This is a genomic window from Pedobacter sp. HDW13, from assembly GCF_011303555.1.
GTDB lineage: Bacteria > Bacteroidota > Bacteroidia > Sphingobacteriales > Sphingobacteriaceae > Pedobacter.
In genome coordinates, this window is record NZ_CP049868.1 from 6,111,888 (window position 1) to 6,169,558 (window position 57,671).

A 57,671-nucleotide genomic window follows, 5' to 3' on the forward strand; every position below is an offset into this window, starting at 1 on the left:
CCCCCAATAAGCTTAAAAACAAGCGGCCTGGATGAATATTCAACCAGGCCGAAACTAAAACTTTAATCAATTATTGTCCAGAAAACTCCTACATCACATAAAATTTATTGAAACACCTATAGCATTTATATCGCTTTACCGTTATAAACGGCAATATTGTTTTGAATAAAAACCCACGCGGCACCCTATCTGTCTCAGGGTTCTTACACTTGGGGCATTTCGGACAAGTTTTTACACTTGGCATCATTGGGGACGTGGTATTCATATAATAAGGAATAGTTGGTTTGCAAAACTAATTTATTGCGAGTTAAATATATAGAATTAAAACTACAAAAAAACCATTTTCGTCTACTTTTTACGGTTTTAGCTGTTTAATCAGGAGATAACTTTCACAAATATTGCTGTTCTGATCTTCAATAATTCGTTATTAATTTTTAAGTGAATGAATATTTATTTATTTTTGAAGCCTCATGAGATTAAGAGATACAGAAAAAGTACTGCTGGTAAAGCAAAAGGCCATCGAACTGATTGTAAAAGATGGTTTGGAGGGTTTTAGCATGAATAAACTGGCCAAAGCCTGCCAGATTTCGGTGGCTACGCTATATATTTATTATAAGGACCGTGATGATCTGATTGTTAAAATCACTATCGAAGAACTAGAATCGATGACCCAGGGGATTATGAAAGACTTTAACCCTGAAATGTCTTTCGAGCAGGGGCTTCATAAACAATGGGAAAACCGGTATGCATTTGCCAAAGAAAAACCGCAAATGAACTTGTTTTTTGATCAGTTGCGCAGCTCTAGTTACCAGCCAACGCTCCTTTCTGATGCCATTAGCGACTTTAAACTAACAATGGGCAAGTTTATGACCAATGCTATTCAACGTGGCGAAATTGAAAAAATGCCGCTCGATGTGTACTGGTCTATCGCCTTTGCTCCCCTATACAACCTCATCCGCCTCGATCAGGAAGGTAAAAGTTTAGACGGCACCCCTTTTAAGGTAACCGACGCAGTGTTTTGGCAAACCTTTGATCTCGTGGTAAAAGCACTTAAAAAATAAGATTATGAATCCCGAAAATTTCGATCACATCCTGTTGTTCAAAACCAATATCACTTTAGAAATGGCAAATCCATCGCTATGCACTTTATTGAACAACAACCCGGGTATCAACTCCTGGACGGTAGACCACGAAGATATAGACCGTGTGCTGCGCATTGTATCATACACCCTCTCGCATGCAGAGGTTATTCAATTACTTACCAGCCACGGCTACGAATGCTGTGAGCTTACCTAACAAATATGGAAAATACACCCAAGGCAGCCTTTAGCGGTTACCAGAAACTTGTTATATTTTTACTGGCCATCACCCAATTTACCGTTATACTTGATTTTATGGTGATGTCTCCACTTGGCGATATATTAATGAAATCGCTGAACCTTAAACCCGCCAATTTCGGTATCGCTGTTTCGGCCTATGCTTTCAGTGCCGGCATTTCGGGTTTACTTACGGCAGGCTTTGCCGATAAATTTGACCGTAAAAAACTACTATTATTCTTCTACATCGGTTTTATTATTGGTACTATCTGCTGTGGATTGGCACATACCTATGTCTTACTTGTTGCAGCGCGCATTATTACCGGTCTTTTCGGCGGTGTAATCGGCTCCATATCCATGGCCATTATAACCGATATCTTTTCGCTGCAACAGCGTGGCCGCGTGATGGGTTTTATACAGATTGGTTTCGGCGCCAGTCAGGTTTTAGGTATTCCGATTGGTCTTTACCTAGCCGATATATGGGGCTGGGAAGCACCTTTTTGGATGATTGCGGCTTTAAGTATCGGTATTGCCCTAATCATTGCAGCTAAACTCCGCCCGTTAACACAACATTTATTGGTACAAACCGATAAATCAGCCATTAAACATTTACTGCATACCGTTGCCAAAGCAGATTATCGCATTGGTTTTACGGCTACGGCATTGCTTTCTATTGGCGGTTTTATGATGATGCCTTTTGGTAGTGCATTTGCTGTAAACAATCTCAAACTTACTCCTCAACAACTCCCGCTTTTGTTTATGGTATCAGGCATTTGTGCTTTAATTATTATGCCCCTTGTTGGAAAATTGAGTGACAAGATAGACAAGTTTAAAATCTTTGCAGCTGCATCGATATGGATGATGATTATGTGTGTGGTTTACACCAGTCTTGGCCCTACCCCGTTTTACCTGGTTATATTTTACAACATATTAATGATGATGGGTGTAATGAGCCGTATGATTCCTTCTTCTGCTTTAACCAGTGCGATACCCGATATGGCTGATCGCGGAGCCTTTATGAGTATAAATTCTTCCTTACAGCAAATTGCCGGAGGGGTTGCTGCTGGTGTGGCGGGCCTGATTGTAACACAACCTAATAAAGGTGCCCCCCTGCAAAATTATAATGTTGTTGGCTATCTCATTGTTATTATTTCCGTTATCGGCATCCTCTTAATGTCGAGGGTTAGCAGCCTTGCCAAAAGCAAAGCCAAAACAAATACCGTAATTCCGGCAGATGAGCCTGTATTGCACGAAATAGCCTAAAAAAGAAAAAATGCAAATACTGTAACGATTTTAAACTATGTTGAATTGATCTGATACAAGTATTTGCATTTTTTGGTATATTTAATATCTTTTTCTCGCTCTGATATGAAGGGTACCATAATAAGCGTTGAATAGATAATGGAAAACAAATATGCAGTCACTTTAAGCCTACTTGTTCCTATTGGGCTCCATACTTATGGATCATTTTTACTGGGAACAGACCGCAGGGAAGCCAAGAATATTTTCGGCATGCTCAAAGGAAAAACTGAACCTATCCAGGGTTGCTGCATTCAAATGGAACTCTGCGAAGAAATTAGCGGAATTACCATCTCCATAGCCGTATTGCATTGCTGTAGCGAAAATCTTAAAGAAAATATTGCTGTTATTTCGAGGGAAGTTTTCAGGATTTCACAGCTCGAGCGCGGGCATAATTAAGCGGCTTCACCAGAATCTGCAAGGCAGAAAGTCACATATCCTTACAATTGATAAGGATAAAACAAAAGTAATTGCTAAATGCGGGATATAAAAAAATATACTAAGCCAGTTTAGCCTGGTATATCCCCCGCCCAATTCCTATTGCATTTCTAAAATTATTGCGGCAGCGCAAAAGATAGTCCAGGTCCTCAACATCATCTGATACTGCTTGCTGAACCACAGTATCTGCAATTGCTGTTGTGCCATTAAAGATTACGATCTCCAAATCTCGATCAGGAAGATCACCAGCGCTCGCTAAATTTGGGTAGTTTTCCATGTTCTCCTAAAATTATCCTAATTTACCTATTTGATTCCAGTTATAGGTAACCAGAATATTAAATTATAGTAAGCAACAAACTATTTACATTAAACGGTTGTTCAATTCTACCCATGTTAAAACCATTCAGGCTTGCCAGCTATTTTTTATTCACTTTAACCATTCCGGTCTGCGTTTGAGTTACTTGTTCTTTTTTATTATTTTTAATCCGGTAACAAATTATTACCGGCGTTCCCGAAAAGCCTTTAGAGTACGGACAAACTAATCTGACCTATTAAATGAAAAGAAAATTATTAGCTTTTAGCACAGCCCTGATGCTATTTTCTGCCTTTGGTTATGCGCAGGTAATTACCGGTGCCGACCGCGATAAACATGGTTGTATCGGATCCGCAGGATACACCTATTCTGTACTTAAAAAAGATTGCATTAGGGTTTTCGAACAAAAAATAAAACTGCATCAAATCGATTCGGCAAAAAACTATAAGGCTATTGCTGCAGTCATTTTTAGTAGCGATAATAAAAAAGCAGAAGTTTTTTTAGCCAATTACAAAGAAAGCCAGATTTTAATCAGGACTGGAAAGAAAGGCAAATACGTTTGGAAAAAAGACAAACTCGAGTTAACCAACCAAAACGGTTATAAACTCAAAGAGGCGAAAAAACTTATTTACAGTTCGTAAATCGAAACGAAAGCTTATTTTGCTTTTATTATAATCTTAAAAAAATACGTTTTTGTAACATACTTGATAGTGCAATAGCTGTTAAATTTAAACGGCTGTGGCTATATTTGCCCCGTGAATAAAATCTGTTTGATTTTTCTTTTACCGGTTATCATGCTTAATGCCTCATTTTCTGAGCTGCTTAAGGTGCCTCAGCTGGTTTCACATTTTATTAAGCACAACCAGCTTAATGCAGATATAGGCATAATAACCTTTATTAAAATGCACTACCTTGGTCAGGATATTAACGATAACGACCAGGAAGAAGACATGAAACTCCCCTTCAAAAAAATTGACGGGCACCACATGTTCTCGCTGGGCGTACCGCAGGGCAAAACCAGGCTTATTGCGGCAGCTTCAAAAAAAATATCATCCAAAAAGGTATTTGGCTATCAATTATTTATTCCAGGCGCTTATACCACCAGCCTGTTAAGGCCACCTACCACATAATATCCCTTTAAATATTATTGTTTATACTTTTTGGTTGCAGTTTTTGCTGCGACTGAATTTTCTTGTCGATCCTTTTTAAATAAGATATTATGTTAAATAAGATTATTGGCTTTTCCATCAGGAATAAGCTGATTGTTGCTTTGTTTGTATTCGCGCTTATTGGCTGGGGTACTTACGAAGTAACTAAACTACCTATTGATGCCCTGCCCGATATTACCGATAACCAGGTGCAGGTAATCACTGTTTCGCCTTCTTTAGGTGCTCCTGATATTGAGCGGTTAATTACCTTTCCTATAGAGCAGGCCTGTAGCAGCATTTCGGGGATGAAACAAATCAGAAGTTTTTCGCGGTTTGGACTCTCTTTGGTTACCATTGTTTTTAACGAAGAAACCGATGTATACTGGGCGCGGCAGCAAATTGCCGAACGCCTGCAACAAGTGCAGCAGGAAATTCCGGAAGGAATTGGTGCACCCCAAATGGCTCCCGTTTCTACCGGTTTGGGTGAAATTTACCAGTATGTAGTGCGGCCAAAAAAAGGCTACGAAGGCAAGTACGATGAGCAGGCACTACGTACCATACAAGACTGGATTGTACGCCGTCAGCTATTGGGCACATCCGGCGTAGCAGAAGTTTCGAGTTTTGGCGGTAAACTAAAACAGTACGAAATAGCCGTAAAACAAGATCAGCTTAAATCATTCGGCTTAACCATTTCTGATATTTTCGATGCGTTGGAAAAGAACAACGAAAACACAGGCGGCGCCTATATTGAGAAAGGCCCGACTGTACTTTATATCCGCAGTGAAGGTCTAACCACAAGTCCCGAAGACATTAAAAAAATTGTGGTAAAAACACTCAGCAATGGCATGCCGGTATTGATGGGCCATGTGGCTGATGTGCGTTACGGTTCGGCCATACGCTATGGTGCCATGACTTATAACGACCAGGGCGAAGTAGCCGGTGCCGTAGTGATGATGCTTAAAGGCGAGAACTCATCAGTTGTTGTGAAACGTGTAAAAGATAAAATCGTCAAAATACAGGATATGCTGCCCGAAGGCGTAGTGATAGAGCCCTTTCTCGACCGTACTAAAATGGTTGATAATGCCATTAGTACAGTTGAAACCAACTTAATGGAAGGCGCGCTGATTGTAATCTTTGTGCTGGTATTTTTCCTGGGCAACCTGCGGGCTGGCTTAATTGTGTCGTCGGTTATTCCGCTCTCCATGTTATTCGCCATCATTTTAATGAATAAGTTCGGGGTTGGAGGCAATTTAATGTCGCTGGGGCCATTGATTTCGGCCTGATTGTAGATGGTTCTGTTATTGTTGTTGAAGCGATTTTACACCGCTTTTCGCACTCCAAAAAATTCAGGAATCTAAGCCAGATCGATCAGGGACAAATGGACGAGGAAGTAGAAAAATCGTCAGGATCAATGATTAAATCTGCCGTTTTCAGTCAGATTATCATTCTTATTGTTTACCTACCCATCCTTTCGCTCGAAGGCATTGAGGGGAAAATGTTTAAGCCCATGGCCTTTACAATTGCTTTTGCCATTTTGGGGGCCTTTATCCTTTCTATTACCTATGTACCTATGATGTCGGCCCTGTTTCTGAACAAGAAACTATCGCACAAGAAAACCATTACCGACAGGTTTGTAATTTGGTTAGAGCGCCGGTACCAACCCCTGTTAAACCGGGTGTTACAATTCCCTAAATCAATTTTAGCGGCAACGCTTTCGCTTTTTGCCGTAGCCGTTTTCGTAATGGGTACTTTGGGTGGCGAATTTATTCCGCAGCTTGAAGAAGGCGATTTTGCGGTAGAAACACGCCTGCTAACCGGCAGCAACCTGAACAATACCATCGAAACCACGCAGAAAGCTTCTAAAATACTTTTGGATAGCTTTCCGGAGGTGCAAAAAATTGTAACCAAAATTGGTAGTGCCGAAATCCCTACTGATCCGATGCCATTTGAAGCTGGCGATATGATGGTGATTTTGAAGCCGAAAAAAGAATGGGTTTCGGCCACCTCTTTTCCGGAACTGAGCGCTAAAATGACCAAGGCGGTAGAAGTTATCCCAGGAATTACTGTGGGTTTCCAGTTTCCGGTGCAAATGCGTTTTAACGAGCTGATGACGGGTGCCAGACAGGATATAGTGTGTAAGATTTTTGGTGAAGACCTCGATTCGCTGGCAAACTATGCTAAAAAGCTCGGTGCAATTATCGGCACGGTAAAGGGAGCCATTAATGTTTATGAAGAGCAGGTTACAGGCATGCCACAAGTGGTAATTAGCTATAACCGGGATGGAATGGCCAAATACGGGCTTAACGTTGCCGATATTAACCGCGTGGTGAATACAGCCTTTGCCGGGCAGGTTGCCGGACAGGTTTACGAAGGCGAAAAACGTTTTGATATGGTGGTAAGGCTATCGGAAGATGCCCGTAAAAACATTAAAAACGTTCAGGATTTGATGATTTCGACCTCGGCTGGAAACCAGATTCCGTTAAGCATGGTGGCGAACATTAGCGAGGTGGAAGGTGTAAACCAGATTCAGCGTGAAGATACCCGCCGCAGGATTATTGTAGGCTTTAACGTAAAAGACCGCGATGTACAATCGATAGTAGAAGAACTGCAGCAAAAAGCAGGTAAAAACCTTCAGCTGGCCAAGGGTTATACCATTTCTTATGGTGGTTCTTTCGAAAACATGACTGCAGCAAAATCACGTCTGGCTATTGTGGTGCCTATTGCCCTCCTTCTCATTTTCCTGCTACTTTATTTTGCTTTCAGTTCGGTAAAACAGGGCTTACTTATTTACACAGCGATTCCCCTATCAGCCATTGGCGGCATATTTGCCTTATGGATGCGCGATTTACCTTTCAGTATTTCGGCCGGGGTTGGTTTTATTGCACTTTTTGGCGTTGCGGTTTTAAACGGGATATTACTTGTTTCAGAATTTAACCGTTTAAAAAAAGAAGGCTGGACAGATGTAAAACGCATCGTTATCCATGCCACCAAATCAAAACTTCGTGCTGTTTTAATGACTGCACTGGTGCCTTCACTGGGCTTTATCCCTATGGCCATAAGTACCGGTGCCGGTGGTGCTGTGCAGAAGCCGCTGGCAACTGTAGTAATTGGCGGTTTAATCTTTTCTACCTTATTAACCCTTTTTGTATTGCCTATGCTTTATATCCTTTTCGAAAAAGGTTTCGGTTATTTTAAACCGAAGAAACTGATTGCCATTATTGTTTTAGTATTCAGTTTTGCTGAAGCCAATGCTCAGCAAAAAATAACCTTACAGGCTGCGCTCGATACAGCAGTAAAAAATAGTTATACACTTCAACTGGCACGAACCGACGTAAACTATAACAAGGCGATTGGCAAAACCAGCTTCGATTTGCCTAAAACGGATGTAAACTACGAGTATGGCAAATTTAACAGCCTGGCCAACGACAATAAAATTTCGATAAGTCAGGGACTGGAGTTCCCTACCGTTTATGCCAAACAATCGGCAGTTTATAAAACCGCTGTTCGCATTAGCGAAATGCAGTTACAGGGTAAAGAAATCGATCTCAGCTATCAGGTAAAGGCAAGCTATTTCGGCTTGTTAATCCTGGCCGAAAAGCGTAATTTATTGCTTAAAGCTGATAGCATTTACGCAGCATTTTTAGAAAAATCGAAGCAACGCTTTAAATCGGGCGATGTGGATGTTTTAGAATTCCGCACAGCAGAAAATCAAAAACAACAAATTGCCAACCAGTTACAGTTTCTGGAAACCGATTATACCCTGGCCTTAAATCGCTTCAACCTCCTGTTAAATAGCAGTAATCGCCTGGTTCCTGACGGGGCGGCGGTTTATCAATCTGCTACGCCTTTACTCGAAGGCACTGCCAACCACCCGGTTTTAAAGCAAAAAGCAGCAGAAATTGCGCTTGCCGCCAATCAGAAATCGTTAGAGCGCAGTAAATTACTGCCTACTATCAATTTCGTGTATAACAATTCGAGCATCATTGGCTGGCAAACCAATGCATTGGGTACCGATCAATATTTCGATAAATCCAAACGTTTTTCTTCGGTTAATGTGGGTTTGGGTATCCCTCTGTTTTTTGGTGCGCAACAATCGCGTATAAAAGCTGCAGGCTTAGCCACTGCACAAAAACAAACCGAACTGGAGCAAACCAAAAAGGAATTGAATACGGCTTATGAAAATGCTTTGCAAAGTTATAGTCAGCACAGTAAGCTGGTTAAAAACCACCAGCAAACCTTGCTGCCAAATGCCGACGATATCATCAATACCTCAACCCTAAAACTCAATGCCGGGGAAATCGGCTATCTGGACTGGGTAATCCTGATCAACCAATCGGTACAACTCAAATGCGAGTATTTTGATCAGGTAGAAAGACACAACGAATCACTTTTCGAAATAGAAAGATTAAAGGGAATTAAATAAATAGCAAAAATGAAAATCAATCAAAATATTATAATCCTGGCCATTATTTCCGCTTTTTGCCTGGCATGTGGAGGTAAAAAGCAAGAAGCTGAAGAAAGCTCTGTTAAGCAAGAAAACGCAGTTGCTCCCGATCAGGTGAGCTTAACCAACGCGCAATTAAATAATGCAGGTATTGTTATCGGCAGCCCCGAAACGAAAAGCATGTATAAAACCCTGAATGTAAACGGTGTGGTAGATGTACCGCCCGAAAATATTTATTCGGTAAGTGTGCCTATGGGTGGTTACATATCTAAAATGAACCTCATTCCGGGTATGCTGGTTAAGAAAGGAAGTGTGCTCGCCAGCGTAGAAGATCAGCAATATATCCAGCTGCAGCAGGATTTCCTGACCGCTAAAAACCGTTTAAAATTTTCGGAAGCCGATTATGTGCGCCAAAAAATGTTAAACCAAACCAAGGCTACCAGCGATAAGATTTTCCAGCAAACCGAAAGCGAGTTTAACAACCAAAAGATACTGGTAAGTGCTTTGGCCGAAAAGCTACGCTTAATTGGGTTAAATCCTGCAAAATTAAGCGAAAGCAACATTTCGAAAACCATTCGCATTTATGCACCGATAAGCGGTTACCTTTCAAAAGTTAATATAAATACCGGTAAGTATGTAAATGCCACCGATGTGCTTTTCGAACTGATTAACCCCAGTGCATTGCATGTAAGTTTAACGGTTTTTGAGCAGGATGCAGCCAACCTGAAAATAGGTCAAAAAATTGTGTGTACAACCAGTAATAATCCCGATAAAAAGTACTTTGCTACCATTCACCTCATTACGCCTAACATTGAGAGCGACAGGAGCACCAGCGTACACTGCGATTTAGAAAACTTTGATCAGAACCTGTTGCCAGGTACCTTTTTAAATGCAGCTATTCAGTTAAATGGGGCCAATGTACAGGCCGTACCCGATGATGCGATTGTGAAGTGGGAAAACCAGTATTATGTTTTTGCCCAAACAGCAAAAGGCCAGTTTAAAATGATTGGTGTAGAAACAGGCGCTACTTTAGCAGGTTACACTGCAATAAAACCAAAGTCGGCACTTCAAAATATTGTGGTTAAAAATGCCTACGCCGTTTTAATGAAACTTAAAAATAGTGGCGAAGAAGGCTAAGCGACCAGGTTAATTTTAAAATATCTCATCTGCATTTCAGGGAGTCAGGAGCTAAAACCCTGGCTCCCTTTTTATATTGAGAAATATCAATGCCAGATGATAAAAAGAAAGGATAGTCACAGAAAAAAATGACCTGCGTCACTTTTTGAAACCTAAAGGTTGCGTTATTTTGTTATTTAAAATAAACTATGCCGCATACCTTCCATATCCCCGTTCTAGGCCTCGCCTACTCTGTTGATACGCCCTTAAAAGTTGCCCAATTTGGCATTCCATCTGTTGTTTCGATTGTTGATGATGAACTTTGTGAACGGATGCGTAAGTATCATTCCGAATTAAACCATTTGCCTTATACTTTCATCGATAAAACGGTAAACGATAGCCGCGCAAAGCGGATTACCGCTTACCTTAATTTACTGCAGCAACTGATTCATAATCAAATAGCCGACATCAAAAACCAGCTTTTTAAAACTGGTTCTGGCATAAGCCGTTATTTTGAGCTACAGTGTGAAAGTAGCCCACTTAGAAAAGCCTATAACCAGATGCTCGAAATGCCTGCCGGCAGTAAAAGAGCTGAACGCGAAAGCCAATTGCGGGAAGCTGTAGAGGCAGGTAGCATTGATGTAAACATTATGGCCAAGGTAGATAAGGTAAATTTTGCCGATGGTATTGATTTGGGCAGCGAAAATACCGATGCGTTAGCAGCCCTGAGGGGCTTTGCCAACAGTAAGCTGCAATCGGCTATGGTTATTTCGGCCGGACTTAACCCGCGACTGTTCAGTTACCTCGAAAACTTTGCTGGTTTTTACCCCGATGAGACCGGTCATTTCAACAAAAAAATCATTTTAAAAGTAAGCGATTACCGCTCAGCCATGGTCCAGGCTAAAATGCTGGCCAAAAAAGGCTTATGGGTATCGGAGTTCAGGATAGAATCGGGTTTAAACTGTGGCGGGCATGCTTTTGCCACCGAAGGCTTTTTACTAGGTCCCATTTTACACGAATTTAAAGAAAACCGCCTTGTCTTAAGTGAGGAACTTTGGGCGATTTATACTGCTGCCTTACAACAGAAAAAAATATACCTTGCGGCTAAACCTATCCAAAAAATAACTGCCCAGGGTGGAATTGGTACCGCTGCAGAGCACAATCATTTATTACAAGCTTATGGCCTGGATGCAACCGGCTGGGGAAGTCCGTTTTTACTGGTAGAAGAAGCTACCAATGTAGATAGCGAAACCTTAAAAAACCTGGCCGAAGCAACTGAAAGCGATTTTTATATAAGTAATGCTTCGCCACTTGGTGTTCCGTTCAATAATTTCAGAAAAAGTACTGCCGAGCAGGAAAGGCTCCACCGCATTGCCAAAAGCAGACCAGGAAGCCCATGCACCAAAAAATATCTGTGTACCAACACCGAATTTACTGTACAGCCTATCTGTACTGCTTCAAGGCAATACCAGCATTTAAAAATAAGGGAAATAAAGGCTTTTGCTACTTCGCCCGAAGAGCTTAAAAAGCAGATTGATGCCGTGACCGAAAAAACCTGCCTTTGCGAGGGGCTTTGTGCCTCGGTTTACCTCAAAGACGATATCCTTAAACCCAAAGAAAGTAAAGCAGTAAGCATTTGCCCGGGACCAAACCTTGCCTATTTTTCTAAAAAATACAGTTTGAAGGAAATGGTCGATCATATTTACGGTAAGGTAAACCTGCTCGAAGGCGTAAACCGTCCCAATTTATTTGTAAAAGAGCTTGGCCTTTACATCGATTATTTTAAGAAAGAATTGCAGCATTTTAACGACGATTTTAAAACAAACGTACAGAACCTAAGCCAGAAGAAACAGGCTTACCTCAGCAAATTCTATAATCAGTTATTAAACGGTGTTGAGTTTTACCGCGCCAATTTCCAGCAAGCAGATACCGATTTAAGGGTTTGGGGCGAAGAACAGGTGGCACTTTTCGAAAAAGCGGTAATGAATATCCACAGCATAAATACACAATCGCTAAATTTGAGTGCAAAAGTTTAGGCCAAAATCTGCCTAAATGATTAATATTACCTGATTGGTTTATGGAAAGAGCAAAATTACTAAGTGCCATTATCGAAAATGCGATAGATGGCATCATTACGATAGACGATAAGGGTATAATTGAACATGTTAACCCAGCCGCATTAAAGCTATTTGGTTTCGACAGTCAGGAACTGGTTGGCCGCAATGTTTCGGTGTTAATGCCGCAGCCCGATAAAGCACAGCATGATACTTACATTAAAAACTATCACGATACAGGCAAAAAACGTATTATTGGTATTGGTCGCGAGGTGATTGGGCAACGCAAAGATGGCTCTACTTTTCCTTTCAGGCTTGGGGTTAGCGAGGTTAAATTCAGCGACCGGAAAATCTATACCGGTTTTATCCACGATCTGAGCAAACTTAAAGAAGATGAAGCCCGCATTAAAAGTTATACCGAAGAACTGGAAGATAAAATCAGAGACCGTACGCGCGATCTGGTGAAGCTCGTAGCAGAATTAGAATCGGCAAAAGAGCACGTAAATGCACTTTTCATCAAAGAAAAAGAACTCAACCAGCTTAAAACCAGGTTTGTTTCTATGGCATCGCACGAGTTTAGAACACCTTTGAGCTCCATCCAGCTATCGGCTACACTGATTGACAAATACACCCCTAAGCAGGATACCGAAAACATTGAAAAACATACTGGTAAAATTAAAAATGCGGTAGGTAACCTCACTACCATTTTAAACGATTTCCTTTCGCTCGAAAAACTCGAAGCCGGTAAAGTTGAAGTTAATCCAACCTGGTTCAACATTGTAAGTTTTGCCGAAGAAATTGTAGAAGAAATGCAGCTCATCAGCAAACAAGACCAGCATATTATTTACGAACACCAGGGCGTTTCGGCGCAGGTGTATCTGGATATCAACTTACTTAAAAACAGTATCATCAATCTCATTTCGAATGCAGTAAAGTATTCGGGCGAGAATACCATGATCCAGTTTAACAGCATTTTAAAAGATAACGAGCTGATTGTCGAAATTAAAGATAACGGAATCGGCATCCCCGAAACTGATTTGCATAACCTATTCGAACCGTTTTTCAGGGCGCATAATACCGGCAGTATACCTGGAACCGGCCTCGGATTAAACATTGTAAAACGTTATGCCAGTTTAATGAATGGCACCGTATCGTGCGAAAGTGCTCAGAACGTGGGTACTACATTCCTTTTAAAATTTCCTTTTACCCCTTAACAAAATCTTCCCCGCATGAAAAAGAAAATACTGATTATTGAAGATAACGACGACATCCGCGAAAGCACGGCCGAAATCCTCTCGCTGGCCGGTTACGAAACTTTTACTGCAAACAATGGAAAAATCGGGGTAGAACTGGCGATCAAATATCACCCCCATCTCATTTTGTGTGATATTATGATGCCCGAACTGGATGGCTATGGTGTGCTTTACCTGCTGCATAAAAACCCGCAAACAGCTTCCATCCCTTTCATTTTTATTACAGCAAAAAGCGAACGTACCGATATGCGCAAGGGAATGGAAATGGGTGCCGACGATTACCTCACCAAGCCTTTTGATGATATAGAACTGCTTAATGCCATAGAAGGACGATTAAAAAAAAGTAAAACCAGCGGTCATTTTAACGGCGCAGATATTGATACCCAATCGTTATTTACCGAACTGATAAAAAAAGGAAAGAGTCGTGTTTTGGCCAATAAACAGGTTATTTATGTGGAGGAAGATGAGCCTAACCATGTTTATTACCTAAAAAAGGGACAGGTAAAAACCTACAAACGTTTTAAAGATGGCCGCGAGCTTTCTTCGGCACTTTACCAAACCGGCGACTTTTTTGGTTACGAAAGCCTTTTTACCGAGCGCGCCTACGAAGACAATGCGGCGACTCTTGCCGATTGCGAGCTCATTTTAATTCCCAAATCAGAATTTACCGATTATCTTTACCAGCACCAGCCCTTATCGGCAGCTTTTATCCGTCTGTTATCGGGCAGTGTGCGCGATAAGGAAAACCAGATGCTGCAACTGGCCTATTTTTCGGTGCGTAAACGTGTTGCAGATGCTTTGGTGCAGGTTGCAGAAAAATTCAGTGCGATTGAAAACGATAGCTCTACCATTAAAATATCGCGCGATGACCTTGCCGCAATGGTAGGCACTGCAAGCGAAACGGTAAGCCGCATGCTGGCCGATTTTAAAGAAGAAAAACTGATTGAAAAAAGTGGTAATGCAATAAAGATTACCGCTGTTTCCAAATTGAAAAACATTAAACAGTAAAACTAGTATTGCTACGATGGTCTGTGTCTCCACATACCATTAGCCTTTACGCTCCCGCCATGGTCAATGTCTGCACTGATCATTAGCTTTTATGCTTGCGCGCGTTTCTAACGCGTGCTTAAATAACCAAACGATTGTATCGTTTAACAAAAAGCCAGGTGGCAACACCCAACTTCACAGCAATCAACCTAATCCGTGTTTTTCCGTGTCTCCGTGGTCACACCAGGCTAACCCAAACCAGCATTTCTGATCAACATCATTTTTTCAGCTGACTAACCTCACTGCTCCCACCATCAACAAATTATAGTTTTGAATACTAAAAATTTGTTTATGAAAGCAATTGCTTATAACATTAAGCCCGACGAAAAAGAATGCCTGGTTCTGGCTAACCACAAGAAACACGATATCACCATTATCGCCAACAGCCTATCGGCCGAAACCATCGCCTTTGCTGCAGGAAAGGAAACTTTACTTGTTTTCAATAACGATACGGTAGATCAGGCGCTCATTGCCCGATTAAAAGAACTGGGTGTAAAATACATTGCAACCTCCTCTTTCGAAACAAGTCACCTCGATTTAAAATCGGCGGCAACAGCAGGTTTTAAGATTGCCAATGTACCGCTAAAAGACGGGCAAAGTGCATTAGACCGGATGCAGCAGGTGATTAAAAACCTCGATAACTGGGCCGCTGGAAAATGTGTAGGCAGTGCCTGCTGCTGCCAGAATAACTGCTCCGTTCCGAAAACATTAAATAAAGCCTGATGGATACCTTAAACCTGCTTAAAAAGTACAATGTTGCAGCCCCGCGCTACACCAGCTACCCTACTGTTCCGTTTTGGGAAACCGACCGTTTTGACGAGGCACAGTGGCAGCTTTCGGTAAAAAATACTTTTGCCGATTATAACAGCGAGGGCATTAGCCTCTATATACACCTGCCCTTTTGCGAGAGCTTGTGCACTTATTGTGGCTGCAACACCCGCATTACCAAAAACCATCAGGTAGAAGCACCTTACATTGATGCGGTATTGAAGGAATGGGACATGTACCTGCAGGTTTTGGGCAGCAGGCCTAAAATAAAAGAATTGCACCTGGGTGGCGGTACGCCTACCTTTTTCAATGCACAGCACCTCGAAAAACTGATTGACGGCATTATCAGTACATGCGAGCCCACAAGCGATGCTGAATTTTCGTTTGAAGCGCACCCCGATAATACCACCGAAGCGCATTTAACAACCCTATTTAATTTAGGTTTTAAACGACTGAGCCTGGGCATCCAGGATTTCGATCCGAAAGTGCAGTTGATGATTAACCGTTTTCAAACACCTGCACAGGTAGCAGACATTACAGCGCTGGCCCGAAAAATTGGCTATACCTCAATCAATTTCGATTTGATTTATGGACTCCCCTTTCAAACCGAGGCTGGTTTGAGCGAAACCCTGCAAGAGGTAATCAGGATCAATCCCGATAGAATTGCCTTTTACAGCTATGCGCACGTGCCCTGGCTAAAGCCCGGACAACGCCGCTACACCGAAAAAGACCTGCCACAAGGCGAAGCTAAATTCGGTTTATATCAATTAGGCAAGGATGCACTGCTTGCAGCTGGCTATTATGATATCGGCATGGATCACTTTGCCAGAAAGCACGATAATTTGTACCTGGCTGCGCAACAAAACAACCTCCACCGAAATTTTATGGGCTATACCCATCAGCACACACAACTGCTTATTGGGCTTGGTGTTTCTTCAATCAGCGACAGTTACACTGCTTTTGCCCAAAATGTGAAGACAGTTGAAGTGTACCTTGAAGCCATTAACGGTGGTTGTTTTGCGATAGAAAAGGGTCACATTCTCTCGCGCAAAGATTTAAAAATCCGCAGGCACATCCGCAATATTATGTGCGATGGCAAGAGCCTTTTCCTGGATGGTATTCCCAAACAGGCCTATTATAAGCTAGCTTCACTGCTTGATGACGGTTTAATTTCGCTAACCGAAAACCAGTTAAGCGTAAATCCAAAGGGAAAGCCCTTTTTAAGAAACATCTGTATGGCTTTCGATGAACGCCTATGGGAAAAAACACCCGAAAGCCAGATGTTCAGCTATGCCATATAAAACCCTGTGAAATAGCCTATCGATAAAACACCAATTAACCGCTTATGGAAAGTCAAAACACAACGGCTGCAGCAACACTTTGTTACCACTGCGGCGAGCCTTTAGAACAGATTAAATTTACCTATAGCGGTCACGATTTTTGCTGTACAGGCTGCAAGAGCGTTTATAAAATCCTATCCGAAAACAACCTTTGCAATTATTATACATACAACGATTCGCCTGGAAAAAGGGCTGAACAAAGCACCCATTTCGAATATCTCGACGAGCCTGCCATTATCAGTCAGCTACTCGATTACCAGCACGATAAGGCCAGCATTGTAACCTTTTACATTCCGGCCATTCATTGCAGTTCGTGCATCTGGCTTTTAGAGCATTTGTATAAAATTAATCCTGCCATTTTTTCTTCGCGCATCGATTTTTTAAAACGCCAGGTAACCATCAGTTTCAGGCACGAAGAAGTTCCGCTCCGTAAACTCGTCGAAATTTTAAACGAAATCGGCTATGCTCCCTTAATCAGTCTGCAGGATGTAGTGAAAGAAAATAACCGCTCAATCAACAAGCAGCTGATCCAAAAAATTGCAGTTGCAGGCTTTTTAATGGGCAACGTAATGCTGTTTAGTTTCCCTGAATATTTTGGGCTGAATGGCTTCGAAAAGCAATTTCAACAGCTGTTTGGCTGGCTAAACCTTACCTTTTCTATTCCTGCGGCATTTTACTGTGGTAAAGATTACTTTGTTTCGGCAATAACCAGTTTAAAACACAAACAGGTTAACCTCGATACCCCGCTGGCCCTGATTATAGCCATGCTCTTTTTACGCACGGCTTACGACATCCTTTCGGGCACCGGGCCTGGCTTTGCCGATACGCTTACCGGACTGGTATTCCTGCTGCTGATGGGCAAATGGATTAAACAACGTACCTATCACCATATCTCTTTTGACCGCGATTACCGCTCTTACTTTCCGATTGCCGTTACCAAAATGATTAACGGGATAGAAAAACCTACAGCGATAGCTGATATCGCCATTGGTGACAGGCTTTGGATCAGGAATGGTGAAATTGTGCCTGCCGATGCCATTTTAATGAAAGGCGATGCCTGGATGGATATGAGTTTTGTAACCGGCGAAGCTGAACCGGTGCATAAAGTGCTTGGCGAAATTATTTATGCCGGCGGCAGGCAAACCGCCCAAGCCATAGAACTGGAGGTAATTAAACCGGTATCGCAAAGTTACCTAACCGGCTTATGGAACAATGAAAATTACCAGGCCGATTTAAAAAAACAGAACTTTAACGACCGCGTAGCCAAATATTTCAGTCTGGGTGTTTTTATACTGGCCTTTTCGGCAGCGATTTACTGGCTACTGCAAAATGATAGCAGTAGAGCCTGGGCAGCCTTTACCGCCGTTGTAATTGTGGCCTGCCCCTGCGTATTATCGCTTAGCACACCTTTTACCCTTTCGGCCATCCTTTCTATTTTCGATAAAAAAGGTTTTTACGTTAAAAACACCGATGCTGTGGAAGCACTTGCAGCTTGCGACATGGTGATTTTCGATAAAACCGGTACTTTAACCAGCACCGAAAATGCCAGTCTCTCTTTTGAAGGCCAGCTTGATGATCACGAACAACGTTTAATTGCTTCGCTGGTTAGAAACTCTTCGCATCCCTTAAGTCGCCACATTTTAAAACACCTGCATTGCGATGATTTTTTGCCGGTAAGCCATTATATCGAACGCGCTGGCAAAGGCATTTCGGGACGGGTAAACCAGCAGCAGATTTATCTCGGAAACCATGCCATGATGCCCGAAAATGTTAAGGTTGCAAACAGCAATGGGGTGCATATAGTAATCGGCAATCAGTACAAAGGCAATTTCCAAATGAAGCAGCAATGGCGTGGGGGATTAACCCAGCTGATCCAAAAGCTAGACAAAAGGTTTAAAATGCATGTACTATCGGGCGATACAGACCGCGAATACACAGCATTAAAAACCATGTTCCCATCCAATACCAAAATCAATTTCAGGCAGAGCCCTCATCAAAAACTAGATTATGTATTGCAGCAACAAAGGGCCAGACATAAGGTAATGATGCTGGGCGACGGCCTGAATGACGCTGGTGCTCTAAAACAGAGTGATTTTGGCGTGGCCATAACCGATAACATTAACAACTTTACCCCTGGTTGCGATGCCATTTTAACCGGAAACGGCCTTAACCTGATTCCCAACTTTATTGCGTTAAGCCGCGATGGGCTCAAAGTGGTTAAAATCAGTTTTGCCATTGCCATTGCCTATAACTGTGTTGGTTTGTATTTCGCAGTTCAGGGCACTTTATATCCTTTAATTGCCGCTGTACTCATGCCCATCAGTACCATTACCATTATCTCTTTTACCTCCATTGCCACACACTTTTTTGCACGTAAAAATAAATTATGAACATCCTGTATTTTTTAGTCGGTTGCAGCGTATTAATGGCCCTGATTTTTCTGGCTGCATTTTTCTGGGCTTCCAAAACCGGTCAGCACGATGATGTGTACACCCCAGGCATGCGCATCCTTTTCGACGATGAAACCAAAAGTGACGACAATCACATTTCAAACCAACCCACATCATAATTGGGCACAGCCAGCCTGAATACATTTGCTGTACAAAAACTAACAACCCTTCTTAATTATTATGCAGTTAGAGAAATTTACTTACGACAATAAGATTGTCCGCAACTTTGGTATCGCTACCATTGTTTGGGGCGTAATCGGCATGACAGTGGGCCTCCTCATCGCCATGCAGTTATTTAAACCTGGTATGAACATGGGCAGCCAATACACCACCTTTGGCCGTATCCGTCCGCTGCATACCAATGCCGTAATTTTTGCCTTTGTAGGTAATGCCATTTTTATGGGCGTTTATTATTCGCTGCAACGCTTACTCAAAGCCCGTATGTTTAGCGATGCTTTAAGTGCTATACATTTCTGGGGCTGGCAGCTCATTATCCTTTCGGCTGTAATAACCCTGCCTTTGGGCTTTACCACCTCGCACGAATACGCCGAGCTGGAATGGCCGATTGATATTGCCATTACGCTCATCTGGGTGATTTTTGGGATCAACATGTTCGGTACCATTTTTAAAAGAAGGGAACGCCACCTCTATGTAGCCATCTGGTTCTATATCGCCACGTTTGTAACCATTGCCGTGTTGCATATCGTTAATTCATTTGAGCTGCCTGTTTCGTTTATGAAAAGCTACTACTGGTATGCCGGTGTACAGGATGCACTGGTACAATGGTGGTACGGGCACAATGCGGTAGCGTTTTTCTTAACTACGCCTTATTTGGGCATGATGTATTATTTCTTACCTAAAATGGCCAACAGACCAGTTTACTCCTATAAGCTGAGTATCCTCCACTTCTGGTCGCTTATTTTTATCTATATCTGGGCCGGCCCACACCATTTACTCTATTCATCGCTACCGGGATGGGCACAATCGTTAGGTATAGTATTCTCTATCATGCTTATTGCACCAAGCTGGGGCGGTATGATTAACGGTTTGCTTACGCTACGTGGTGCCTGGGATAAAGTGCGCGAAGATGTTACCCTGAAATTTATGGTGGTAGCGCTAACCTGCTATGGTATGGCCACTTTTGAAGGCCCTATGCTTTCTATTAAACAGATTAACGGCATTGCACATTTTACCGACTGGATTGTAGCGCACGTGCACGTAGGTGCCTTGGGCTGGAACGGATTTTTAACCTTCGGTGTATTGTACTGGCTCATTCCGCGAATTTACAAAACCGAACTTTACTCTAAAAAACTGGCGGGTTTCCACTTTTGGATTGGTACGTTGGGTATTCTTTTCTATGCTGTACCTATGTACTGGGCTGGTTTTACCCAGGGCTTAATGTGGAAAGAGTTTACACCAGAAGGGCTTTTAAAATACCCTAACTTTTTGGCCGTAACACTTCAAATTATCCCCATGCATGTTTTCCGTGCAGTTGGTGGTGGTTTCTATTTGCTGGGTGCAATTGTAATGACCTTTAACCTGGCCAAAACCATGCTAAAAGGAAGTTTGCAAGCCAATGAAGCTGCCGAAGCCATGGCTTTAGCGCCGGTAATGGTAGAAACCAATGCAATGGATAAAAAATGGCACCGCGTACTGGAACGTAAACCAATGAAATTCATGGTGTTTTCGCTTATTATCATTTTAATTGGCGGGATGGTAGAAATGATGCCAACCTTCACCATTCAATCTAACGTACCCACCATTTCGAGTGTAAAACCATATACTGCACTCGAGCTTCAGGGTCGCGATTTGTATATCCGCGAGGGTTGTGTAAACTGCCATTCGCAAATGGTAAGGCCTTTCCGTTCAGAAACAGAACGTTATGGCGAATATAGCAAGGCTGGAGAATTTGTGTACGATCACCCGTTTTTATGGGGCAGTAAACGCACCGGACCTGATTTACACCGTGAGGGAGGAAAATACTCGCATGCCTGGCACTTCAACCACTTGCTCGATCCGGCATCGATGTCGCCGGGTAGTATTATGCCTCCATATCCCTGGTTAATTGAGCAAAAACTCGATATCAGCACTACGCCTGCCAAAATTAGGGCGATGCAAACTTTAGGTGTTCCTTACCCTGAAGGGTTTGATAAAACGGCTAATGATGACCTGAAACAACAGGCCGAGCAAATTAGCACAGACCTGAAACAAAACAACATCAAGGTAAAAAGCGACCGGGAAATTGTAGCCATTATTGCTTACCTGCAACGCCTCGGCACCGATATTAAAGCCAATAAAGAAACTATACCTTCAAACCAATAGCCATGTTCGAACAACTTAAAAACCTATCAGGCCGCGAATATTACCTGATCAGTTCGCTGCTATTATTTATGGTCTTTTTTATCATCGTGAGTATTTACCTCATTAAGCTGAGCAAGAAACACATCAGCAACATGAGCCAGCTACCTTTAAACGATTAGGAGCCCGATTATTAGCCATTATTACCGGAGGTTACACCACAAAAGCCTGTAACCTTCGCAACATAAATACAAAACATACGGATGAAAAAATTTAACATCACCCTCCTATTGATATTACCCGCAATAACGGCGCTGGCAGCTGATGAGCAAGTGGCGCCGGTTGAAGTGAGTTCGGGTCCAAATTTATTAGGCCTCAGTCAGGCCGAAACACTGCTGCTGATTATGCTTTTATTTGTATTGGTATTGCTCGTTGTATCCATTACCTTATTAAATGCTTTTAAGGTGATGTACCGTGAGCAGCTTAACCCTACTCCTTACCATGCCCCTGTAAAAGAAGCTGCGCTCGATTACGACAGTTGGCTGAAAACCAAAAAGCACAAGCCTTCTATATGGAGCAAAATACTGGGTTTAAAACCCATCGAAGAAGAAAAACATATCGTTATCGAACATGCCTACGATGGTATTCATGAGCTTAACAACCCTGTTCCGGCCTGGTTTAACTTTTTGTTTTACGGCACCATTTTGTTTGGTATTGGCTATCTTTTCTACTATTACATTGGGGGTTATGGTTTAAACCAGGATCAGCTGTATCAGGCAGAAATGACCCGTTCGACTGAAGAAAAAGCCATTTACCTTCAAAAATCGGCCAATGCTGTTGATGAAAACTCGGTAAAAGCCGACAACTCAGCGCCTGTAATCGAATCGGGTAAAACCATTTTCACTGCAAATTGTGCAGTTTGCCATGGTCCGGCCGGAGGTGGCTTAATTGGCCCTAACCTAACCGACGAATTCTGGCTGCATGGTGGTGGAATCAACAATGTTTTTAAAACCATCAAATACGGTGTTCCGGCAAAAGGAATGATAAGCTGGGAAAAAACGCTTACACCGAAACAGATCAGCGAAGTAGCCAATTATATTTTATCGCTCGAAGGCAGCAAACCGGCAGGAGCCAAAGCAGCCCAAGGTGAAAAATATGAACCCGCAACGAAATAAGAAAGATGCCGCAAAAAAACAAGACCGATCAGCAAGGCAAAGGCCGTAATTTTCTTTATCCAAAGAAACCTTCGGGCAAGTTATACACCTACCGTAAGTGGGTAAGTTATGTACTCTTGCTTTGCCTGTTCAGTTTTCCGTTTTTACAGTTTAAAGGCGAACAGCTGGTGCTGCTCAACTTCATTACCCGCAAATTTGTATTCTTCGGCCTCATTTTCACCCCACAGGATTTTTATCTCTTCGCCTTTGCGATGCTGATTTTTATTCTTTTTGTGATCTGCTTTACCGTTGTACTGGGCAGGCTTTGGTGCGGCTGGGCTTGTCCGCAAACCATATTTATGGAGATGGTTTTCCGCCGTATCGAATACTGGGTTGAAGGCGATGCCATACGCCAGAAAAAACTGGATACACAAGCCTGGAATGCAGAAAAGGTTTTCAAAAAATCAGTCAAGCACCTGTTGTTTCTGCTTATTTCTTTTGCCATTGCCAATACCTTTCTGGCCTACCTTATCGGGAGCAATGTGCTGTATAAAATTATTACCGAACCGGTATCGGCACATATTTCGGGTTTCATTTCCATCTGTTTGTTTACTGCCATTTTCTACATCGTTTTTGCTTATGTGCGCGAAATTGTTTGTACAGTTATTTGTCCTTATGGCCGTTTGCAAGGTGTTTTGCTCGATAACCAGAGCTTAATTGTAGCATACGATGAAACACGCGGCGAACCCCGTGGCAAGCTGTTAAAGGATAACAGTAATTTAAAAGGCGATTGTGTAGATTGTAGCCTCTGTGTACAGGTTTGTCCTACTGGCATCGATATTCGCAAGGGTACACAACTCGAATGTATCAATTGCACGGCCTGTATTGATGCCTGCGATGAGGTAATGATCAAAATTAACAAACCCAAACGCCTTATTGGCTTTTACAACAGCGATTTCATTAAAACACGCACACCTTTCAAAGCTGGTTTAAAAGCTTATGGTTATGCCGCTGTACTGTTTGTAGCCGTGATCTTGTTTTCATCGCTCATTTACAACAGGCAAAATGTAGAAACCACGGTATTAAGGGCAAGCGGTACTTTGTATCAAACCCGTGCCGATGGCAGCATCAGCAATCTTTACAATGCCGAATTGATTAACAAAACCAACCGCGATATCAGCTTTAGCTTTAAATCGGCCAATAAAACCGATAGTATTTTGTTTATCCAAAGCGAAACCCTACTGCCTAAAGAAGGAACGGTACAATTAACTTTTTTCCTGATCAGAAAACCGGGACAGATTAAAAGCTACAAAACTGAGGTGGCTTTTGAGGTAGTAGCCGATAAAAAAACAATCAGCACCGCAGCTACCAGCTTTTTTGCCAATCCAAATTAAACAAAAACGATATGAACTGGGGAAATAAAATTATGCTCACCATGGCCGCATTTATAGTTTTTATACTGGCTTTGGGTGCTTACATGCTCAGCAAACAGGGGAATGATACACTGGTAGAAAGCAACTATTACGAAAAAGGGCTCCGTTACGAAGAAGAATACCGTTTAAAAGCGAACACCTTTTCCGATCATGCCGAACCAGTAATCACTGTAAATCCCAGTCAGGTGATTATCCGGTTAAAAGACAGTGCCAGCTACGCACTGGTATTAATGCGGCCCTCCAACGCTAAAGCCGATAAAAAACAGGTGGGCAATACCATTGGTAATGATCACCTCATTTTACTGGAACGGAAACCTGCGGATAAGGGCCTGTGGTACCTCGATTTAAAATGGGAAAGCAAGCACAAACATTACCAGTATAAAAAAAGTATCGCCCTGTAATGAACAACCTGCCACTTGCATTTTTAATGGGCTTACTCGGAAGCCTGCATTGTGCCGTAATGTGCGGCCCGCTGATGCTTTCTATGCCCCTCGAAAAGAAAAGCAGCTGGCAAGCGGCCTGGGGCTTGTTGCTATACCAATTAGGCAGGGTTTTTACCTATTCAGTGATGGGAGCTATTGCTGGCTGGCTCGGCAGCACCTTTAATCTGGTAGCTAACCAAAAAGCACTCAGCATTAGCATCGGTTTGCTATTAATTGTGTTTACCCTTTTGCAAATGCGGGCAGCTTACAGCCAAAAGCTCAGCGCAGTTCAGTTTAAACTAATTCATCCCATTGCCAAATTGATGGGCAAACTCATGGGCCTACCCTTCTGGCAATTTATGGCGGGTATGCTCAATGGTATTATTCCCTGCGGTATGGTTTACCTAGCTTTGGCTACGGCTGTTAACGGCGCATCGGTAAGTAGTGGTTTGCAGTTTATGTTCCTTTTTGGTTTAGGCACTTCGCCTTTATTGATGATGATTTCGCTGGGCGGTATTTACCTTAAAAAATACATCAGGTTTAATACCAAAAGGCTTATCCCCTGGTTTATGTTCTTTATGGGGGTATTGCTTTTGCTCCGTTCCGCTGAGCTGGGTATCCCTTTTATTTCGCCCAACATGGGCACACACTTTAACGGAACGGTACTTTGTCGTTAATCAGTTAAAAGATTTAAAAAGAAAGAGGCTGTCTCATTTTTTTTTGACAGCCTCGAATAGCGTTTTTTTTTTTGCAAATATCAGTCTTGTTTCACCAAATTTAGAACGCTTGCGATTCTTCGTAGTTAGGGCCATACAGCGCTGGCACTTTATTTCCCGTTGCCCTGAGATGTGAGATCATCTCTCCCCGATGATGGTACAAATGATTATAAAGAAATCCTCTGATTACCTGAATCTTCGGCATTGCTGGCATAAGTGGACTACCTCCTGCCGACATTGTCCAAGTATTCATATACTTAGATTCATCTGAGTTTTCGATTACGGTCTTTGCCCTGGCAACATTTTCTTCAAACTTAGCCAGGATATTAGCGGCTTTACTGATATCACCTTTATCATACTTATAAGAGCCCATATCAAAATCGTCCAGATCAAATGTAGGCCCATACCAGTTGTACACTTCGGCAATATGCGAGGCCAGCTGACCTACCGACCAAAGGTGTGGTTGCGGACGGTATTCCAATGCACTGTCTGGAATTATTGATAATAACTTTCTGGTGTTTTCAGCTTCATGCATAAACTCACCAATTAATGCTTGTTTCATCATTTTTATAATGTTTTGTTGTATATAAAAATAAGGAATATTTTGGATTGAGCTTGATTTTTGAGCATACAAAAGATCAAAATATTTGCATGGCCGGATCTGCTCAGAAACCGACATGCTGCGTTTTTACTCTACATGTAGTGGCACACTGGTTACTGCGATTACCTTCCAATCCCGCTCATATAATTTCCAAATCCTGGTGAACTTCAGCTTGCTTTCAAACGGCTGGTTCAGATAGCTACCCTCGATTTCTTTTGTAACTAACACAACAGCGGTATCTCCGAACGTATGCAACTGCTGATCTGAAACCGCTAAACTGGTAATTTTTAAATCCTGGCTAATATGCGGAGCCAAATCTTCTTTTTTGGAAAGCGTTACCCCCTGGTGATTAACAAATACCAGTTGATCGTGAAGTAATTCATCTAATACTTCCACATCACTACTTAAGATGGCGGCAACAAGCTGTTCTTCTAACTTTAGAATTTTACTTTCCATAGCTGTTTTTTCTGCTAAAGATATGAAAGCGCTAATCAAAATACCTGTTTTACACCTACAGCTAAAAAAAATCTTTTCACCACCTTAGACAACTAAGAACACTTTAGCAAACTGTCACGCTTAGGGTCAATTTATTTCATAAAAATCAATATGAATAACAGCCCATTCAGGGTCGTCATTACGAGCGTAGTGCAACGTAGCCGAGAAATCTGTCTCTATAGATTTCTCCGTTTCGCTACCGGTGAAAAACCGGCTGGCTTCAGTCGAAATGACGATTCTTCTGTTGGGTCTGTCAATGATAGCGAAGCATCTCTAAAAGATTAAATACCATCCCCTTAAATGCCCTCAGGTATCTAAGGTGGCCTTAACGTGGAGTAAATGTGGAATAAAGGTGGGGTGCTGTGATGTTTTTTTGGACTCTTAATCAGATCGATTAAATTGGGTCATCATCCCTTTGTTTAAACCAATATACAAAAATTATAGCTATCCAAAATGGAATTATTAAAATTGATGGGCAACTGGGCGATCTTGTTTTTACAAACGCGGAAGTAAGGATATTATAAGGCAAAGGCTACCCATACTGGCGCAAGTATTATTGCCACTTGCTTAAGAAATGGCCTGAATGTGCCTTTGTTAAGGCAATAAATCTGCTTTACACCTCCAACAACAATTTTTTTTCACCACCTTAGACAACTAAGACACCTTAGCAAACCATCATGCTGAGCAAAGCTAAGGATCTCTAAAAAACAAATAGAGTCGGGATTAATGCCCCTAACGAGATTATACTTTGAATCTAAGCGAAGAAACAGCTTCATCCCATGATACCTCAGGTAATTCAAATAAAGCCAAAGGAATTTGATCTTGGAACTTAAATTTACAAATTGTCGCCCACCCCATTGGTATACAATCAAAAGGTTTTAAATATTGTTCTGTTACATTTGTTAATTCAATTTGTCCTTCAAAGACAATTTGATTGCTCATATTTTCGATTCGATTAAAAATAGTTCCTAATGGAATCTCATATTCTGAATAAAGGCAATAAAGAATAACTTCTAACTTATTTAATACATCAAACTTTAAGACCTCTCTTAGTAAAGAGAAATCAGATGATGGAAACCTACCTGTAATTATAATATTTTCTCTTCCCATTATTCTATTTACAACTTAGAAACCTGCTTTTATTGCGATCCCCCCACTGAGGAACACACAATTTACTCAAAAACAAAAAAGCCTCTAAATTAATTTAAAGGCTTTTAATTATGTCGGGATGAGAAGATTCGAACTTCCGACCTCCAGCACCCCATGCTGGCGCGATACCTGGCTACGCTACATCCCGTTGATCAATTTGATCTGAAAAACGAACAAAGATAACATCCGGAACGAAAATCTCAAGAGCAGTCTCCAGATATTTTATTTTTTTTTATTTCCGCAGCATATTCCGGTATTCGGAAGGTTTCATTCCCTTTATCGTCTTAAAAAACTTATTAAAATTAGTGGGGTTGTTAAAGCCACTGGCATAACATACATCGGTTATGCTGTTATCTTCTGATTGTAAGAGCTTGCAGGCATGGCCAATCCTGATTTCGTTAATAAACTGGGTGAGCGATTTTTGCGCCCGCATTTTAAAAAAACGGCAAAAAGAATTGGGTGTCATGTTGCATAATTCGGCCACCTCTTCGAGATGAATATCGTTATGAAAATTTTTCATTAAAAACTGGTAAACCTTATTAATGCGGTTATTATCTTTTTCATCGTAATGGTTCTTAAAGGCTGCGCTCGAAAGGAATCTGTAATCTTTCGATTTAGCCAGTATTTTAATGATTTCGATTACCGAAATAATATTCCCAAAACCATCATTATTAGCGAGGCCCAGTAAAATTGGTTTTACCTTGTAAGTGGTTTCCTCATCAAAAACCATTCCCCGTGCAGCTCTCGAAGCAAGGTCTTCTACCTGTCGCAAAACCTCCTGATCATCGGTTAAGGTGTCGAAGAAATCGGCATTGAAATAAACAACAACCGATTTGACTGTTTTATCGTCCATATCTTCGTAACTCTTATCGTTCTGCCAAATGTGTGGCAGGTTTGGCCCCATCAATACCAAGTCATCATCTTCGAAATTCCCGATATGATCGCCAACAATCCGTTTGCCCTGACTCCGCTCAATCCACACCAATTCGCACAAATCGTGGAAATGGAAGGATGATATAAGCCGGTTATTATCAATATGTTTAATATGGATAGATTTCTCTCCTGAATGGTTGACATTAATCAGTTCAGATTTCATAAAATTTTCGAATTAAGCCCTTACAAGTAAACTAAATTAATGATAAATAGCAAAATACACCTATTCGAGGTAAAAAAGTTTAGGTTTTTACAATTATAGTTTTACAAAAGGAATTGGGGCGCCCGTACTTTTAGTATTAGTAAACTTTCGATTCTCTGGTATAAACTGTACTAGAGCTATCGGAGTTTTTTTTAACCAAAAAACAATATAAACTGTATGAAGAAAATTTTCCTAATTTGTTTTATTGTATTTCTATCCTCCGCGGTGTTTTCGCAAGATAAAATGCTTGTAAAAGGAACCGTAAGAAATACGAAGCAAGAACCGCTCACAGGCGTTAATGTGGGGGTAATCGGGCAGAACATTGTCGTAACAACCGATAATGAGGGCCATTTCATTATTCAAATCCCGAAACCAACGGGTGCAAGGCTAAGATTTAGTCTTGTCGGCTTTGCTACAATAGAAGTAGCAGCAAATGATCCCAAAGGACTTAACATTACATTAAGCGAAGATGAAAAAAATGCTTTGAATGATGTTGTAGTGGTAGGGTTCGGAACTACTAACGTTCGAAAAAATTCTACGGCTGTATCAACATTAAACCCCGAAAACGTAAAAACTTTGCCGGTTGGAGACATGGGAACTGCTTTACAAGGAAGAATTCCAGGTGTTATTGTTCAGCAAGGAAGTGCCGAGCCTGGCCAAAACGGCGCAAGTATATCGATCAGAGGTAATGGCGAGCCAATGTATGTTATAGATGGTTTTATTTCTACACGAGCACGTTTTCTAACCTTAAATAAAGCTGATATAAACTCCTTAACTGTACTTAAGGATGGCGCCTCGACTGCGGTTTACGGTATGAACGCGGGTAATGGAGTTATTGTAATTACCACTAAACAAGGACAAGCCGGTAAGCTGGAAATTGACTATCAGGCAAATTTTGCGTTCAATATGCTTTCATACCCTACGAAACGGTTTGATGCTTACCAACATGCTGTAGCCATTAATAACCTTAACCAGGCCTTGGGGCAAGGAACTTATTCTTTTAAAACCCAGGCAGAGTTAGAAGATATTAAACAACATTTATCTGATTACACCAACTGGGAAAACGCGTTACTACGCAAATTTGCTCCTCAGGCAGAACATTCCATTACTATAAATGGTGGTACTGAGAAGTTGAGATTTTCAGGAAGCTTGAATAAACTGGGGCAACAAGGCATTTATAAATTTAACTCCTTAGATTATGATCGTTACAACTATAGATCGAACGTAGGTACAACATTTGATAAAATTGGTTTAACTTTTGATTTTAATATCAATGGTACACTAACCGACGAAAAATATCCACCGGCAGGGGCTGGAACAATATTTTCACGTTTAAGAGATAGAAATCCTTTTGAAAAGCCATTTACTGCAGCTGGCAATATTTCCAATCAATTTGATAATCCGGCACTTCAGCTACTCAGTCCAGGATATATTAAATTAAGAACTGTTTACAATCAATTGGGTGCACAATTAACCTGGACAGTGCCCGGAGTGAGTGGTTTAAGTTTCGGCTTCAACGGAAATTACAATATTGAATCGCTAGACCGGGTTGACTGGATCCAAACAGCTACATATTTTGATGAGGCTGGTAATGCAACAAAGGAAATACCGGCAAACATTGGTGTTAACAGATCTTCGTATCTGACAAGCAGGTTCGATGTTAACGTAAGAGCAGATTACAAAAAAACCTTATTTGCAAAACATAATATTGAGGCTACAGTAGTTCAAACGCAGCAGCACACCTACAGCAATACACTTGGTGCGGGTACAAGAGGTTTTACAGTTACCGAAATTAAACAAATTCAGAAAGGAGATGCCTCATTAATTACGGCATCGAACACAGAAGGTGAACAAGCATGGATGGGCTATGTTGGCCGTTTCCATTATGATTACGATAGAAAATACCTTATTGAATTTGCTGGTCGTTATGATGGATCTGACAATTTCCCTAATGGCAAAAGATGGGGATTCTTTCCATCCGTATCTGCAGGATGGGCAATTTCTGAAGAAGGTTTCTTCAAAAAAATAAAAGATGGTAATGTGCTTAATTTCTTAAAATTAAGGGCTTCTTATGGTCAGGTGGGTATAAATGGTGCAGATCATGCTGCCTATGCTTACCTACCAACCTACAACTATAACACAAATGCTTATGTAGTTGATGGCCAGTTACAAAACACGGTTAGTCCTGGTCCTACCCCGAGTGTCAACATCACCTGGTTCGATAGAACAAAATATGATGCGGGTTTAGATTTCTTTATGTTTAAGAATAAACTCGAAGGTTCTGTCGATTATTTCTTTGAAAAAACTAAAGGTTACCTCGCTTCTGCAGCTTTCCGTTATACCGATCCCATTGGATATGCTTTACCGCTTGTAGTATCGCAGGCTGAAGATAGAATTGAAGGCATTGATGGAAGTTTAAGGTATAAAACTAATATTGGTCGCGTTAATTTCAATGCTGGTTTCAATTTCACTTATTACAGATCTTTTGCTTTTAAAACCAACGAAGATAGTGTTACACTTGCCAACCCACGTATACGGGCACAAGGAAACGAGAAATTTTATGTTGGAACGGGCTATGTTGGCGCTAAATTTTATACCAATGCACAAGACATACTCAACAGTCCAAAGCGTATCACTTCAAGAGATCTTCAACCCGGAGATTTACAATATGAAGATGTAAATGGCGACGGAAAAATAGACGGACAAGATCAAAAAAGATTTGGACATAACACTTCTCCAACTTTTGTTTACGGAATAGATTTGGGTGCAAACTATAAAGGCTTATCTGTTGCAGCAACCATTCAAGGTACGGGTTCAAGAGAAACCTATATGGGAAGTGCGGCAATGGGTGCTGAAGGTGAAAGACGTTTGGATTTTCAATTCCAATCTGACGTTTGGACACCCACCAATCCTAACGCTACATTTCCAAGAGCAGGAAATGCATCTTTAAACGATAACAACAACTATGCATCATCTGATTTCTGGGCTAGAAATTCTACCTATGTGAGGTTAAAATCTGTCACTTTATCCTATGATTTTAAACACGCCGTTCTTAACAAACAAAATTGGATCCGCAACCTGTCTTTATTTGTATCGGGCATGAATTTGTTCGCTTTTGGCCCCTCAGTAAAATACGGCGACCCTGAAGCAAACAGTTTTGATGGCTACGCATATCCGATGATGAGAACATATTCAACAGGCTTTCAACTAGGTTTTTAAATCTATATAAAAATGAAAAAAAATATTATAATCTGGGTTTTAGGGGTTGCAGCTTTGCTTCCACTATCGTGTAAAAAGTTTCTCGATACCCAACCTTACGATAAAATAACAGGAGAACAAACCTGGGCAAGTGAAAATTTAACCACCGCTTTTATTTATCAGATATATGCAGATGTGCTAGGCAATAATACCTGGTTATCTGCTTACAGCACGGGTAACGCAGCCCGGTCAGAAAGTTCAACAAAAAATGCAATGACCGGAACATTAAATAGTGCTTATTGGTCAAAAGACCGTGCAGATTTGATGACAAAAAACGATAATTATGGCTGGTTGAGCTATAGTGTTTTGTGGAAAATACATACGGCAATGAAAAACATTCAGGCCAGTAATTCATTTGGAGCAGATTATAAAAAACGGGCATTGGCAGAGCTGTATTTTCTACGCGCAGCACACTATTTTATGTTCGCTAAACAATATGGTGGCTTACAAATAATTGATCGCGAATTATCTGAAGAAGACAATTTACAGATTCCAAGAAAAACAACAAAGGAAACCTACGATTTCATCATTAGTGATTTGGATAAAGCAGCTACCGATCTACCTGCGGTAAGTCAACGTGGAAGAGCTTCCTCAATGGCTGCCAACGCCTTATTAATGCGCGTTAGCCTACAGGCAGCAGCTTATGTAGATGGTGGAACTGCAAACAGTACCTATTATGATAAGGTTATTTCAGCCGGTACAGCACTAGGTTTAAATGCAACTGGTAGTCAGTTGAGTCCGTATTTTGATATGTTTAGAAAGTATGAAACTGCCATTGCCTCAAGAGAAATTATTTTATCATTTGAGCGGAATAAAATCAACTCTTCGTTATACGATACCCCAATGCAATATCAGGGCTGTTGGTCTACGGGCAAATTTTCTACTTACGCAAAAACAAACTTTCCTATTTCGGTTACCATGAATTTTTGGGGAATGGATGGCGGAGCCTGGCCAACACAAGATTTGGTTGATGATTATTTAGTTAAAGATATAGACGGAACGATTAAACCATGGCAAAATGCTAGCTATGTAAACACCGGCAGTAGCGTAGACGAAAAAATGTATTTTACTGCTACCAAAAAGAGAGATTTAAGATTTTATTCTTCTATTCTATATGATGGTTGTACCTATTTTAACGATCAGGTTAAAGTATATTTTAGAAGAGATGGTAATGTTAGCAACGCCAACAGTAAAATAAACGAAGGTTCTCAGGCAGAGTATGGTTACGTAGCTGGAAACACAGAGAATTATAACTCTTCTACTGGGTATGGCATGTTGAAATACTTTTATACCCATGTTTTAAGTGTGCCAAGTCCTGGCGATCAAAAATTAGATTATTGTTATAGCGTACTGAGATATGGAGAGGCCTATTTAAATATGGCAGAGGCCTATTTAATGAAAGGTGATTTAATAAATGCTAAAAAATATATGGTTCCGACGATGGTTAAACATGGTGGATTTGATGAGGCACAAGCCAACGCCTATTTGGCTCCCTTATCGGGCAATGTTTGGGGAAATACTTTATTTGAGGCATATAAAAGAGAAAGAAATGTAGAAATGGTATACGAAAACAATGATCGCTACTGGTCTTTGTTGAGATGGGGCATGCGTACCAGTGGTGGTGTTAAAAACGGAGAATATGCAACCGGAGGCTATATTATACCCGATTTAACAGGTCCGCTGCGAGGTATTCGAATTGCCCGAGATGGCAACAGCTATAGCTTTTTTACTGATAACAATGTGGTTGGTGAAGCTAAATTTACTGCCAAACGTTATTTATTGCCAATAAATGAAACATTCAGGTTAAAATCTGGTGTTGCACAAAATCCAGGATGGGATTGATTTTGAAACAAATTAATGAGAAAAAGATGAAAAAGATTATAAAATCGTTTTTAAGTATAATTGCACTTGTAGTTATTTCAGTATCTACCGGATGTCTAAAGCGTGGGATGGAAGATTTAAAAAATTCCAATCAAAATACATTGTCTACAGTAGATTACACCTACAGATTTTTATATGATGATGTGATAAAAGAAGGAACTCCTAATCAGGAAAACTTAAAGGATCGCGTTTGCGAAGTTGTATTTAAAAAAGTAAGTACACCAATAACTGTTAACGGCAAAACTGGTTTTAGTACAATACTTACCTATGATGCAAATTCGGTACTGAAAGCCGGCCCTACCGGTAAGGTAACCAAAGCAGATTTGTATGCAAAGTTTCAAACTTTAATAGCAAACGACCAATTGAATAAGTTATGGGTCTACATTACTGTTCCAGACGCATCTATGGTAACGCCTTTGGAAGATGCTCCAAAACTTGGAACACCTGCAGATTTCTCAAAAGATCGTTATTACCGTGTTACTGCTGCAGATGGCTCTTCAAAAGATTATGTGATAAGAACAATTAAAGGTTTCTAAGAGGAACTTTTACAGTCCCTAAAAAAGACACTTTTAAACGCTAGTATTTTAAAAAACTATATCCAGCGAAAAATAAAAGCCTTATAGACTTAGATAGTTAGTTAGTGAACGGGGCCCAGCAGTGGATACTGCCTGGGCCCTTTTAGTATAAGTGAAATACTTTTTAATAATCCCATATTGCAGTTTTACGCTACAGAACTATCTTTTACTACAACAGAAGTGCCTTTGAGTATCTCCGGGTGTATTAGCAAGGTACGGAACGACATTTTAGTACTTCGGAGTGTATTTTTTCTACTTCCGAAGTACTTTTAAATAGCAGCTGGGAGAGTTTTAAGTTATGGGCCTATTTAACGGATGTTAATAACCAATAACTTATGCGAATTAAAAGAAGAGTATATTAAAAAACAAGGTAATGGCAAGCACAATCATGCCCAGATATAGCGGATTAGTATACCAGGTTTTGCTTTTTAAATCTTGTTTAGGTGTTAAACTATACACCAGGCCAACCAGTTCTTTTTCATCTTTTGCTTTGGTAAATAAGCTGATGGCAATGGTAAACAACATACACACAATAAAGGAGATTGATGCAATGGTAAAGGCTTGCCCGGTTGCGGAATAAAAATCGAACGCATGAAACAGCCAGCCTCCTTTGCCCTCGGCAACTGATAAACCATGGGTTACAGCCGCAGCAACTGTACCTAATAGCAAGCCCCAGAATGCGCCATGGCCAGTGCTACGTTTCCAGAACATGCCTAAAAAGAAAGTGGCAAATAACGGCGCATTAACGAAACTGAATACGAGCTGCAACAAATCCATAATACTATTAAAGCCCCGGGCTACGTAAGCTGTGGCAATAGAAATCAGGATGCCGGCAATAGTAGTAGCCTTGCCTACCATTAAATAGTGCCGGTCTGAAGCATTCTTTTTGATGTGTGTTTGGTAGATATCGTAAGTAAATACGGTATTAAAAGCGGTAACGTTACCAGCCATGCCACTCATAAAAGAAGCAATTAAAGCAGTAATGCCCAGGCCAAGTAAACCTGTGGGATAAAGCTTTTGTAAGAGTAAAGGCAGTACCATATTGTAATCTTTATCGCCGTTTACATTTACCGGCAACTCAAAACCGCTGTACTGACCTTGCAGGGCCAGCAAAATAATACCGGGAAGAATTACAATGGCAGGCATTAATATTTTAGGGAAGGCAGCCAAAACAGGTGTACGCTGCGCTTCGTTCAGGTTTCGGGTGGCCATGGCGCGCTGTACTACTAAAAAATCGGTACACCAGTAGCCAAAAGCCAAAACAAAGCCTAAACCAAAAACCATACTAAAGGCATCTACCCCCATCGGGTTGTTGGCCGTGCTATCCAGACCTTTCCAAACATGGAGCTTAGCCGCATCTACATGCTGCAGAATACCGTCAATCCCTCCAGCTTTATCTAAACCGATGTAAACCAATGGCGCTATGCCAATAATGATGAGGAAGAATTGCAGCACTTCATTGTAAATTGCACCTGTTAAACCTCCTGAAAAAGTATAAATTAATACCACACCCGCAGCCAGCCAGATAGACAGGTCGAAATCCCAACCTAAAATCACTTTCATTAACATGGCCAGGGCATACAATGAAACGCCTGATGAGAAAACCGTCATAGCGGCAAAAGTGAGGGCGTTAAAGGTCCTTGTTTTTTCGTCGAAACGTAGTTTTAAATACTCTGGAACACTCCGGGCTTTACTGCCATAGTAAAAAGGCATCATGTATACGCCTAAAAAGATCATGGCCAAAGCAGCGCCCAGCCAGTAAAAGTGCATTGTGTACAAACCATATTTGGCACCATTTGCTGCCATACCCAAAACCTCCTGAGCACCTAAATTAGCAGAGATAAAGGCCAGGCAGGTAATCCACAACGGGATATTGTGCGAGCTGAGCAAAAAATCATTACCCGTTTTTATTTTCTTTTTAAGCACTAAACCGATACCCATTACCAGTATAAAATAAATGGCAATAATCAGGTAATCGAAAAATTCCAGTTTCATATCAAACAGTATTATTTGGTTAGTATTATTTGTTGTTTGGCCAAAGCCAATTGCTATAGATGTGACTTGTAGGGTGCGGCGGGAAGTCCTGTTACGTTTAATTTCACCAAAAACAAGGAGCCACTGTGTGGGTATTGCTTTAATTCTTCTCCATTTAACCCCTCTTTTGCCGTAGTAATCAACATCTGGTTCATCAGTTCGCCGCCAAAAGCACAACTGGTAACATGGGGCGCATTAATTTCGATCTTTCCTATGCAAGTGCCATTATGTGGGTTATACCTGTTTACACAACTGCCACCCCACATGGCCACCCAAAGCATCCCCTCATTATCAATGCACATCCCATCGGCCAGTATATTGGGGCCGGGTATTTCTACCACAACCCTTTCGTTGCTGATGCTACCCGTAGTTAAATCGTAATCGAAAGCTTTAATGTGATACAAAAAGCTGTCTATGTAATATAAAGTGCGGTTATCTGGTGACCAGCAAATACCGTTAGACACGCTAGTGTTTTTTATTTTTTTGACCAGTTTACCATTGTAACGGTAAAGATTTCCGGCATGCTGCCTGGCATTAACATGCATGGTACCAACCCATAGCCTGCCAAGCGCATCGCAGGCACCATCGTTACTCCTGTTTTCTTCATCCTCTTTAAACTTAATCAGACTTTGTGTTTTGCCGGTTTCAAAATCCAATAGGGCAAGCTCGCCTTGTAAGGCCACTAAAAGTTTACTATCGGTAGCCGGAGCCAGCATGCCGGGCATTTTTACTGTTTTATGGGTTATCAATTTCCCATTTAAAGGGTTGCAGGTACCAATTAATTTACCTTTGATATCGATAAACAAAAACTTTTGCCATTCTGCATGCCAACGGGCACCTTCGCCTAAAGTTAAATCGGCCTTGTAAATTAAATCCGGCTTCCAAATCTCCATCATACATTTTATATCTTACATTTCCCCTCTTCCATTTTCCATCTCACCTCTTACATCTTCCACCCTAACTATCCTGCATTAGCGCACTTCTGCCTCCATCAACCAAATAAGTAACCCCCGAGGCAAAAGCAGCATATTCGCTAGCCAAAAACACACACCAACCACCTATTTCTTCTACGGTGCCGATCTTTTTTACAGGGTGAAGGTTTACGGTGCGCTGTCTTTCCTCTTCCGGATTTTCGAAACCATTAAACCATTGCTGGTTACCCGGTGTATCGATAAAACCTGGCGCAATGCCAACGGTTCTGATTCCCGGCCCCCATTCTATAGCCAGGCTCCTAACCAAACCCGTTAGGGCAGTTTTAGCCACACTATAAGGTGCACAGCCCGGTATACTGGCGTAGGCATGGTTGGAGGCCATGATAATAATTACCCCAATATTTTCTGCCAGCAGGGGTTTACAGCTTTTGGCGAGGCGCCAATGTGCGGTTAGGTTTAAATCGAGGTTAAACTGCCAGTCTTTTTCGCTGCTGTTTGCTAAATCGGTAAATACATTTTGCCCTGCGTTGGATACTAAAATATCAAGACGGCCATAGTCGCTGGTAATATCGGCGACCAGATTTTCAATCTCTTCAGCTACTGCCATATCCGCTTTAAAATAATCAGTATGGGCATCGTAAGATTCCATTTCGGCTAAAAACCGCTGGGCTACATCACTCGTTTCGCTTTGCTCGGCACAACCAATTACTGTGCAGCCGGCTTTGGCCATCATTTTGGCAATTCCCAAACCAATACCTGAGGTAACACCGGTTACCAAAGCTATTTTTCCTTTTAAATCTATCGTTAGTGCCATAATATTTATTAAACATAGAAACCTGCCCTGGGTGTTAAAATCCCCGGGTGTTTTTCCATTTCTTCTTCAATTAAATCTACTCCTAAACCTGGTCTGTCGCTCAGTTTTAAATGGCCGTTCTGCACCATATCTGCGATGGGATGTGTAATGATTTCATCGCGCCACGGCACATCGTTAAACATAAATTCCTGTCTGAAAAAATTAGGTACCGAAGCGCAAACCTGCGCCGAAGCCAGTGTAGAGAGTGGTCCGTTAGGGTTATGCGGTGCCAGCAATACATTATAAGCTTCCATCATGGTTGCCATACGTTTCATCTCTGATGGGCCTCCGCAGCGGGTAATATCGGGCATCATTACATCGCAAATGTGTTTTTCCAGGACATCGCGTATACCGTGACGGGTATAATGGCGCTCGCCCACGCAGATAGATACGTTTGCCGGAATCCTATCGCGCATGGCTTTTAAGGTATTGGCATTTTCGGGCCCTGCAGGTTCCTCGTACCAGGTAATATTGAGTTCAGAGAGCCTTTGCGCCATGGTAACGGCTACACGATAATTGAGCATAGCATGGGTTTCGATCATGATATCGAAATCAGGGCCAACCGCATCGCGTACGGCCTTACTTACATTAAATGCCAGATCTTGCTGAGCTACTGTGAGCTGCAGGTTCGACGATAAGTCTTCGCCATATAAATAATTGGTATGTGCAAAGGGATCGAATTTTAAGCCGGTAAAACCTGCTGCTTTAACTTTTTGTGCCTGCTCTGCGTAATCTGCTGCATTATGGCCGCCACCTGTAAACCAGTAATTGGCATACAGTAAAATATCTTTTCTAAAAGCACCACCTAGCAATTCGTAACACGGTACGCCCAGTACTTTTGCCTTTAAATCTAGTAATGCCATATCTATACCACTAATGGCACACATACTGGCACCAAATGGCCCCATCCAGTTTAAATCGCGGTATAGCTTTGTCCAGATAAAATCGGTTTTCATCGGGTCCAGGCCAATAATACGCTCACCAACATGTTTGGTAGCTTCGAAAACAATGGGGCTGCCCGGCCAGTTGGTGGCTTCGCCCACACCGGTGTGGCCGGTATCGGTATATATTTTTAATAATGTCCAGTTGTACTTAACTCCTTCAACCAGCCATACTTTTACATCAGTTATTTTCATTTTTGTGTTTTTATTTTAATCCCTGTTGTGGGATGGTATTATTTGTTCTTTCTAAAAGGTTGTGTCAATATTAGTAACAGCCTCTCCGAGGTCGTCATTTCGAGCAGAGTGCAACGTAGTCGAGAACCACGTTAGTGCTCAGCAAAGCTAAACCTGCCTCTATAGATTTCTCCCCGCCTGTACGGGCAGGCGTTCCGCTGCCGGTGAAAAACCGGCTGGCTTCAGTCGAAATGACGATTCTTCTATTGGGTCTGTCAATGGTAGCCTGTCGAAACGCCTTGTACTGTGTTAAGAAAAGTCCTTCGACAGGCTCAGGATGACAATTCTACGTTTACCACACAACTCAAACATGAACAACCTATTGCAATCTAAATTTAACACTTCCTTTTAGTGTTTTTCCTTTAATACTGATGCGACTATCGGTAAAGGGGCTGCCATAAAACGGCTCTGAACCATTATTCGAGTAATCAGCTATCAATAATTGTATTTTTTCGTCCTGCAGCCAGCTGCGCGATGCTTGCTTGCCATCGGATTGGATAAGCAGACTGTTAAGGCCATTGTTCAATTGAGCCCGAAGAATTTGCTGTTTAGTCGATCTGAAGTCGTTCGATCCCATTTCGTTGGCATCGTCTTTCCAAAGTATGGCACCTGGTCTCCCAAATTCTTCTACAGCGGGCAACCATCTGGCATTTAATTTAGCTGTTCCCTTATCGCGGGCAATATCTTCTGGTGCGTAAATGCTGAACTCGCCTTTACGTTTCCAGTTCAATTCATCGAAAGTTTTAGGCAGCTGAAAAATCATTCCATATTGATAAGGTTTTTCGAGGCTTGTTTTTACTTCGTAATCTACGCGGGTATTGCCATCGCCAGAAAAGGTATAGGTTAAATTGCCTTCACCATTGGTATAGGTAGCTTTTATTCTGAAGATAATGGCTTCGGCAGTTTGATCGACCTTAATTGTATTGGCAAAAATGGTGTACAGGGGATAGTTTTTAACCGGATAAATATTATTCTGATAGGTTTCGCCTGCTACATTGGGTTTGCCCCCATCTTCGCTGTTCATGCTTACCAGGCCAAATACAGGTCCCTGGCTTAAAACTTTTTGACCTTTAACCGTTGCTCCTGATATGATACCGTTAATTTTGTTGATGGTATAATTTACATCGCCCTGAGTGATAAAATAGGCCATTTCATTTTCAGTAAACGATAAAGCAACCTTCCTGCTTTGCTCCTTTTCTTCAACTGGTTTTAAAACAATCAGTTCTTCATTTATAATGTTACCTGATGGATCTTTAAATGAAATATAAACTTCTTTTGTATCGGCTTTTACAGGCACCTGCAATGTGCCTTCGCCATGTGGTTTAATGGCCGAGCTTAACCGAATCGGCTCACCATCAACCTTTGCATTAATTTCTACATCGCTCAGTGAGATAAAATCGTGACGGTTTTCTATCTGCAATACCAATTTACCATTTTTAACCACCGGTTGAAAAACGTTTTTAACTACAACAGTTGCATAAGCCTTTTTCATGCCCCAGTATTCGGGTTTCAATCTACGCCAGGCATCAATTGGCCCCCAGGGTCCATAGCCTACAATATTGCCATCGGGCAGGTGAAAAGTATCATCGATACCGCTCCATATGGCACCACCTAAATTTCCCTTGTGCACATACATGCTATCGTACATTTTAACCAACGACGGACCGAAACTAGCCCTTACACCCGGGTCGGTTAGCAACTCGCGGCGGTTATAGGTACTTAAATGGGCATATTCGCCAAATAAAGTTGGCCTTTTCATGGTATCGGTAGCTTTCGGCCCGTTAATGCCCGGGTAGTGGTAATTGGCAATATCAACCTTGTTACCTCCATTGTTAAAACCTCCCCAGCATTGATCGTGGAATGAAATGGGGCGCGTAGGATCTAATTTTTTGGCCTCGCGGTAAACTTTATCCCATAAAGGGCTCCAGTAACTTTCGTTACCCAGGCTCCATATAATTACGGAAGGGTGGTTTTTAGCTGCCTGCATTTTTTCGATGTTAGCGGCCAGCATGTAGGGGTAGAATTTTTCGTCTTTATAATTCCACAATTTCCAGATGGGCGAAGCCCCGTGCTGAATCCAGGTTAAAGAGCTTTCGTTCTCTACAAATAAACCTATACTATCGGCTATGGCTAAAAACCTTTCGCTAGGCGGGTAATGCGAGGTGCGGATGTAATTGCAATTGGCCTTTTTAAATAATTCGGCATCTTTTAATTCCAGCTCATCGCTTATGGCGCGGCCGGTTAGCGGATGTACCGAATGACGGTTTACCCCCCTTAATTTTACAGGCTGTCCGTTTACCATTAACTGGTTTCCGTTTACCCTAACTTCTCTGAAGCCTACTTTTTGCCGGTTGGTTTGAACAGGCTTTCCGTCTATCAACAATACTGTTTGCAAATTGTAAAGGTATGGCCGGTCGGTATTCCACTTTAACGGATCTTTAACAGTAAAACTGCTTTCTGGTAATTTTTGTGCTGTTGCAGCACCAACCTGTTGTGCTGCTGTTGTTTTAAAGAGCACAACTTTGCCGTTTTGATCGGTTAAAGTGTAGGCCAGGTGTATCGAACTATTTCGCTGGCTTTTGTTATCGATAGTGGTATTTAGTATTAAAGTAGCATCTGTGAATTTTTCGTTTAAAGTGGTAACTACGGTGAGGTCAGAAATATTTATTTCTGGCAGGGCAAACAAAGTTACATTACGCAAAATACCACCAACAGTATGTACGGCATATTGCGAAGTACAGGCTAAAATATCGCTGATGGTATTGGCCTGCACCTCGACCTGCAGTAAATTTTCGCCATTTTTAAGGGCATCAGTAATATCTATTTCGAATGGAACAAAACTACCTTCGTGTTCGGCTAATTGTTTTCCATTTACTTTAACTATAGCATGCGAACTTACGCCGTCAAAACGTAATTTAATGCGGTTACCTTGCAAGTTTTTGGGTACTGAAAAAGTTTTGGTATAGGTTGCTGTTTCTCCGGTATTTACGGTGTAGCCTTGCATTACCCACTCTCCCGGCACTTTTATGGCCGAAGTTTTCGCCCTCTGGCCTGGAGCAAAAAGCCACTCTCCATTTAATGAAATAGCTGGTTTGCTATTGCCTTGTGTAACTGAAGGTATGGGCGATAAAGTACTGGCTATGCCACTGTTTTGTGCCAGAAGTGGTAAAACTGCACTATATATCAAAGCAAGCGTAAGTAACATTTTACGCCTTGTTTTATAGTTGTTAATTTTATTTAGGGTCATGATTGTTTAATTCTATTATTTAGTCGTCTTTTCGACTGGAGCGTAGCGGAATGGAGAAATCTTAGCAATTATTCATAAACAAAGATTTCTCCCCACCTGCACAGGCAGGCACTCTGGTCGAAATGACGGTAAACTTCCTATCTCAACTGAAGTATAACACTATCCTGTATTACATCGCCCACTTTTAGCGGCCGATCCATTTTTTCGGCGTGCCCTCTAAAAAACCTTTCGGCTCCCATGTTGCTATAGCCAGCTACCAGGGCTTTAATACCCACCGATTCTTTCCATGCCCTGACGTGCTGCTGTCCGTTAGCTGTTATTTTAAAAGAAGATGTTCCATTACTTAGAGCCGCTTTGTTAATATACATTTTTGTTGAACGGAAATCGTTGGTACCCAAATCATTTCTATCTAAACTCCATGGTGAAGCTGGTAATTTATTCGGACCAGCAGGTCCAGAAATTTCATTGACTGAGTTTAACCATGCTTTACCCACAGGCCTGCCAATATGATCGGCCGGGTAATAATCCCATTGGGCATTCCTGTTCCAATCCAATTCCTGAAAGCGCTCTGGCAAACCGAAAACCAGGCCCCACTGACGTGGATTAATCTCTTTTTGAATGGTGTACTTATAATCGATTTTGACGGTCCCATTGGCTGAAAAAACATAATTAGTGGTACCACTGGCTTCGCTGTAAGCATCGGTAACACTCAGTGTAAAACTATTTTTAGCTTTAAGCAGCTTAATATCTTTTACAATGCGGTTTTTACATACGCTGGTAAAGGGATCGAATTGCTGGCTTTCGCCTGTCATTTGTGTCCCTCTGCCCTCACCTGTTAGTGGTAAAACCATGAGCCTGGTGCCTGTATTCCAAACCGTTTTACCATTTTGGCTAACCTGTTCTACATCGCCACTGGCTAAATTGAACTGCACCTTTACTGTACCATTTTTGGCAGTTACAGTATTAGCGGTTTGGCTGTAGCTCCACTGTTCACTCACTGTTTTTTGTGCTGAAGTTAGATCGGTGATGGTGGGTACAACTGCGAACTCATAAATATCAATCAGTACACCGCGTGGATCGTAGACCTCAACGTTCATTTTATCGGCCGGAGCTGGTTTTTTAGGTACTGCAACATTGGCTGTTGTTTTACCATTCCTTTTTAAATCGGCTGTAATTAAACCACTTTCGCCTGCTAAACTCCAAACTATTTTACACTCGTTCAGGTTACTAAAGAGTAATCTGTTTTCAAGTTCGACGACAATTTTACCATCATTCCAGTTCTCGGCGAGTTTAATTTTTACCGGCGAATAGATTTTTTTCATGTGCCAGTATTCTGGTTTTGGTCTTCTCCAGCCATCAAGCGGTCCCCAGGTACCATAACCAACGGTTTTACCATTGGGTAAAAAGAAAGTATCGTCAATACCCGCCCAAATGGCTCCACCTAAAACTGCATCAGTACGGTACATGTTTTCCCACATGCTTTCGAAACCAATTCCCCAGGCATCGCGCACGCCTGGATCGGTGACCAACTCCAAACGGTTGTAGGCATTTAAGTGTACATACTCATCAAAAACAATTGGGCGTTTGTAATTGCGGTAAGTTTGTGGCCCTGTTGGTCCGGGATAATGGTGATTGGTAATTTCGAGGTCGCCCTCGTCGGCATCGGGTCCGTATTGGCTAAAGTTGCGTGGACGCGTTGGGTCGAATGCTTTAATCAGCTTAGCGGTTTCTTTGAAATACTCTTTGTATTTGCCGCTTTCGTTACCCATCGACCAGATTAATACTGAAGGGTTTGACCTGAAATAATTTACCATATCAACAGTCTGATCGACCATCAGGGTTTGGTAAATTTCAGTACCCGCCGGCACCGTAGTATTTTCGGCCCAGCAAAAAGGTGCTTCTACTTCTAAAAACATCCCCAGGCGGTTGCAGGCATCAATCAGTTCTTCGGCTGGTGGATAATGCGAGGTACGGAAATAGTTTACATTGCCCTCCCTGAAAAGCTCCACATCTTTCTCCCACATGTTTTCGCCTACTGAGCGGCCGCGTAAAGGCATGGTTTCGTGGTGACAGATACCACGCAGTTTAATGGGCATATTGTTTACAAAAACCCGGTTGCCCCTCACTTCTATCTGACGGAAACCGATGCTCCTGGTAATTACATCTTCGGTTTTACCATCCTGTAAAATACTCAATTTTACCACATACAAATTGGGGTGTTCGGTATCCCATTTGGCTGGTTTTGCCACATCGAAACTGATATTTTGTTGCAGGTATTCACCTTTAGCAATGGTTTGATTAAGTATAATTGTTTTTTCGGTAACCAACGTTGTTCCGTCTGCTTTAAACAGCGAAGCTTTGAGGCTCAGGTTGTTTGTTTTTCCATCTTGTTCGTTGGCAATAATTACATCAGTGCTGAGCGTGGCATTTTCGTAGTTTTTATCCAAAATGGTTTTAACATCGGCATAGGCAAAATTTACAGGTGCCAGGGCCATTACATACACTTTTCGTGAAATGCCTCCCAAGGGATGTACTGCATAGGTAGATGCGCTGGCCAATGAATCGGCTTTGCTTTCTGATTTTACTTTTACCAATAACTCATTGCTGGCTCCACATTTTACCACGTTGTTAATATCGATTTCGAAAGGTGTAAAACCTCCTAAATGCGATGCGGTTTTCTTGCCGTTAACCCAAATTTCGGCATCACTGTACACGGCATCAAAACGAAGTTTAATGCGTTTGTTTTTCCAGCTCGCAGGCACTTCGAATGTTCTCTGATAACCGGCATAAACTGAGTTTTTTACTTCAAAGCCCTGCATTACCCATTCGCCGGGTACCTGAATATTTTTATCTAAAGGTTGTGCATTGATATCAGCCGAAAACTTCCAGGTACCATCCAAAGCAATTTTATCAGGCTGTTTTGAGGCAGCAGGCGAAATCCGGTTGATTTTTATTAGCTGTTGATCGGAGCTTGTATAACTTATTTTTTGAATCTGGGCCTGCACCACACCTCCCAGCATCGTTAAAACGGTAAATATTTTATAAAATAGTTTCATTTGTGTGTGTTTGTTATGATTAAAATATATTTACATAATACCGTATTTATCGAATGCTTCTTTGGCACTCATGCCTTCCAAAATCTTTTTCTGCACCATTTTTTCTCCCCTTGCTTTTTCAAGTGCACGTACCATCACCTCAACTTCGTGTTGTTTGGGCACAATACAAACCCCATCTATATCGCCAACCACGATATCGCCGGGATTAACTAAAACTCCTTTAATTTCAATCGGTACCCTAAAATCGATTACCTTGCCCCGGGGTGCCTGGTCTTGTGCATAATTGCCGTAAGAAAAAGAGGGAAAATTCAGGTGCAATATTCCCCTGGTATCTCTCGAATAGCCATCCACCACTGCTCCTGCAGCACCTAAAATCTGTGCACGCGTACTCATGAGCTCGCCCCACAAGGCATAGTTTGGCGATGCTCCTGAACAAATGTAAACCTCATCTTTTTTCAGGTCATCGAGCGCCTCAAGCATTAAACCAAATGGCTTTTTAAGGATCGGATTACTGCTTTCAAATGCCGCACATTCCAGCACATCTGCCTCGAGCACGGTCATCGCCCTGCCTGCAACAAACATATCGGCACGTAAAGGTTGTATTTGTGGTGGCAAAAACTGGTGTAGAAGGCCCATCTTATCCATTATGTCGCCAATTACCGCAGTATAAAGTTCTGTTCTTATAATTTCAAAAAGCTCGTCGTCATTTTGCCATTCCATAGTATTCATTGTTATCAGCTTATTGTGTATCGGGATGTTGTATTTGTTTATGATTCAAAAATGGATAATTGGCAAAAAAAACCTTTAAGCATAGTTACCTACTTCTTAAACTTTTTTACCATAACTAAAGCCACAAAAGGAATAAAAAAGACAAAATAATTCACTTAGCAATTGAATCTCAGCCGATGATTTATTGAATCATCATATAAATTTATGCAAAAAAAAATAGCGACCAGGATAAGCCTGGCCGCTATAATCATTGTGTGTGCATAAGTAGATGCATTTTATTTTAATATCCGCTGTTTTGCTTTAAAACACCTCTAGATAGATCTATCTGGGATTGCGGAACAGGCATTAAATACAATTTATCAGTCCAGGTTCTAACCTGTATAGGTTTAACGGCATCGCTGATACTAAAAATAGATTTCATTACCTGTGGTGCAATTTTCCATCTTCTGATGTCCATGTAACGTTGTCCTTCTATGGCTAGCTCTACACGTCTTTCGTTTCTGATCAAATCTCTTAACGTTGTCTGGGTAGCATATTTAGTTCTGTCTACCACTGGCATACCAGCACGGGTTCTGATCTGATCTAAAGCATCGTATACTGAGCCATCAGGACCTGTTAATTCGTTCTTAGCTTCTGCATAGGTTAATAAAACCTCCGCGTAACGGATCAGGATGTTATTAGCGTGGTTATCGATCTGGTCGCGGTAAATTTTTGGATCAACCATTTTACGTACACTGTAGCCTGTTAAAGCGGTATTACCCGCGCCTTCTGTCCATTTAAAGACATAGCCATCTTCAATCGCATTCCATGGGTTTCCGTCAAATAAAATACTGGCATAAAAACGGGGATCCCTGTTTCTATATTCGTTTTTAAATGCCGGATCTTTGGCTTTATACCATGCTGCACGTTGCGCTGGCGTAGGTGGCGTAATTAAATCGCCTGTTTTATAACTTGGATAGCTGTTTACCAATTCTTGTGTTGGCGCAATAGAACCCCAGCCTCCTAAATCAGCAGAAGGTAACAGTGTATTTAAAGCATTAGGATCCTGTTGCGGAATGCGCTGTCTGTCTAAAATCACTTCCGAATTGCCTTCGTTTACCTGTTGAAACAAGGCTTCGTAGCTACGCAAACCTAAACGGAATTTTTTCTCATCATCGGCATTAGCAAAATCTACCCACACACTATAATCATCTTTTGCGTTAAGGGCATCTTCGGCAGTTACTTTAAACAAACTGTAACCGAGGGTCATTACCTGGCTTGCTGCATCGGCAGCCAATTGCCACTGACCTTCGTATAAGTGTGCACGTGCTTTTAAAGCCAGGGCAGCACCTTTGGTAATACGGCCTTTTTCGTTTGGTTTACCACCGCCATAGCTTTGTGGTAAAATTTTAGCAATGGCATCCAGCTCATCTACTACAAATTTTAATACTTGCGCTTTTGGTGTGCGCGGTATATTTTCTTCACCAAGCACAACAGTTTTAGTTTGTAATGGCACATCACCAAACTTGCAGATCAACCAGAAATAGGCGTTGGCCCTGATAAAACGAACCTCAGCTTTATAACGATCAAGCAAAGCCTTGTCAATAACGGTTACCTTATCGGCATTATCTAAAAAGTAATTGGCTCGACCTATTGCTGTAAAACCCCAGCCTGCATCTAAAGTAGAGTTTACATTACCTGATGATACGTCTGTTGCCGAACCTTCCCACGGATATTGTGCATGCGCGTTATCTGCAGCTGCATCATCGTATACCATATCATCGCCTGGCAACTGGTTGTAAACACCGTTTACAGCTAAGTAAACATCATTTGCATTTTTCCAGAAAGTAGCTTCCGACACCTGATTAAGGGGTGGCCTTTCTAAGAAATCCTTCTTACAAGAAACAAAAACACTTAATAAGAGTACACTTGTAACTATATATATCTTTTTCATTTTTCTAATCATTTTATAATCCAGCACTTAAACCAAACGACCATGTTTTAATACCCGGGTAACCTCCACGGCCTGAAGCAGATTCGGGATCGTAATCACCCAAACGTTTATCGGCCATGATGGTGAAAGGATTATTGGTTGTTCCGTAAATTCTAAGTTTAGATAAACCAATTTTTTTCACCGCATTTTGAGGTAAAGTATAGCCTAAAGTAATGCCCCTTACCCTGAAGTAAGAACCGCTAAACAGGTAAAATGATGAAAGCTGATTGATATTGTGACCTGCATCTGCAGTTAATAAAGTCCTTGGAAAATCAGCATTTGGATCAGGATTTTCTTTTGTCCAACGATTTAGCAACTGTACTTTGGCATTTGCACCGTTAAAAAAAGGTGTTGAAGCTTCCTGCCCCAAAGAGGTTTTAACTTTGGCTACACCATAAGTAAGGATATTAAAATCGAACCCCTTGTAAGATGCGCTTAAATTAAAGCCATAATTAACAAAAGGTACATCGTTACCAATGATTGTGCGGTCGGCTGCATTAATTACATTATCACCATTTAAATCTCTGTATTTAATATCACCTGCTTTGGTACGTGCATCCTGAAAGGCATGTGCTTTAACTTCATCATCGCTAACAAAAAGTCCGTCTGCCTGGTAGCCATAAAAAGATCCAAGCGATTCGCCAACTCTTTGAATAAACTGACCATCAAAGCGATCATTGTTGTTGTCGCCAATTTTGGTGATTTTACTTTTAATTAATGATAAATTACCGCCTACGCTAAATGTAAAATCTTTACCAATACGGTTATTATGGGTAACAGCCAGCTCAAATCCGGTATTACGGGTGCTTGCTGCGTTAGTAAAAGGTACTGTTAAAGGATAAGTAGCCAATGCTGCATTACGCAATAACAGATCTTTAGTATCTTTAATGTAGTAATCGGCAGTGATGTCTAATTTACCTTTAAACAAGGTAATATCTGCACCGAAATCGGTCATGTATACTTTTTCCCAAGTGGTAGTTGGCCATGATCCATCAGCCTGCCAGATCCCGTCTTGTGCGGTACCTTCAAAGCTATACTGGAAGCCAGCATTTAAGCGGTTAAAATAGTTACCAACAGCAACTACGTCCTGGTTACCCAATGAACCATAAGAACCGCGAAGCTTGAAATTATCAACCCAGGTGATGTTTTTCATAAAGTCCTCTTTTGAAACTACCCAGCCTGCAGAAAATGAAGGGAAGAAGGCCCTACGAACATCATCACGGAAACGTGAAGAATAATCGATACGGGCATTTACCTCTAACAGGTATTTATCGTCAAAAGCATAGTTAAAACGGCCAAACATTGAGCGCATAGACCACTCTTCGGCAGCAGTTCTGTTGGCTAAACCAAAAACACCTGCAATAATATCATCGCCATTGTTATCTGATAGCATATCTTCACCGTTACCTGAACCATTAATAATGGTACTTAAATCGTTATTAGGAAAATTTCTGCGGCCAAGAAATGCACTTCTAAGCACATTACTTTCTTGCGATGCACCTACAGTTACCTTACCATAATGTTTACCAAAAGTACGCTCGTAATCTGCTGTACCTTGTACCAACAATTCTTTTCTTTTAACCCAGTACTCTCTTAAATCGTTCTGTGTACCTTGTCCGGCTGGTAATGCAATCGGATTACCGGTTAAAAAGTTATTGATCGGAGTCATGGTATTGTTAAAAGCCGTACTGTTGTTATTGGTAAACTTTAACGAAACCAATCCATTAATAGAAAGGCCTTTTAATGGTGTTAATGTAGCGTTGGCAGCAGTTTGCAACAAATTATTACGGTTACTGCCTTTTGATGATTCGGCGATCATACGCGCCTGGTTACGGTATGGAATCGAGCTGCTGGCTACCGTTCCGTTATTTACCGAACCCCATTGGCCATTACTTTGGCGAAAAACACTAGTTGGCAAAGAACGGTTTAGCTCAGTCCACGATAAATTGCCTAAACGATCGAAAGCCTGGTTAATGAAAGAGATGTTAGTACCTACCTTTAAAATATTCTCTACTACTTTGGTTTCAGTGTTTAGCTTTGCACTAAAACGGTCCTGGTCTTTATTTGGAATTAATGATTCCTGAGTTAGATAATTTAAGCCTAAATAACTGCTGGTGGTTTTACCAGGTGCATTGATATTTAAATTCACATCACTTTGTGGCGCACTTGATCTTAAAACTTCTTTATACCAATCGGTATTTGGATATAAATCGGGTTGAGAACCATTTCTGTATAATTCTATTTGTGCCGGAGTGTACATTGGGCTACGACCAACATTGGTTAAAGCCTCGTTGTAAAGCGTAGTATAATCAACCGATCCTAAATATTTAGAGATGCGGGTGGGCGACTGCCAGCCATAATTAGCATTTAACTCGATACTTACTTTATCGCCTCCACCACGTTTAGTGGTAACCATAATTACACCATTGGCTGCTCTCGAACCGTATAGGGCTGCAGATGAGGCATCTTTTAGCACAGACATGCCAGAAATATCGTTTGGATTTAAGATGGCAAACTCCTGCGAACTGGCCGGGATACCATCAATAATGTAAAGTGGTGTACCTGCTCCAGCTAAACTACTTCTACCCCTGATATTTACAGCGGTACCTCCTGTGGCACTGGCACTCACATCGCCAGGGCGTTGTAAAATGGTTAAACCCGGTGAAATACCTTGTAAAGCATTTTGAATAGAAGTTACCGGACGCTCTTTTAGCTGTTTAGGAGTAATGGTAGCAATAGCACCTGTTAAACTTGATTTTTTCTGCGTACCATAAGCAACTACCACTACATCATTTAAATCGTTGGTTTGTGGCACTAAAGAGATTTTTAAACTAGCTGCTGCTTTTACTTCCTGGGTTTTATACCCCATGTAAGAAATAATTAATATGGCGTCATCTGCCACACCAACCAGTTTAAAATTTCCGTTTTCATCACTCGCAGCACCTTGTTCTTTACCTTTTACTTTGATGCTGGCTCCAGGTATCCCCTTGCCTATTTCATCTAAAATGGTACCAATAACATCAATTACCTTATTTACGGGCGTTTCCTGTGCTGTTTTATTGGCAGGAACCACATTTACAGGTCTCTCTTTCACCACAATGGTGTTGGCCTGTATAGAATATGTTAAGGGCTGATCTTTAAAACACTGGTTTAAAGCTTCGGCCAGCGAAACATCCTTAACTTCAATATTTACAGCTTTTGATTTTTTTAAATCGCTCTGGATGAAAAACACATTAAAACCGCTTTGGCTTTTAATGGCTTTGAGCACTTTTTGTAAGGATGCATTTTTCTCGTTAAGCGTAATGTTCTTTTGTGCAAAACTGCTCGCATTAACGTGTAAAAAAGCTACAAAAAGAAATAGAATGGTTAGCTTCATGGATAACAGAATTTTATGCTTTATACTGCCCGCGCGGTATAAATTAAAATCGTAAATTTTCATACATTTGTTAGGTTTTGGGTTGATATAAATGCCTTTAGCTGTTGCTATTGCATTTACAATGTTTTAACTATTTGGTTATCGTTGGGACATTTTTTTAATCTAAAGCTTTAAGCGGGTTTCGATTGCAGTCGAAATCCGTTTTTTCAGATTAAAATTTAGGGTATTACTTTATAATTTTAATCCTCCTTCCTTCTATCTTAAATTTAAACTTATCTGTTGATTCTAATATTTTTAATGTTTCCTGCAGGTTGTTGTGTTTAGAAAAAGAACCACCAAAATAAATGCCGTCGAAATTGCCAACATATTCGATTTCTACATCGTACCAACGGGCTAATTTCTGCATAGCTTCTTTAATGCCCTCGTTGTTGAACATAAAGAAACCGTTTTTCCAGGCAATGTACTCTTCTACATCAACCTTGTTAATTTCGAAATCTGAACCATGAAAAATGGCTTGTTGACCTGGCTTTAATACTCCGGTAGCCAATGGGCTAAAGTTTTTAACGGCTACACCACCTTCTACCAGTGTAGTTTTAATTTCGGGCTCATCGGCATAAGCACTCACGTTAAAGTGAGTTCCCAATACGCTGATTTCCTGTTTGGCGGTGGTTAGTTTAAAGGGTTTATTTTTGTTTTTGGCTACTTCAAAATAACCTTCACCGGTTAACGTTACCGTACGGTATTTACCGGTAAAAGCAGTAGGATATTTTAACGATGACAAAGCATTTAACCAAACTTTGGTTCCATCGGGTAGCGTAACCTGATATTGACCGCCGGCTGGGGTACTGATGGTATTGTAACCTGTTGCCTGCTTACCCGTTTTAGTTTCAACTATGGTATAAACCAGCTGACCATCGGCCGTTTTGGTAATTTTAATACCCTCCTGATTGGCAACTGTACCGTTAACGGCCTCGTCTAAATTAATTTTAGTGCCGTTTGCTAAGGTTAAAAAGGCTTTATTACCACCGGGTTTAATTAGAGCAGCCACTTTATTGGTGTTTTTATCAGAAAACCGCTCACTTAACCAATACCCGCCGAAGCCCAACACCGCAACTATTGATGCCGCAACTGCCCAACGGTAAAAATTCAGGCGAGGTTTTGTCTGCTCTTGTGTATTAATCTGCAGGTTAATGTTATTCAGAATCTTTTCGCCTATTAAGCTATGCTCAGCTTCATCAAATTGCGCTTCATGCTGTAATTTATTTTGCGCCAATTGTTCATTGTACCACGATTCGAGCTCGAGGCGTTCTTCTCCACTGGCAGTACCGGCTATATATTTTTCTGTTAAACGTGTTAATGCTGCTTTTTTCAATTTGCTGTGGTTTGGGTGTATGTACCTAAAACGAGGGGTATCCCCAAAAGAAATTTAATTATTTTATAAGAAGCTATTTAACAGCGCTTTATTTTTAGTGGGTTTTCTGAAAAATAACCATATAAGTCATAGAAGGAAATATAAGTTTATGTTTTAGAGGGTTATTTTGGTGTCTTTCTGGTTGCGGACAATATATTACCACGTTAGACACCTGAGTTCACCTGAGGTATTTTGTACGATATATTATTAGAAGCTGGTTAAAAAGGAATAAAAAATTCACAAATCTAATTTCAGAAAATTAACCATATAAGTCATAGTAAGGAAATATAAGCTTAGGTTTTAGAGGGTTATTTTGGTATCTTTTGGTTACGGACAATACATTACAACCTTAGACACGTAAGTTCACCTGAGGTATTTTATACGATATACTATTAGAAGCTGGTTAAAAAGGAATAAAAAATTCACAGGTCTATCAGGTGGGTGGGGACACCCACCTCTAGCGAAAGATGGTAAATTTCAAAAACAGCTGTCTTAAATACGCTTAAATGTCTTATATGGTGAAAACAACTTAGGCATAAGCATTAAGATTCCCACTTTCGTGGGAATGACGATCCAGAAAGTTTAAATGTCTTAAATGGTAAAATAAAATGTTAATAGATTTAAAGCTTATTTACCCCAGATACCGCTCAGCAACAATACCGTCCAAAATAAAAACTCGCCCATATCGGTACGCAGGCGGCGCAGTGCAATGGTAATCTGGTTTTCGACGGTTTTAGGTGAGATGTTTAAACGTGCGGCTATTTCTTTAACACTGAGGTGCTCTTTCCGGCTCAGGATAAAAATTTCTTTACATTTTTGCGGCAGCTGTTCAATGCTTTCATCTAAACGTTGTGTTATTTCCTTTTCGGCAAAAGCATTTTCTGCATTATGGGCACTCACCAGCAAATCGGTATCGTGCAGTAAATCGGTGCGTAGTTTCCCATCCCTTATGGCTTTAAACACCTGAAAACGGACAGCAGTAAACAAATAATTGTTTAGGTTATCAACCAAAGTGTACTCGCGTTTTAACCACAGACTTACAAATATTTCCTGAACAATATCTTCTGATGCTTCCTTATTGCGTAAAATATGATAGGCTGATAAATATAGCTTGCTCCAGTACCTGCTGTAAATTTTCTCGAACGCAGTCCGGTCGTTGCTTTGCATATCGCTCACAAGCAAACTATCAGGCCATAGTTCCAGGTTATCGGGTTTCATTTTTTATAAGGAATAGCTTTTACAATGCTAAGCAAAAAATTTAAGGGTTCAATTTATATATTTTTTATCACTATTGTCTGACTAAAAAGACTTCAAACCTTCGCACATGCAAAATTCGGTATTAAAAGCCACAGATTTGCAGATTTGGTGTAATCTCTAATCAGAAATATCCTTTAGTGTGCTATTTTAACATTCTAATTTGCTCTATTAAACGTACTCCTGAATCAGTTGTATCGGCTTTAACGCCTTGCGCATGCAGAAATACCTGCTGGCACCATTTTATAATTGCATCTTTAGGGTATTGTTTTACCTGTTGATTTAGCCAGGCCCTGGCTTCTTGTTTTTGTCCAAGTTTTTCCATGGCCCAGGCGGTTAACAATTGGTTTGCAGCGGTAAAATTGCTCACTGTATTTTCTATCTTCGGTTTAAAGCCGGTAACCTGCTGCAAGGCGGTTTGTGCAGCCTGTTGGTTGCCCATTTTCTGATAACACAGGTAATCCATCCAGTTTTCCAAACGTTCGTCTATATTTTCGGCATAAGGCCTGCCTACGCCTAAATTTTGAGGCCATTTTTTAGCATCACTAATCAGGCTTAGTGCCTGTTTGTAATGTTTAAGTTTTATTTCATTAATGGCCTGCATCAGTTTCGCCTCCCGGTATAATTCGCGACCAATAGTAGCGCCTTCGAAAGGCAGGATCTGAATCTGATCGAGCAGTTGGGCACAATCGGCGTAACGCTTATTCAGTAATAAAGCTTTGGCATACAGCATCCCCATGATATAGTTTTCAGTATGCGCCTGGTAAAAAGGTTCGATTGTTTTTAAAGCCTCGCTGTTTTGATTATGGCTAAGGTAATATTCGCCCAACAGTTTGGTATAACGCCAGTCTGCCTGATCTAAACTTTGAGCTCTTTTAAGATCAGTCAGTTCTGAAGCATCGATATGCATGGCAGCACGTGCGGCATAAAACGGAGCAAAATCGGGTGTATTGCCACAGGCTTTAAACAATTCTTTGCTTGCAGTTAACTGGTTTCGGTTTTGGTATAAAAGTGCCAGGTAATATTTGGGTTTCCAGCTGTTAAGCTGTTTATTCGCCCAAAGCAATATGGCCTCATCTTCTGAGCGGAAAGGAAAAACAAAAGCTGCAGAAGCCTGATCGGCTTTGGCTAAAGCGGAAGCAAAAGACTGTCCTTTTTTATTTTGCAAAAATGCCAGCCAAAAATTTACCAAAGCATTATCGGGTGCCAGTTGAAGTGCTTGTTCGCTTTCGTCGAAACGGCCCATCTGATAATAATTAACAGCCAATTCAAGATAGCTTTCGGTAGGTTGCTCATTGCGGATAGCAGCTGTAAAACGGCTCTTATTTTCTGCCGATGGCTGGATCAGGTACTTTTCAAAACGGGCGAAATCGTTAAGCGGATCGAAAACCAAAATGGTATCCAAAACTGCTTTGGCATCATTGATTTTATTTTGATGGCGGTAAGCGATTGCCTGCACCTGTAATGCTCCTATTTCGTAGCGGTTAAAGTCGATGGCTTTAGTGGCATAATTTAAGGCTTTGTCCCAGTTTTTTTCGGCCAAATATAACTTACTCAGTTCGCGGTAAGCCGGACTTCTGAATGCCATGGTTAAACTGGCCAGATCAAAACCATCCTTCGCATCGGTAGTGTTTCCGAGTTGATTATTAACAATGCCATAATAATAATTCGCCGCCCCATCATGCGTATCAACACTCAAAGCTGTTTTTGCAAATACTAAGGCTTCTCTATAGCGCATATTGCGGTACATCAGTTCGGTCATTTGAACCAATGCGGGCACAAAACCTGGCGTTTTACCTAAAGCAGCGCTTAATTTCTCTTCGGCCTTTGCATACATTTTCTGATCCATAAAGGCTTTGCCCTGCAGGTATAATCCATAGCCCGAGTTCCAGTCAAAATCTTTGGACGAATCGAGCGGACGGCTTAGTACATCTGCATCAGGTTTAGAGTCGTACTGCAATTTATCGCCCCCAGTGTAACCCATAAATTGTTAACCGGGCCAACCAGCTTTACAGAATCGGCAAAAGTTTGCAGAGGTTTTAATTTTACCTGTTTCGTGTACAACACCTTTTCGCCTTGTTTTACCGCAAGGGTATCGGTTAGTGTTTGCACCGGATTTAAATAAATTTTTAACCAGCCTTTTTCATATTTCACGTTCAGGGCCGCATATTGGTTGGCTTTTACAAAACCTTTTGTTTTTAATACCGGATACCAGTATTCGGTCCAGGTATCGGCTGCGCCGGGTGTAAAACTTTTGTGTTTAAAGGGCGTAAAAGTGCTTTTTTCGGCTGTTTGATTAAACAACCTGCCCGATTGGATTTCGGAGTACTGCCCGTCGGTATCCGTCAGCAGTTTTTCCCAAATCATACCCTGATCGGCAAGGCCCCAGATCCAGATCTTTTTTCCGGCTTTATCATCATGACTGCCGTAACGGGCCATACCAAAATCATCATCATGCCAGTAGGCACCAAAAAAATCGGTGTATTTACCAAAAACATGGTACGATTTGTAGCCGCCAAAATTATTCTGTTCGTAAAAAGAAATATCCTTACCATTCTCTTTATTAATTGGCCAGTCGCTGTGCTCGCCCTCATGGCCAAGGTAATGTGTACCGGGATAAATGTACTGCAGGTTTCCTTTTACTTTTATTCCTGCATTCATCCAGTGGTAATAAGGTTGATTTAAAGGTGTGGCATTATACCAGAACGATTTGGTTGTAAAGTAAGCACGGTCTTTCGGAAGATTGATTTCCATTGTCCAATTGGTTCGGGTTAACAAATCGAGTACACCAATTACACAACTTACACTGCCATCGCTGTTTTTGCGCGTAACATAATCTACCGGTGTTACCGTATTGGGCGTATGCCCCATAATACCATAGTTGGGTTCTATCCCCCGCTTGTCCATGGGCCACGCATGGCAATATCCCTGAACTTTACCACATGGTTATCATAAATAAACGAGCGGCCTGTCGATTTTTCGATAGCCGACCAGATTTTGCCGCCAATTTCGGGCAATATGGTTAGTTTAATATAATCATTTTCGAGTGTTACTACTTTCCATTCTTTTTGTACAGCCTTATCGGTAAATCCATCGTAACGGAAATATGGGTAAATGTGCGTAAAGGCAGGTATGGGGTTTGGATCGGAAAAGGGATAGGTGGTAAATACCTGCTTATCTTCTTTAAAACTGGCATTACTTTGCGCATATGTGCCGATTACAGCAATACAGATCGAAAACGTAAGGAGTAATTTCTTCATTTTGAAAATAGATTTATTGTTTAAAAACAGTACGCTTTGCTGTTCGGTTAAAACCAGTGACGGTAATTTCGTCGGGCTGATTTAGGCCTGTCCACTTAATTGCGAAGCTGTTTTGGCTGGTATTATTTTCAGTAAAATTTGGTTAGATGAGTCCGAAGATAAAAATTTCTGAAGAACCACAAGGAATGGAAATAAATTCGTGTGGATGACATTGCCGGTTTAACCTTTCCGTCTTTATTTTTTTGCAGTTTGTAGGAGCAAATTGTAAA

41 protein-coding genes, 1 tRNA gene and 2 pseudogenes are annotated in these 57,671 nt (G+C 41.3%); 25 read left to right on the plus strand and 19 right to left on the minus strand.

All coding sequences use genetic code 11. The features are described from left to right. The first annotated feature begins 470 nt into the window (after window positions 1-470). The 4 genes from G7074_RS25325 to G7074_RS25340 all read left to right on the plus strand — a co-directional run bounded on the left by G7074_RS25325 (window position 471) and on the right by G7074_RS25340 (window position 3,014). On the plus strand, window positions 471-1,061 hold the full coding sequence (locus G7074_RS25325; RefSeq protein WP_124559802.1) for a TetR/AcrR family transcriptional regulator: 591 nt from the start codon (window positions 471-473) through the stop codon (window positions 1,059-1,061). Between the two features lie 4 nt (window positions 1,062-1,065). Continuing rightward, complete coding sequence (locus G7074_RS25330; RefSeq protein WP_124559801.1) at window positions 1,066-1,296, plus strand: hypothetical protein; 231 nt, start codon at window positions 1,066-1,068, stop codon at window positions 1,294-1,296. Window positions 1,297-1,301: 5 nt separating this feature from the next. Then, window positions 1,302-2,579, plus strand: coding sequence for an MFS transporter (locus G7074_RS25335; protein WP_166212007.1), 1,278 nt, complete (start codon window positions 1,302-1,304; stop codon window positions 2,577-2,579). A 138-nt stretch (window positions 2,580-2,717) separates the two neighbouring features. Continuing rightward, window positions 2,718-3,014 (plus strand): hypothetical protein, encoded by a 297-nt coding sequence (locus G7074_RS25340; protein ID WP_124559799.1) that lies wholly within the window; start codon window positions 2,718-2,720, stop codon window positions 3,012-3,014. A gap of 100 nt (window positions 3,015-3,114) precedes the next feature. On the opposite strand, the gene G7074_RS25345 is transcribed toward G7074_RS25340, so the two are convergent. Then, entirely contained in the window at window positions 3,115-3,330 is a 216-nt protein-coding gene (locus G7074_RS25345; protein ID WP_166212010.1) for a hypothetical protein, read from the minus strand. Window positions 3,331-3,608: 278 nt separating this feature from the next. Between G7074_RS25345 and G7074_RS25350 the strand changes: the two genes are divergently transcribed. The 18 genes and pseudogenes from G7074_RS25350 to G7074_RS25430 all read left to right on the plus strand — a co-directional run bounded on the left by G7074_RS25350 (window position 3,609) and on the right by G7074_RS25430 (window position 24,970). Continuing rightward, a complete protein-coding gene (locus G7074_RS25350; RefSeq protein WP_199748319.1) occupies window positions 3,609-4,007 on the plus strand; it encodes a hypothetical protein in 399 nt (132 codons plus the stop codon). 153 nt (window positions 4,008-4,160) lie between these two features. Next, complete coding sequence (locus G7074_RS25355) at window positions 4,161-4,496, plus strand: hypothetical protein (RefSeq protein ID WP_124559797.1); 336 nt, start codon at window positions 4,161-4,163, stop codon at window positions 4,494-4,496. Window positions 4,497-4,585: 89 nt separating this feature from the next. Continuing rightward, window positions 4,586-7,626: pseudogene (locus G7074_RS25360) on the plus strand (efflux RND transporter permease subunit); the annotation flags it as partial. 42 nt (window positions 7,627-7,668) lie between these two features. Then, on the plus strand, window positions 7,669-8,937 hold the full coding sequence (locus tag G7074_RS27445; protein WP_240916577.1) for a TolC family protein: 1,269 nt from the start codon (window positions 7,669-7,671) through the stop codon (window positions 8,935-8,937). A gap of 9 nt (window positions 8,938-8,946) precedes the next feature. Then, window positions 8,947-10,095: an efflux RND transporter periplasmic adaptor subunit gene (locus tag G7074_RS25365; RefSeq protein WP_124559795.1), complete on the plus strand. Its 1,149-nt coding sequence runs from the start codon at window positions 8,947-8,949 to the stop codon at window positions 10,093-10,095. A gap of 188 nt (window positions 10,096-10,283) precedes the next feature. Further along, window positions 10,284-12,110 carry a hypothetical protein gene (locus tag G7074_RS25370; protein ID WP_166212013.1) on the plus strand — a complete coding sequence of 609 codons (1,827 nt, stop codon included), beginning with the start codon at window positions 10,284-10,286 and terminating at the stop codon, window positions 12,108-12,110. A gap of 41 nt (window positions 12,111-12,151) precedes the next feature. Continuing rightward, entirely contained in the window at window positions 12,152-13,342 is a 1,191-nt protein-coding gene (locus tag G7074_RS25375) for a PAS domain-containing sensor histidine kinase (protein ID WP_124559793.1), read from the plus strand. A 15-nt stretch (window positions 13,343-13,357) separates the two neighbouring features. Beyond that, window positions 13,358-14,389, plus strand: a complete 1,032-nt coding sequence (locus G7074_RS25380) for a response regulator (protein ID WP_166212016.1) — start codon at window positions 13,358-13,360, stop codon at window positions 14,387-14,389. 330 nt (window positions 14,390-14,719) lie between these two features. Continuing rightward, on the plus strand, window positions 14,720-15,151 hold the full coding sequence (locus tag G7074_RS25385; protein ID WP_124559791.1) for a lactate dehydrogenase: 432 nt from the start codon (window positions 14,720-14,722) through the stop codon (window positions 15,149-15,151). After that, complete coding sequence (hemN, locus tag G7074_RS25390; protein WP_166212019.1) at window positions 15,151-16,497, plus strand: oxygen-independent coproporphyrinogen III oxidase; 1,347 nt, start codon at window positions 15,151-15,153, stop codon at window positions 16,495-16,497. The genes G7074_RS25385 and hemN overlap by 1 nt, the downstream gene beginning before the upstream one ends. A gap of 44 nt (window positions 16,498-16,541) precedes the next feature. Further along, a complete protein-coding gene (locus G7074_RS25395) occupies window positions 16,542-18,926 on the plus strand; it encodes a heavy metal translocating P-type ATPase metal-binding domain-containing protein (protein ID WP_166212022.1) in 2,385 nt (794 codons plus the stop codon). Next, on the plus strand, window positions 18,923-19,105 hold the full coding sequence (gene ccoS, locus G7074_RS25400; protein ID WP_124559788.1) for a cbb3-type cytochrome oxidase assembly protein CcoS: 183 nt from the start codon (window positions 18,923-18,925) through the stop codon (window positions 19,103-19,105). Before G7074_RS25395 ends, ccoS begins: the two co-directional genes overlap by 4 nt. A 61-nt stretch (window positions 19,106-19,166) precedes the next feature. Beyond that, window positions 19,167-21,308, plus strand: coding sequence for a cytochrome-c oxidase, cbb3-type subunit I (ccoN, locus tag G7074_RS25405; RefSeq protein WP_124559787.1), 2,142 nt, complete (start codon window positions 19,167-19,169; stop codon window positions 21,306-21,308). Window positions 21,309-21,310: 2 nt separating this feature from the next. Continuing rightward, entirely contained in the window at window positions 21,311-21,466 is a 156-nt protein-coding gene (locus G7074_RS25410) for a hypothetical protein (RefSeq protein ID WP_166212025.1), read from the plus strand. An 81-nt stretch (window positions 21,467-21,547) separates the two neighbouring features. Then, entirely contained in the window at window positions 21,548-22,459 is a 912-nt protein-coding gene (locus G7074_RS25415; RefSeq protein ID WP_233603856.1) for a cbb3-type cytochrome c oxidase N-terminal domain-containing protein, read from the plus strand. 5 nt (window positions 22,460-22,464) lie between these two features. Then, a complete protein-coding gene (ccoG, locus tag G7074_RS25420; RefSeq protein ID WP_166212028.1) occupies window positions 22,465-23,832 on the plus strand; it encodes a cytochrome c oxidase accessory protein CcoG in 1,368 nt (455 codons plus the stop codon). An 11-nt stretch (window positions 23,833-23,843) separates the two neighbouring features. Continuing rightward, window positions 23,844-24,272, plus strand: coding sequence for a FixH family protein (locus G7074_RS25425; RefSeq protein WP_124559785.1), 429 nt, complete (start codon window positions 23,844-23,846; stop codon window positions 24,270-24,272). Next, a complete protein-coding gene (locus G7074_RS25430; RefSeq protein ID WP_166212031.1) occupies window positions 24,272-24,970 on the plus strand; it encodes a sulfite exporter TauE/SafE family protein in 699 nt (232 codons plus the stop codon). Before G7074_RS25425 ends, G7074_RS25430 begins: the two co-directional genes overlap by 1 nt. Before the next feature lie 100 nt (window positions 24,971-25,070). Here G7074_RS25430 and G7074_RS25435 read toward each other — a convergent pair whose 3' ends face one another. The 5 genes from G7074_RS25435 to G7074_RS25455 form a co-directional block, all read right to left on the minus strand. Next, window positions 25,071-25,574: a DinB family protein gene (locus tag G7074_RS25435; protein WP_124559783.1), complete on the minus strand. Its 504-nt coding sequence runs from the start codon at window positions 25,572-25,574 to the stop codon at window positions 25,071-25,073. Window positions 25,575-25,697: 123 nt separating this feature from the next. Next, the gene (locus tag G7074_RS25440) at window positions 25,698-26,066 is read right to left on the minus strand and encodes a nuclear transport factor 2 family protein (protein ID WP_124559782.1); all 369 of its coding nucleotides are present in this window, start codon (window positions 26,064-26,066) and stop codon (window positions 25,698-25,700) included. Between the two features lie 780 nt (window positions 26,067-26,846). Next, a complete protein-coding gene (locus G7074_RS25445) occupies window positions 26,847-27,215 on the minus strand; it encodes a hypothetical protein (RefSeq protein WP_124559781.1) in 369 nt (122 codons plus the stop codon). A gap of 113 nt (window positions 27,216-27,328) precedes the next feature. Next, window positions 27,329-27,402 (minus strand) — tRNA-Pro (locus tag G7074_RS25450). An 84-nt stretch (window positions 27,403-27,486) separates the two neighbouring features. Next, window positions 27,487-28,350, minus strand: a complete 864-nt coding sequence (locus tag G7074_RS25455) for an AraC family transcriptional regulator (RefSeq protein ID WP_124559780.1) — start codon at window positions 28,348-28,350, stop codon at window positions 27,487-27,489. Between the two features lie 216 nt (window positions 28,351-28,566). Between G7074_RS25455 and G7074_RS25460 the strand changes: the two genes are divergently transcribed. From G7074_RS25460 to G7074_RS25470, 3 genes are read left to right on the plus strand one after another with little or no spacing between them, the layout of a single operon-like run. Further along, window positions 28,567-31,608 (plus strand): SusC/RagA family TonB-linked outer membrane protein, encoded by a 3,042-nt coding sequence (locus tag G7074_RS25460; RefSeq protein WP_124559779.1) that lies wholly within the window; start codon window positions 28,567-28,569, stop codon window positions 31,606-31,608. A gap of 12 nt (window positions 31,609-31,620) precedes the next feature. Further along, window positions 31,621-33,489 (plus strand): RagB/SusD family nutrient uptake outer membrane protein, encoded by a 1,869-nt coding sequence (locus tag G7074_RS25465; protein WP_124559778.1) that lies wholly within the window; start codon window positions 31,621-31,623, stop codon window positions 33,487-33,489. Between the two features lie 26 nt (window positions 33,490-33,515). Next, window positions 33,516-34,064 carry a hypothetical protein gene (locus G7074_RS25470; protein WP_199748318.1) on the plus strand — a complete coding sequence of 183 codons (549 nt, stop codon included), beginning with the start codon at window positions 33,516-33,518 and terminating at the stop codon, window positions 34,062-34,064. Window positions 34,065-34,445: 381 nt separating this feature from the next. Here G7074_RS25470 and G7074_RS25475 read toward each other — a convergent pair whose 3' ends face one another. The 13 genes and pseudogenes from G7074_RS25475 to G7074_RS25535 form a co-directional block, all read right to left on the minus strand. Beyond that, entirely contained in the window at window positions 34,446-36,098 is a 1,653-nt protein-coding gene (locus G7074_RS25475; RefSeq protein WP_124559777.1) for a sodium:solute symporter family protein, read from the minus strand. 53 nt (window positions 36,099-36,151) lie between these two features. Then, entirely contained in the window at window positions 36,152-37,033 is an 882-nt protein-coding gene (locus tag G7074_RS25480) for an SMP-30/gluconolactonase/LRE family protein (protein ID WP_124559776.1), read from the minus strand. Window positions 37,034-37,094: 61 nt separating this feature from the next. Then, entirely contained in the window at window positions 37,095-37,883 is a 789-nt protein-coding gene (locus tag G7074_RS25485) for an SDR family NAD(P)-dependent oxidoreductase (RefSeq protein WP_166212034.1), read from the minus strand. Between the two features lie 8 nt (window positions 37,884-37,891). Further along, window positions 37,892-39,058 carry a mandelate racemase/muconate lactonizing enzyme family protein gene (locus tag G7074_RS25490; RefSeq protein WP_166212038.1) on the minus strand — a complete coding sequence of 389 codons (1,167 nt, stop codon included), beginning with the start codon at window positions 39,056-39,058 and terminating at the stop codon, window positions 37,892-37,894. Between the two features lie 358 nt (window positions 39,059-39,416). Next, a complete protein-coding gene (locus tag G7074_RS25495) occupies window positions 39,417-42,344 on the minus strand; it encodes a glycoside hydrolase family 2 TIM barrel-domain containing protein (RefSeq protein ID WP_166212041.1) in 2,928 nt (975 codons plus the stop codon). A gap of 137 nt (window positions 42,345-42,481) precedes the next feature. Next, the gene (locus tag G7074_RS25500) at window positions 42,482-45,400 is read right to left on the minus strand and encodes a glycoside hydrolase family 2 TIM barrel-domain containing protein (RefSeq protein ID WP_166212044.1); all 2,919 of its coding nucleotides are present in this window, start codon (window positions 45,398-45,400) and stop codon (window positions 42,482-42,484) included. 30 nt (window positions 45,401-45,430) lie between these two features. Beyond that, window positions 45,431-46,120 carry an RraA family protein gene (locus G7074_RS25505; RefSeq protein ID WP_124559771.1) on the minus strand — a complete coding sequence of 230 codons (690 nt, stop codon included), beginning with the start codon at window positions 46,118-46,120 and terminating at the stop codon, window positions 45,431-45,433. Between the two features lie 289 nt (window positions 46,121-46,409). Further along, on the minus strand, window positions 46,410-48,062 hold the full coding sequence (locus G7074_RS25510) for a RagB/SusD family nutrient uptake outer membrane protein (protein WP_166212046.1): 1,653 nt from the start codon (window positions 48,060-48,062) through the stop codon (window positions 46,410-46,412). 13 nt (window positions 48,063-48,075) lie between these two features. Beyond that, complete coding sequence (locus tag G7074_RS25515) at window positions 48,076-51,540, minus strand: TonB-dependent receptor (protein WP_166212049.1); 3,465 nt, start codon at window positions 51,538-51,540, stop codon at window positions 48,076-48,078. A gap of 163 nt (window positions 51,541-51,703) precedes the next feature. Continuing rightward, window positions 51,704-52,849, minus strand: a complete 1,146-nt coding sequence (locus tag G7074_RS25520; protein WP_124559768.1) for a FecR family protein — start codon at window positions 52,847-52,849, stop codon at window positions 51,704-51,706. Window positions 52,850-53,515: 666 nt separating this feature from the next. After that, entirely contained in the window at window positions 53,516-54,106 is a 591-nt protein-coding gene (locus G7074_RS25525) for an RNA polymerase sigma-70 factor (protein ID WP_166212052.1), read from the minus strand. A 181-nt stretch (window positions 54,107-54,287) separates the two neighbouring features. Then, a complete protein-coding gene (locus tag G7074_RS25530) occupies window positions 54,288-56,126 on the minus strand; it encodes a hypothetical protein (RefSeq protein ID WP_166212055.1) in 1,839 nt (612 codons plus the stop codon). Continuing rightward, window positions 56,066-57,402, minus strand: a pseudogene (locus G7074_RS25535) (DUF5107 domain-containing protein). The gene G7074_RS25530 and the pseudogene G7074_RS25535 overlap by 61 nt, the downstream one beginning before the upstream one ends. Window positions 57,403-57,671: the final 269 nt, after the last annotated feature.

Bases quoted from the DNA above. Each gene is read 5' to 3' on its own strand.
- G7074_RS25325 (WP_124559802.1), top strand. From the start codon at position 471: ATGAGATTAAGAGATACAGAAAAAGTACTGCTGGTAAAGCAAAAGGCC.
- G7074_RS25330 (WP_124559801.1), top strand. From the start codon at position 1,066: ATGAATCCCGAAAATTTCGATCACATCCTGTTGTTCAAAACCAATATC.
- G7074_RS25335 (WP_166212007.1), top strand. From the start codon at position 1,302: ATGGAAAATACACCCAAGGCAGCCTTTAGCGGTTACCAGAAACTTGTT.
- G7074_RS25340 (WP_124559799.1), top strand. From the start codon at position 2,718: ATGGAAAACAAATATGCAGTCACTTTAAGCCTACTTGTTCCTATTGGG.
- G7074_RS25345 (WP_166212010.1), bottom strand. From the start codon at position 3,330: ATGGAAAACTACCCAAATTTAGCGAGCGCTGGTGATCTTCCTGATCGA.
- G7074_RS25350 (WP_199748319.1), top strand. From the start codon at position 3,609: ATGAAAAGAAAATTATTAGCTTTTAGCACAGCCCTGATGCTATTTTCT.
- G7074_RS25355 (WP_124559797.1), top strand. From the start codon at position 4,161: ATGCTTAATGCCTCATTTTCTGAGCTGCTTAAGGTGCCTCAGCTGGTT.
- G7074_RS27445 (WP_240916577.1), top strand. From the start codon at position 7,669: ATGCTTTATATCCTTTTCGAAAAAGGTTTCGGTTATTTTAAACCGAAG.
- G7074_RS25365 (WP_124559795.1), top strand. From the start codon at position 8,947: ATGAAAATCAATCAAAATATTATAATCCTGGCCATTATTTCCGCTTTT.
- G7074_RS25370 (WP_166212013.1), top strand. From the start codon at position 10,284: ATGCCGCATACCTTCCATATCCCCGTTCTAGGCCTCGCCTACTCTGTT.
- G7074_RS25375 (WP_124559793.1), top strand. From the start codon at position 12,152: ATGGAAAGAGCAAAATTACTAAGTGCCATTATCGAAAATGCGATAGAT.
- G7074_RS25380 (WP_166212016.1), top strand. From the start codon at position 13,358: ATGAAAAAGAAAATACTGATTATTGAAGATAACGACGACATCCGCGAA.
- G7074_RS25385 (WP_124559791.1), top strand. From the start codon at position 14,720: ATGAAAGCAATTGCTTATAACATTAAGCCCGACGAAAAAGAATGCCTG.
- hemN (WP_166212019.1), top strand. From the start codon at position 15,151: ATGGATACCTTAAACCTGCTTAAAAAGTACAATGTTGCAGCCCCGCGC.
- G7074_RS25395 (WP_166212022.1), top strand. From the start codon at position 16,542: ATGGAAAGTCAAAACACAACGGCTGCAGCAACACTTTGTTACCACTGC.
- ccoS (WP_124559788.1), top strand. From the start codon at position 18,923: ATGAACATCCTGTATTTTTTAGTCGGTTGCAGCGTATTAATGGCCCTG.
- ccoN (WP_124559787.1), top strand. From the start codon at position 19,167: ATGCAGTTAGAGAAATTTACTTACGACAATAAGATTGTCCGCAACTTT.
- G7074_RS25410 (WP_166212025.1), top strand. From the start codon at position 21,311: ATGTTCGAACAACTTAAAAACCTATCAGGCCGCGAATATTACCTGATC.
- G7074_RS25415 (WP_233603856.1), top strand. From the start codon at position 21,548: ATGAAAAAATTTAACATCACCCTCCTATTGATATTACCCGCAATAACG.
- ccoG (WP_166212028.1), top strand. From the start codon at position 22,465: ATGCCGCAAAAAAACAAGACCGATCAGCAAGGCAAAGGCCGTAATTTT.
- G7074_RS25425 (WP_124559785.1), top strand. From the start codon at position 23,844: ATGAACTGGGGAAATAAAATTATGCTCACCATGGCCGCATTTATAGTT.
- G7074_RS25430 (WP_166212031.1), top strand. From the start codon at position 24,272: ATGAACAACCTGCCACTTGCATTTTTAATGGGCTTACTCGGAAGCCTG.
- G7074_RS25435 (WP_124559783.1), bottom strand. From the start codon at position 25,574: ATGATGAAACAAGCATTAATTGGTGAGTTTATGCATGAAGCTGAAAAC.
- G7074_RS25440 (WP_124559782.1), bottom strand. From the start codon at position 26,066: ATGGAAAGTAAAATTCTAAAGTTAGAAGAACAGCTTGTTGCCGCCATC.
- G7074_RS25445 (WP_124559781.1), bottom strand. From the start codon at position 27,215: ATGGGAAGAGAAAATATTATAATTACAGGTAGGTTTCCATCATCTGAT.
- G7074_RS25455 (WP_124559780.1), bottom strand. From the start codon at position 28,350: ATGAAATCTGAACTGATTAATGTCAACCATTCAGGAGAGAAATCTATC.
- G7074_RS25460 (WP_124559779.1), top strand. From the start codon at position 28,567: ATGAAGAAAATTTTCCTAATTTGTTTTATTGTATTTCTATCCTCCGCG.
- G7074_RS25465 (WP_124559778.1), top strand. From the start codon at position 31,621: ATGAAAAAAAATATTATAATCTGGGTTTTAGGGGTTGCAGCTTTGCTT.
- G7074_RS25470 (WP_199748318.1), top strand. From the start codon at position 33,516: ATGAAAAAGATTATAAAATCGTTTTTAAGTATAATTGCACTTGTAGTT.
- G7074_RS25475 (WP_124559777.1), bottom strand. From the start codon at position 36,098: ATGAAACTGGAATTTTTCGATTACCTGATTATTGCCATTTATTTTATA.
- G7074_RS25480 (WP_124559776.1), bottom strand. From the start codon at position 37,033: ATGATGGAGATTTGGAAGCCGGATTTAATTTACAAGGCCGATTTAACT.
- G7074_RS25485 (WP_166212034.1), bottom strand. From the start codon at position 37,883: ATGGCACTAACGATAGATTTAAAAGGAAAAATAGCTTTGGTAACCGGT.
- G7074_RS25490 (WP_166212038.1), bottom strand. From the start codon at position 39,058: ATGAAAATAACTGATGTAAAAGTATGGCTGGTTGAAGGAGTTAAGTAC.
- G7074_RS25495 (WP_166212041.1), bottom strand. From the start codon at position 42,344: ATGACCCTAAATAAAATTAACAACTATAAAACAAGGCGTAAAATGTTA.
- G7074_RS25500 (WP_166212044.1), bottom strand. From the start codon at position 45,400: ATGAAACTATTTTATAAAATATTTACCGTTTTAACGATGCTGGGAGGT.
- G7074_RS25505 (WP_124559771.1), bottom strand. From the start codon at position 46,120: ATGGAATGGCAAAATGACGACGAGCTTTTTGAAATTATAAGAACAGAA.
- G7074_RS25510 (WP_166212046.1), bottom strand. From the start codon at position 48,062: ATGAAAAAGATATATATAGTTACAAGTGTACTCTTATTAAGTGTTTTT.
- G7074_RS25515 (WP_166212049.1), bottom strand. From the start codon at position 51,540: ATGAAAATTTACGATTTTAATTTATACCGCGCGGGCAGTATAAAGCAT.
- G7074_RS25525 (WP_166212052.1), bottom strand. From the start codon at position 54,106: ATGAAACCCGATAACCTGGAACTATGGCCTGATAGTTTGCTTGTGAGC.
- G7074_RS25530 (WP_166212055.1), bottom strand. From the start codon at position 56,126: ATGGGTTACACTGGGGGCGATAAATTGCAGTACGACTCTAAACCTGAT.